The sequence below is a fragment of the Sphingomonas sp. genome, assembly GCF_035714405.1.
GTDB lineage: Bacteria > Pseudomonadota > Alphaproteobacteria > Sphingomonadales > Sphingomonadaceae > Sphingomonas.
The window spans coordinates 109,650-165,847 of record NZ_DASTMA010000011.1; the positions used below are offsets into that span (position 1 = coordinate 109,650).

At 67.6% G+C, this 56,198-nt stretch carries 56 protein-coding genes, 1 tRNA gene and 1 pseudogene (2 of these 58 cut by a window edge); 26 read left to right on the plus strand and 32 right to left on the minus strand.

Annotated features, from left to right (window positions below; all coding sequences use genetic code 11):
* The 7 genes from VFQ64_RS03675 to gatC all read right to left on the minus strand — a co-directional run.
* Positions 1-310, minus strand: partial view of a hypothetical protein gene (locus VFQ64_RS03675; RefSeq protein ID WP_325101942.1) — the 5' portion only. 188 nt of this gene lie to the left of the window's left edge; 310 of the gene's 498 nt are visible here — the first part of the coding sequence; its start codon is at positions 308-310; its stop codon lies beyond the left edge, outside the window.
* A gap of 74 nt (positions 311-384) precedes the next feature.
* Positions 385-981, minus strand: coding sequence for a hypothetical protein (locus VFQ64_RS03680; protein ID WP_325101943.1), 597 nt, complete (start codon positions 979-981; stop codon positions 385-387).
* 13 nt (positions 982-994) lie between these two features.
* A complete protein-coding gene (locus VFQ64_RS03685; protein ID WP_325101944.1) occupies positions 995-1,390 on the minus strand; it encodes a hypothetical protein in 396 nt (131 codons plus the stop codon).
* 119 nt (positions 1,391-1,509) lie between these two features.
* Entirely contained in the window at positions 1,510-2,973 is a 1,464-nt protein-coding gene (gene gatB, locus VFQ64_RS03690) for an Asp-tRNA(Asn)/Glu-tRNA(Gln) amidotransferase subunit GatB (protein WP_325101945.1), read from the minus strand.
* A 48-nt stretch (positions 2,974-3,021) separates the two neighbouring features.
* Positions 3,022-3,198, minus strand: coding sequence for a hypothetical protein (locus tag VFQ64_RS03695; RefSeq protein ID WP_325101946.1), 177 nt, complete (start codon positions 3,196-3,198; stop codon positions 3,022-3,024).
* Entirely contained in the window at positions 3,192-4,676 is a 1,485-nt protein-coding gene (gene gatA, locus VFQ64_RS03700) for an Asp-tRNA(Asn)/Glu-tRNA(Gln) amidotransferase subunit GatA (RefSeq protein WP_325101947.1), read from the minus strand. The genes VFQ64_RS03695 and gatA overlap by 7 nt, the downstream gene beginning before the upstream one ends.
* The gene (gene gatC, locus VFQ64_RS03705) at positions 4,676-4,978 is read right to left on the minus strand and encodes an Asp-tRNA(Asn)/Glu-tRNA(Gln) amidotransferase subunit GatC (protein WP_325101948.1); all 303 of its coding nucleotides are present in this window, start codon (positions 4,976-4,978) and stop codon (positions 4,676-4,678) included. Before gatC ends, gatA begins: the two co-directional genes overlap by 1 nt.
* A gap of 75 nt (positions 4,979-5,053) precedes the next feature.
* On the opposite strand from gatC, the gene VFQ64_RS03710 reads away from it, so the two are divergent.
* The 3 genes and pseudogenes from VFQ64_RS03710 (at position 5,054) to VFQ64_RS03720 (ending at position 7,431) form a co-directional block, all read left to right on the plus strand.
* On the plus strand, positions 5,054-6,154 hold the full coding sequence (locus tag VFQ64_RS03710) for a DUF3089 domain-containing protein (protein WP_325101949.1): 1,101 nt from the start codon (positions 5,054-5,056) through the stop codon (positions 6,152-6,154).
* A complete protein-coding gene (gene ruvX, locus VFQ64_RS03715; protein ID WP_325102113.1) occupies positions 6,151-6,609 on the plus strand; it encodes a Holliday junction resolvase RuvX in 459 nt (152 codons plus the stop codon). The genes VFQ64_RS03710 and ruvX overlap by 4 nt, the downstream gene beginning before the upstream one ends.
* A gap of 68 nt (positions 6,610-6,677) precedes the next feature.
* Positions 6,678-7,431, plus strand: a pseudogene (locus tag VFQ64_RS03720) (IS5 family transposase).
* A gap of 9 nt (positions 7,432-7,440) precedes the next feature.
* On the opposite strand, the gene VFQ64_RS03725 reads toward VFQ64_RS03720, so the two are convergent.
* Positions 7,441-7,884, minus strand: coding sequence for a hypothetical protein (locus VFQ64_RS03725; protein WP_325101950.1), 444 nt, complete (start codon positions 7,882-7,884; stop codon positions 7,441-7,443).
* Positions 7,885-7,950: 66 nt separating this feature from the next.
* Positions 7,951-8,937 (minus strand): hypothetical protein, encoded by a 987-nt coding sequence (locus VFQ64_RS03730; protein WP_325101951.1) that lies wholly within the window; start codon positions 8,935-8,937, stop codon positions 7,951-7,953.
* A gap of 101 nt (positions 8,938-9,038) precedes the next feature.
* Here VFQ64_RS03730 and VFQ64_RS03735 point away from each other — a divergent pair, with 101 nt between their 5' ends.
* Positions 9,039-10,010, plus strand: coding sequence for an aspartate carbamoyltransferase catalytic subunit (locus VFQ64_RS03735; RefSeq protein WP_325101952.1), 972 nt, complete (start codon positions 9,039-9,041; stop codon positions 10,008-10,010).
* A 7-nt stretch (positions 10,011-10,017) separates the two neighbouring features.
* Entirely contained in the window at positions 10,018-11,259 is a 1,242-nt protein-coding gene (locus VFQ64_RS03740) for a dihydroorotase (protein ID WP_325102114.1), read from the plus strand.
* A 192-nt stretch (positions 11,260-11,451) separates the two neighbouring features.
* Here VFQ64_RS03740 and VFQ64_RS03745 read toward each other — a convergent pair whose 3' ends face one another.
* From VFQ64_RS03745 to VFQ64_RS03755, 3 genes are read right to left on the minus strand one after another with little or no spacing between them, the layout of a single operon-like run.
* Entirely contained in the window at positions 11,452-12,810 is a 1,359-nt protein-coding gene (locus VFQ64_RS03745) for an SPOR domain-containing protein (protein WP_325101953.1), read from the minus strand.
* Positions 12,807-13,373, minus strand: coding sequence for a hypothetical protein (locus tag VFQ64_RS03750; RefSeq protein WP_325101954.1), 567 nt, complete (start codon positions 13,371-13,373; stop codon positions 12,807-12,809). The genes VFQ64_RS03745 and VFQ64_RS03750 overlap by 4 nt, the downstream gene beginning before the upstream one ends.
* Entirely contained in the window at positions 13,373-14,089 is a 717-nt protein-coding gene (locus VFQ64_RS03755) for a ParA family protein (protein ID WP_325101955.1), read from the minus strand. The genes VFQ64_RS03750 and VFQ64_RS03755 overlap by 1 nt, the downstream gene beginning before the upstream one ends.
* Before the next feature lie 308 nt (positions 14,090-14,397).
* Here VFQ64_RS03755 and VFQ64_RS03760 point away from each other — a divergent pair, with 308 nt between their 5' ends.
* Positions 14,398-15,399, plus strand: a complete 1,002-nt coding sequence (locus VFQ64_RS03760; protein ID WP_325101956.1) for an SPOR domain-containing protein — start codon at positions 14,398-14,400, stop codon at positions 15,397-15,399.
* A gap of 199 nt (positions 15,400-15,598) precedes the next feature.
* On the opposite strand, the gene serB is transcribed toward VFQ64_RS03760, so the two are convergent.
* Positions 15,599-16,474: a phosphoserine phosphatase SerB gene (gene serB, locus VFQ64_RS03765; RefSeq protein WP_325101957.1), complete on the minus strand. Its 876-nt coding sequence runs from the start codon at positions 16,472-16,474 to the stop codon at positions 15,599-15,601.
* 61 nt (positions 16,475-16,535) lie between these two features.
* Between serB and miaA the strand changes: the two genes are divergently transcribed.
* The 4 genes from miaA (at position 16,536) to ilvC (ending at position 20,909) form a co-directional block, all read left to right on the plus strand.
* Positions 16,536-17,411 (plus strand): tRNA (adenosine(37)-N6)-dimethylallyltransferase MiaA, encoded by an 876-nt coding sequence (gene miaA / locus VFQ64_RS03770; protein WP_414712861.1) that lies wholly within the window; start codon positions 16,536-16,538, stop codon positions 17,409-17,411.
* Positions 17,408-19,153, plus strand: coding sequence for an acetolactate synthase 3 large subunit (locus VFQ64_RS03775; RefSeq protein ID WP_325101959.1), 1,746 nt, complete (start codon positions 17,408-17,410; stop codon positions 19,151-19,153). The genes miaA and VFQ64_RS03775 overlap by 4 nt, the downstream gene beginning before the upstream one ends.
* Before the next feature lie 99 nt (positions 19,154-19,252).
* Entirely contained in the window at positions 19,253-19,768 is a 516-nt protein-coding gene (gene ilvN, locus VFQ64_RS03780; RefSeq protein ID WP_325101960.1) for an acetolactate synthase small subunit, read from the plus strand.
* A 121-nt stretch (positions 19,769-19,889) separates the two neighbouring features.
* Positions 19,890-20,909, plus strand: a complete 1,020-nt coding sequence (ilvC, locus tag VFQ64_RS03785; RefSeq protein ID WP_325101961.1) for a ketol-acid reductoisomerase — start codon at positions 19,890-19,892, stop codon at positions 20,907-20,909.
* A 166-nt stretch (positions 20,910-21,075) separates the two neighbouring features.
* Here the strand turns inward: ilvC and VFQ64_RS03790 are convergent, their stop codons facing one another.
* On the minus strand, positions 21,076-21,504 hold the full coding sequence (locus VFQ64_RS03790; protein ID WP_325101962.1) for an MAPEG family protein: 429 nt from the start codon (positions 21,502-21,504) through the stop codon (positions 21,076-21,078).
* Positions 21,505-21,588: 84 nt separating this feature from the next.
* Positions 21,589-22,311: an SIMPL domain-containing protein gene (locus VFQ64_RS03795; RefSeq protein ID WP_325101963.1), complete on the minus strand. Its 723-nt coding sequence runs from the start codon at positions 22,309-22,311 to the stop codon at positions 21,589-21,591.
* Positions 22,312-22,513: 202 nt separating this feature from the next.
* On the opposite strand from VFQ64_RS03795, the gene VFQ64_RS03800 reads away from it, so the two are divergent.
* Positions 22,514-23,152, plus strand: coding sequence for a YceI family protein (locus tag VFQ64_RS03800; RefSeq protein ID WP_325101964.1), 639 nt, complete (start codon positions 22,514-22,516; stop codon positions 23,150-23,152).
* Between the two features lie 167 nt (positions 23,153-23,319).
* On the plus strand, positions 23,320-24,975 hold the full coding sequence (leuA, locus tag VFQ64_RS03805; RefSeq protein WP_325101965.1) for a 2-isopropylmalate synthase: 1,656 nt from the start codon (positions 23,320-23,322) through the stop codon (positions 24,973-24,975).
* Here the strand turns inward: leuA and VFQ64_RS03810 are convergent.
* Genes VFQ64_RS03810 through folE form a run of 3 tightly spaced genes read right to left on the minus strand, consistent with a single transcriptional unit; the run spans position 24,953 to position 26,635 of the window.
* Positions 24,953-25,312, minus strand: coding sequence for a dihydroneopterin aldolase (locus tag VFQ64_RS03810; protein WP_325101966.1), 360 nt, complete (start codon positions 25,310-25,312; stop codon positions 24,953-24,955). The two genes, leuA and VFQ64_RS03810, sit on opposite strands and share 23 nt — an antisense overlap.
* Entirely contained in the window at positions 25,305-26,045 is a 741-nt protein-coding gene (locus VFQ64_RS03815) for an SDR family NAD(P)-dependent oxidoreductase (protein WP_325101967.1), read from the minus strand. Before VFQ64_RS03815 ends, VFQ64_RS03810 begins: the two co-directional genes overlap by 8 nt.
* Positions 26,042-26,635, minus strand: a complete 594-nt coding sequence (folE, locus tag VFQ64_RS03820) for a GTP cyclohydrolase I FolE (protein WP_325101968.1) — start codon at positions 26,633-26,635, stop codon at positions 26,042-26,044. The genes VFQ64_RS03815 and folE overlap by 4 nt, the downstream gene beginning before the upstream one ends.
* Before the next feature lie 212 nt (positions 26,636-26,847).
* Between folE and VFQ64_RS03825 the strand changes: the two genes are divergently transcribed.
* The 5 genes from VFQ64_RS03825 (at position 26,848) to VFQ64_RS03845 (ending at position 31,360) form a co-directional block, all read left to right on the plus strand.
* Positions 26,848-29,922, plus strand: coding sequence for a TonB-dependent receptor (locus tag VFQ64_RS03825; RefSeq protein WP_325101969.1), 3,075 nt, complete (start codon positions 26,848-26,850; stop codon positions 29,920-29,922).
* 203 nt (positions 29,923-30,125) lie between these two features.
* The gene (locus tag VFQ64_RS03830; protein WP_325101970.1) at positions 30,126-30,332 is read left to right on the plus strand and encodes a DUF2945 domain-containing protein; all 207 of its coding nucleotides are present in this window, start codon (positions 30,126-30,128) and stop codon (positions 30,330-30,332) included.
* Between the two features lie 44 nt (positions 30,333-30,376).
* A complete protein-coding gene (locus VFQ64_RS03835) occupies positions 30,377-30,679 on the plus strand; it encodes an SWIB/MDM2 domain-containing protein (RefSeq protein WP_325101971.1) in 303 nt (100 codons plus the stop codon).
* Positions 30,680-30,752: 73 nt separating this feature from the next.
* A tRNA-Arg gene (locus VFQ64_RS03840) sits at positions 30,753-30,829 on the plus strand.
* Between the two features lie 408 nt (positions 30,830-31,237).
* On the plus strand, positions 31,238-31,360 hold the full coding sequence (locus VFQ64_RS03845; RefSeq protein WP_325101972.1) for a hypothetical protein: 123 nt from the start codon (positions 31,238-31,240) through the stop codon (positions 31,358-31,360).
* 39 nt (positions 31,361-31,399) lie between these two features.
* On the opposite strand, the gene VFQ64_RS03850 is transcribed toward VFQ64_RS03845, so the two are convergent.
* From VFQ64_RS03850 to VFQ64_RS03865, 4 genes are read right to left on the minus strand one after another with little or no spacing between them, the layout of a single operon-like run.
* The gene (locus tag VFQ64_RS03850) at positions 31,400-31,822 is read right to left on the minus strand and encodes a DUF1178 family protein (RefSeq protein WP_325101973.1); all 423 of its coding nucleotides are present in this window, start codon (positions 31,820-31,822) and stop codon (positions 31,400-31,402) included.
* Positions 31,819-32,637: a carbon-nitrogen hydrolase family protein gene (locus tag VFQ64_RS03855; protein ID WP_325101974.1), complete on the minus strand. Its 819-nt coding sequence runs from the start codon at positions 32,635-32,637 to the stop codon at positions 31,819-31,821. Before VFQ64_RS03855 ends, VFQ64_RS03850 begins: the two co-directional genes overlap by 4 nt.
* Complete coding sequence (gene grxC / locus VFQ64_RS03860) at positions 32,634-32,891, minus strand: glutaredoxin 3 (RefSeq protein WP_325101975.1); 258 nt, start codon at positions 32,889-32,891, stop codon at positions 32,634-32,636. The genes VFQ64_RS03855 and grxC overlap by 4 nt, the downstream gene beginning before the upstream one ends.
* A gap of 31 nt (positions 32,892-32,922) precedes the next feature.
* A complete protein-coding gene (locus VFQ64_RS03865; RefSeq protein WP_325101976.1) occupies positions 32,923-33,648 on the minus strand; it encodes a ComF family protein in 726 nt (241 codons plus the stop codon).
* A 38-nt stretch (positions 33,649-33,686) separates the two neighbouring features.
* Between VFQ64_RS03865 and VFQ64_RS03870 the strand changes: the two genes are divergently transcribed.
* Positions 33,687-34,517, plus strand: coding sequence for a methyltransferase domain-containing protein (locus tag VFQ64_RS03870; protein WP_325101977.1), 831 nt, complete (start codon positions 33,687-33,689; stop codon positions 34,515-34,517).
* Here VFQ64_RS03870 and VFQ64_RS03875 read toward each other — a convergent pair.
* From VFQ64_RS03875 to VFQ64_RS03915, 9 genes are all read right to left on the minus strand, one after another.
* Entirely contained in the window at positions 34,514-34,906 is a 393-nt protein-coding gene (locus VFQ64_RS03875) for a response regulator (protein WP_325101978.1), read from the minus strand. The genes VFQ64_RS03870 and VFQ64_RS03875 overlap by 4 nt on opposite strands.
* Positions 34,907-34,968: 62 nt before the next feature.
* Positions 34,969-37,386 (minus strand): ATP-binding protein, encoded by a 2,418-nt coding sequence (locus VFQ64_RS03880; protein ID WP_325101979.1) that lies wholly within the window; start codon positions 37,384-37,386, stop codon positions 34,969-34,971.
* An 11-nt stretch (positions 37,387-37,397) separates the two neighbouring features.
* The gene (locus VFQ64_RS03885; protein ID WP_325101980.1) at positions 37,398-38,654 is read right to left on the minus strand and encodes a GGDEF domain-containing phosphodiesterase; all 1,257 of its coding nucleotides are present in this window, start codon (positions 38,652-38,654) and stop codon (positions 37,398-37,400) included.
* A gap of 396 nt (positions 38,655-39,050) precedes the next feature.
* On the minus strand, positions 39,051-40,523 hold the full coding sequence (locus tag VFQ64_RS03890; protein ID WP_325101981.1) for an NAD(P)/FAD-dependent oxidoreductase: 1,473 nt from the start codon (positions 40,521-40,523) through the stop codon (positions 39,051-39,053).
* A gap of 55 nt (positions 40,524-40,578) precedes the next feature.
* Positions 40,579-44,796: a translocation/assembly module TamB domain-containing protein gene (locus VFQ64_RS03895; protein WP_325101982.1), complete on the minus strand. Its 4,218-nt coding sequence runs from the start codon at positions 44,794-44,796 to the stop codon at positions 40,579-40,581.
* Complete coding sequence (locus tag VFQ64_RS03900; RefSeq protein ID WP_414712862.1) at positions 44,796-46,952, minus strand: autotransporter assembly complex protein TamA; 2,157 nt, start codon at positions 46,950-46,952, stop codon at positions 44,796-44,798. Before VFQ64_RS03900 ends, VFQ64_RS03895 begins: the two co-directional genes overlap by 1 nt.
* Before the next feature lie 137 nt (positions 46,953-47,089).
* Entirely contained in the window at positions 47,090-48,520 is a 1,431-nt protein-coding gene (locus VFQ64_RS03905; RefSeq protein ID WP_325101983.1) for a coniferyl aldehyde dehydrogenase, read from the minus strand.
* Positions 48,521-48,530: 10 nt separating this feature from the next.
* Positions 48,531-48,926, minus strand: coding sequence for a hypothetical protein (locus VFQ64_RS03910; RefSeq protein WP_325101984.1), 396 nt, complete (start codon positions 48,924-48,926; stop codon positions 48,531-48,533).
* Positions 48,923-49,669 carry a prepilin peptidase gene (locus VFQ64_RS03915; RefSeq protein WP_325101985.1) on the minus strand — a complete coding sequence of 249 codons (747 nt, stop codon included), beginning with the start codon at positions 49,667-49,669 and terminating at the stop codon, positions 48,923-48,925. The genes VFQ64_RS03910 and VFQ64_RS03915 overlap by 4 nt, the downstream gene beginning before the upstream one ends.
* Before the next feature lie 111 nt (positions 49,670-49,780).
* Between VFQ64_RS03915 and VFQ64_RS03920 the strand changes: the two genes are divergently transcribed.
* The 8 genes from VFQ64_RS03920 to VFQ64_RS03955 all read left to right on the plus strand — a co-directional run bounded on the left by VFQ64_RS03920 (position 49,781) and on the right by VFQ64_RS03955 (position 55,990).
* The gene (locus tag VFQ64_RS03920; protein WP_325101986.1) at positions 49,781-50,977 is read left to right on the plus strand and encodes an acetyl-CoA C-acyltransferase; all 1,197 of its coding nucleotides are present in this window, start codon (positions 49,781-49,783) and stop codon (positions 50,975-50,977) included.
* A complete protein-coding gene (locus VFQ64_RS03925; protein WP_325101987.1) occupies positions 50,974-51,228 on the plus strand; it encodes a DUF6356 family protein in 255 nt (84 codons plus the stop codon). Before VFQ64_RS03920 ends, VFQ64_RS03925 begins: the two co-directional genes overlap by 4 nt.
* Before the next feature lie 76 nt (positions 51,229-51,304).
* Positions 51,305-52,411: a YjgN family protein gene (locus VFQ64_RS03930; protein WP_325101988.1), complete on the plus strand. Its 1,107-nt coding sequence runs from the start codon at positions 51,305-51,307 to the stop codon at positions 52,409-52,411.
* The gene (locus tag VFQ64_RS03935; RefSeq protein ID WP_325101989.1) at positions 52,395-53,477 is read left to right on the plus strand and encodes a M48 family metallopeptidase; all 1,083 of its coding nucleotides are present in this window, start codon (positions 52,395-52,397) and stop codon (positions 53,475-53,477) included. Before VFQ64_RS03930 ends, VFQ64_RS03935 begins: the two co-directional genes overlap by 17 nt.
* 194 nt (positions 53,478-53,671) lie before the next feature.
* On the plus strand, positions 53,672-54,418 hold the full coding sequence (locus VFQ64_RS03940) for an alpha/beta hydrolase (RefSeq protein ID WP_325101990.1): 747 nt from the start codon (positions 53,672-53,674) through the stop codon (positions 54,416-54,418).
* 4 nt (positions 54,419-54,422) lie between these two features.
* Complete coding sequence (locus tag VFQ64_RS03945) at positions 54,423-54,860, plus strand: VOC family protein (protein ID WP_325101991.1); 438 nt, start codon at positions 54,423-54,425, stop codon at positions 54,858-54,860.
* On the plus strand, positions 54,860-55,579 hold the full coding sequence (gene gloB, locus VFQ64_RS03950; RefSeq protein ID WP_325102116.1) for a hydroxyacylglutathione hydrolase: 720 nt from the start codon (positions 54,860-54,862) through the stop codon (positions 55,577-55,579). Before VFQ64_RS03945 ends, gloB begins: the two co-directional genes overlap by 1 nt.
* Before the next feature lie 6 nt (positions 55,580-55,585).
* Positions 55,586-55,990, plus strand: a complete 405-nt coding sequence (locus tag VFQ64_RS03955) for a hypothetical protein (protein WP_325101992.1) — start codon at positions 55,586-55,588, stop codon at positions 55,988-55,990.
* Here VFQ64_RS03955 and hslU read toward each other — a convergent pair.
* Positions 55,987-56,198 carry the final stretch of an ATP-dependent protease ATPase subunit HslU gene (gene hslU / locus VFQ64_RS03960; protein WP_325101993.1) on the minus strand. It continues 1,093 nt past the right edge of the window, so only the last 212 of its 1,305 coding nucleotides appear in the window; its start codon lies off the right edge, out of view — the gene reads right to left on this strand; the stop codon is at positions 55,987-55,989. The two genes, VFQ64_RS03955 and hslU, sit on opposite strands and share 4 nt — an antisense overlap.

A 56,198-nucleotide genomic window follows, 5' to 3' on the forward strand; every position in this document is an offset into this window, starting at 1 on the left:
CCTTCAACTTGCGCCGGCCGCCGGCCAGCCGGAACATGCCGCGAGAGGGCACACAAGCCTCGATCCGCGCTGCCATTACCGTCACCGCCAGTCGCGAGGACATTGCCGGGACGGTTTCGCCGAGCTGGTCCAACTCGCGAGCAGGCAAACCCGCGGCAGAAAGCGCTGCGGCGACATCGCGCGCCGTGCTCAGCGGCTCGGGTGCCGCTTCGGCCCATGTCACGGATCCGGCCGGCCCGCAGAAGACCCCGGCCTTCTTCGGCCCGACCCGTTCCGCATTGGCGATCTCAGAGCGGACCGGCAGCACCACGTAAGCGCTCGGCGGCACCTGCGCTGCGACAGGCATCGCCGCGATCAGTGCCGCGCTGCTTGCGCTCGCAAGCCTCACTTGGGCTTGTCTGGGGTCACCGTCACAGAGGTGCCGGCGGTCACCGGCACGCTGATGGAGGCCGGCGAGACGGTGGCGGCTGGTGGCGTACCAGGCCGAGCAGGCGCATTACTTGCGGCACGAACGAATATCGCCTCGTCGATCTTGTCCCAGGCCGACTTGTAGGTCAGCGGATCGAGGATCGGCTTGTCGTCCTTGGAGTTCTGGCCGTAATTGCTGGACGTGCTTTTCGAGTTGAGAAAGTTCAGCCGAACCCGGGCACGCCCGGACGGCATGCCTTCGACAAAGGCTGTGGCGCGGGTGTTGCCGCTCGACCGCATGCCGGCGAACGCCTCCAGCAACCCGGTCTTGTTCTTTGTCGCGCTCGACGCTGTGATGAAGCCGCTCGGCATATCCGCGTTCTCGAGTTGGTAGCCCAGGTCCTGAAAGACGCTGACGACCGACGCGAAAAGGACTTCCTTGCTGGTCTCGTACTCATGGGACTGCAGCGCCTGGATCTCCATGGGTGTCAACTGCGCCTTCTTCTTGGCAAGTGCCGGCGTGGTGGAAAAGAGGGCGGCGGCGACAAGGCTGGCGCGGACGATGTTGCGCATAACTGTTTGCTCCTCAGAAATCGCTGGTGCGGCTGCGGAAGTCAGAGACCACATCGCGTCCATCGAACTTGATGATCAGCGTCATGGTGCGTGACGTCTGCGCGAAGCCGTCCGCCGACTTGCTCCCACCCGTCAGCAGAATGGTCCAATAGCTGGACGACGAACTCGCCTGTGAAACCGTCGCCATGCGCTGATAGCTCCATACCTCCTGGCCACTACCATCGCGTGTCGTGATGTTCGGCGAACCGAACTTCTCCAGCACGTCTGCCTTGGTGGTCTGGCCCACCTGCAGGTTGAGCTGCACATTGCCTTGGGTGAGCTGACTGTTGCGCTGATCGACCGGCCCAGGCGTCGTGGCGCAACCCGCCACCATAAAGGCAGCCGCGATGGCCGCCGGATAAAGTCTCATCAGATGTCCCCGTGTTCGCCAGCTGCCCCCTGCGCAGCTCTAAAGGTAACGCTATGCGCCGGGGAGGCTGCTTGCAATCAGCACGGTTTGTTAAATTCCTGCAATCTTTGCGGAAGTGATCAGCCCAGCGCTTTCTTAAGCAGCTCGTTGACCACGCCCGGGTTCGCCTTGCCCGCCATCGCCTTCATCGTCTGGCCGACGAAGAAGCCGAACAGCGCCTCCTTCCCGCTGCGATACTGTTCGAGCTGGCCCGGGTTCTTCGCGAGCACGTCGGCGATCACCGCCTCGATCGCGCCGGTGTCGCTGGTCTGCTTGAGCCCGCGCTCCTCGACGATCGCCGCCGGGTCCTGGCCGGTCTCCAGCATCACCTCGAACACCTGCTTGGCGAGGCTGCCGGATAGCGTGCCGTCGGCCACCAGGCTGAGCAGCGCGGCGGCCTGGATCGGCGTGACCGGACTATCGACGATGTCCTTGCCAAGCCGATTGAGCGCGCCGAACAGCTCGCCCGTTACCCAATTGGACGCCGGACCCGCGGGTGCGCCCGCGTCGAGCAACGCGTCGAACCAGCGTGCGGTTTCTACCTCCGCCGTCAGAACACCGGCATTGTAAGCGGTTACGCCCGCTTCCTCATACCGTTTCCGTTTGGCGTCGGGCAGTTCGGGAAGGCTAGCCAGGCACTCCGCGAGGAAGTCCTCCTCCAACACCAGCGGCAGCAGGTCGGGATCGGGGAAGTAGCGATAGTCGTGCGCGTCCTCCTTCGACCGCATCGTCCGCGTGGTGCCGGTGTCTGGATTGAACAGCCGCGTCTCCTGCTCGATGCGGCCGCCCGCCTCCAGCACCTCGACCTGCCGCTTCGCCTCATGCTCGATCGCCTGCATGACGAAGCGGATCGAATTGACGTTCTTGGTCTCGGTGCGCGTACCCAGCTCCGCCCCCGGCTTGCGCACCGAGACGTTGACGTCGGCGCGCATCGAGCCCTGGTCCATGTTGCCGTCGCACGAGCCGACATAGCGCAGCACCGAGCGCAGCTTCGTCAGGTAAGCCCCTGCTTCGGCGGGAGAGTTCATGTCCGGCCGGCTGACGATCTCCATCAGCGCCACGCCCGAGCGGTTGAGGTCGATGTAGGAGCGCGTCGGATGCTGATCGTGCATCAGCTTGCCCGCGTCCTGCTCGACATGGATGCGCTCGACGCCGATCCGCTTGACCGCGTCGGGCTGCTTCTCGTCGGGCGCCACATCGACATGCCCCTCGCCGACCAGTGGATGATAGAGCTGGCTGATCTGATAGCCCTGCGGCAAATCGGCGTAGAAATAGTTCTTTCGATCGAACCGACTCCAGCGATTGATCTGCGCGTCGATCGCCATGCCGGTGCGCACCGCCTGACGGATGCACTCGGCATTGGGTACGGGCAGCATCCCCGGCATCGCGGCGTCGACCAGCGATACCTGCGTATTTGGCTCCGCACCGAAGGCGGTGGCGGCGCCGGAGAAGAGCTTGGCCTGAGAGGTGACCTGGGCATGGACCTCCAGCCCGATCACCACCTCCCACTCGCCGGTGGTGCCCTGGATACGATAGTCGGTCATCACGTCGTTCCTATGGCCGGATATAATCGGCATTCTTCGCACGAAAGCTCAATCGCAGCCGCCGCCGTCGCCGCCACAATCGCCACCGCCGTCCGCGCCGCCGCCGTCGCTCGAGGAGCCGCCATCGCCGGCATCCCTGCGCCGCTTGTCCGATCCGCCGCGAATTGCAGTCACCGCGACGACCGTGATGCCGACGATGCCGAGCGCCAGCACCCAGCTCACCACCACGCCTCCGGCCGGGCCGTGAACCCCGCCCTCTGCTCCAGTGCCAGGCCGGCGTTGAGCACGCCCTGCTCGTCCAGCGGCTTGCCGATGATCTGCAACCCCAGCGGCAGCCCGGCGGCATCCAGCCCACCCGGCACGCTCATCGCCGGCAGCCCGGCCAGCGAGGACGGCACGGTGAAGACGTCGTTCAAGTACATCGCGATCGGGTCCGCCGACTTCTCGCCCAGCGCGAACGCGGCCGACGGCGCGGTGGGGGTCAGCAGCACGTCGCACGTCGCCCAGGCATGCTCGAAATCGCGCGCGATCAGCGTCCGCACCTTCTGCGCCTGCGTGTAATAGGCGTCGTAGAAGCCGGCGGACAGGACATAGGTCCCGATCATAATCCGACGTTTAACCTCGGCGCCGAAACCGTCAGCCCGCGTTGCGGCATACATGTCCTGCAACCCCCCGCCCTCGGGCAGGTCGCGCAGCCCATAGCGCACCCCGTCATAGCGGGCGAGATTGGACGACGCTTCGGCGGGGGCGATGATGTAATAAGCAGGCAGCGCGTACCTGGTATGCGGCAGCGACACCTCGACGATCTCGGCGCCCGCGTCCTTCAGCCACGCGACGCCCGCCTGCCACAGCGCATCGATCTCGCCGGGCATGTTGTCGACCCGATACTCGACCGGAACACCGACACGCAAGCCGCGCAAATCGCTCGACAAACCACGCTCCCATGCCGGCACGTCGAGCTGCAGCGAGGTCGCGTCCTTGGCGTCGAACCCGGCCATCGCCTCCAGCAGGATCGCGCAATCGCGCACGTCCCGCGCCATCGGCCCCGCCTGATCGAGCGACGAGGCAAAGGCGATCGTCCCCCAGCGCGAGCAGCGGCCATAGGTCGGCTTGATCCCCGCGATGCCGGTGAACGCCGCCGGCTGGCGGATCGAGCCGCCGGTGTCGGTGCCGGTCGCACCCGGACACAGCCGCGCCGCGACGGCTGCCGATGAGCCGCCCGAGGATCCGCCCGGCGCCAACGGCGCGTTGCCGCCATCGTTGCGCTGCCATGGGCTGATGACGTTGCCGAACGCGCTCGTCTCGTTGGACGAGCCCATCGCGAACTGGTCCATGTTCAGCTTGCCCAGCATCCCCGCGCCCGCGTCCCACAGGTTCTGCGAGACGGTGGACTCATAGGGCGGGGTAAAGCCTTCCAAGATCAGGCTGCCGGCCGTGGTCCGCACACCGTTGGTGCAGAACAGGTCCTTCATCCCGATCGGCACCCCCGCCAGCGGCTTGAGTGTCTCGCCCGCCGCGCGTGCCGCATCGGCGGAGCGGGCAGCGGCTAGTGCATGCTCCGGCGTCTCGACAAGAAAGGCGTTCAAGGTCTTGGCTCGGCTCGCCTTCGCGATGAACGCGTCCGCCACTTCAACGGCGGCGAATGCCCCCTCTCGTACTCCGTCCCGGATCGCCGCGACGCCCAAATCGGTCAGCTCGGCCACTATTCGATCACTTTCGGAACGGTGAAGAAGCCGTGTTCCGCCTGCGGCGCGTTCCGCATCAGCTCGTCTCGGATGCCGCCTCCCGTCAGCGGATCGGCGTCGACCACATCGTCGCGCAGCCGCAGCGTATTGGCGATGACCGCGGTGGTCGGCTCGACCCCGGTCGTGTCCACCTCGCCGAGTTGCTCGATCCAGCCGAGGATGTTGTTGAGTTCCGGCGCCAGCCGCTCCGCGTCCTCGTGCGAGATCGCGATGCGCGCGAGCCGCGCCACCTTTTCCACCGTTGCTACGTCCACTGACATGGCCCAGCGGCTAGCCGCCCGCCCGCCGCGGCGCAACGGCTTTGGCTAACGGGCGCTTGCGTGTAGGGGGCCGCCGTGGCCCGCAAGTTCCTCTACGTCGTCGCCGCGCTGATCGTCCTCGCGATTGCCGCCGCCTTCACCTACCGTTTCTATGGCACCGAGCTGCTGCGATATTGGCTCGTGCCAAAGGCCCAGTTTGTCGCCCAGCCCAGCCTCAAACGTTCGGTCTATGACGATCCCCAAATGTGGTTTGCGCGACCGGGCGTCGCCGACGATCCCAGCCGTTCGCTCCCGGCTAGCGTCCAGCCGGCAGCGAGCTCGAGGGCGGCGGTGTTCTTCATCCACCCCACCTCCTACGTCGGCGGCGACCAGTGGAACGCGGCGCTGGCTGACGAGGAGACCAACTGGCGCGCGCGCGTCTTCCTGCGCGGCCAGGCGAGCGCCTTCGCCGCCGCCGGTCAGGTCTGGGCACCACGCTATCGCCAGGCCAATTTCGGCGCCTTCCTGACCACCGCGCCCGAGGCACAAAAGTCGCTCGACCTCGCCTATGGCGACGTTGCCACCGCCTTCGACGCCTTCCTGGCGCAGGTCGAGCCCGGCCGGCCGCTGATCCTCGCCGGCCACAGCCAGGGCGCGCTGCACCTGTCGCGACTGCTGCGCGAGCGCGTCGCCGGGACGAAACTCGCCCGCCGCATCGTCGCCGCCTATGTCGTCGGCTGGCCGATCTCGGTCACCACCGACCTGCCGCGTCTGGGCCTGCCCGCCTGCGCCAGCGCCGACCAGTCTGGCTGTATCCTCTCCTGGGCAAGCTTCGCCGAGCCCGCTGATCCCGGCATGATCGTCGACGCCTATGACGCGACCACCGGCTTCACCGGCGCCCCCCGCCGCGGCACGCCGATCCTTTGCACCAATCCGCTGACCGGCGGCGCGACCCCGGCTGCGCCCGCGACCGCCAACCTCGGCACGCTGGTCCCGACGGAGGATCTGAGCAGCGCGACGATGGTGGTCGGCTCGGTGCCGGCGCGCTGTGACGAGCGTGGCTTCCTGCTGATCGGCGAGCCCCCACAGGTCGGCAACTATGTGCTGCCCGGCAACAACTACCACGTCTACGACTACAGCCTGTTCTGGGCGAACGTCCGTGCCGACGCGCTGAAGAGGCTGGCGGCGTGGCGCTGATCACCGCCGCCGCCGCCGACTACCGCGCCGCCCTCCCCACCGGAGGCCGCCTGGTCGGCCTCGACCTCGGCAGCAAGACGATCGGCACGGCGCTGTGCGACGCCGGCTGGCACTTCGCCTCCCCCGCCCCGCTGATCCGCCGCACCAAGTTCACGGCGGACAAGGCCGCGCTTGCCAAGCTGATTGTGGAGCAGCGGGTGGCAGGCGTGGTGCTGGGCCTGCCCCTTCATCTCGACGGTTCGGAAAGCCCGCGCGCGCAGTCAACCCGCGCGTTCGCGCGCAATATCGCCGATCTCGGCCCGGTGCTGTTGTGGGACGAGCGGCTCTCCACCGTCGCCGTCGAGCGCGCCATGATCGCGCAGGACATGAGCCGCGCCAAGCGCGCGGAACGGATCGACAGCCTCGCCGCCGCGCACATCCTGCAAGCCGCCATCGACGCACTGGTGGCGGTCTAGGGCTCAGACCCATAAAGTGGATTCACAAGGCTGACGGGATGTGATTCAAGCTCTTCGAGGAGGGCGGCATGTCGGGTGAGTTTTGGCTGAGCGAAGAGCAGTTCGGGCGCTTGGCGCCTTTGCTGCCGACAGACACGCGGGGGGTCGCGCGGGTAGATGACCGCCGCGTGATCTCGGGTATCGTGCATGTGCTGATGAGCGGTGGGCGCTGGGTCGATGCGCCCGCCTGTTACGGTCCGAAGAAGACGCTGTACAACCGCTGGGTGCGGTGGGCGAAGAAGGGCGTGTGGCAGCACGCGTTCGAGACCCTGGCGGCCGCAGGCGGTCCGCCTGCCGAGCTGATGCTCGACAGCACATGGGCCAAGGCGCACCGCTCGGCGGCGGGCGGAAAAGGGGGGCGCATGCCAACGCCATAGGCCGCTCGCGTGGTGGCCCGACGACCAAGCTGCACGCGTTGGTGGATGGGCTGGGTCGCCTTGTCGCCTTCACCATCACCCCGGGCCAGCGCGGCGACGCGCCTGTCGCGGCGGAACTGATCAACCTGCTGCCCGCCTCCACCACGCTTGCCGCCGATCGCGCCTACGACAGTGACGCGCTCCGCCGCCTGCTGCTTGCGCGAGGTACCACGCCGGTCATCCCCAACGGACCACGCCGCAAAAACGTGCATCCCTTCGATCGCACCGCCTACAAACGCCGCAACCTCGTCGAACGGGCCTTCTGCCGCATCAAGGACTTCCGCGTGTCGCCACGCGATACGACAAACTCGCCGCAACCTACGCCGCCGCCATCAGCCTCGCAGCCATCCTCGCTTGGTGGATATGAGTCTTGGCTCTAGCCCAGCGGCGGTTCCGCCAACGGCTCCTTCGCGTTCGAGGCGGGCGCCTCGACATAGCCGTCGACCGGCTCCTCCGCATCGAGGGCGGGTACAGGCAACGCCTTCGCTGCCACCGGATCGGCCTGCTGCACCGACGCGCGATGGACACGCGCCGGAACCTCTTCGGGCAAGGCGTCTTCCGTGTCGAAGAAGGCCCGCTCGTCGCGACCGACCTCGCGACCCCAGATCGTCCCGGCCACGGGCGCGGCCGCGAGACTCTGACTGCCCCACTCCCATGCGCCGGTTGCCCGGGGCTCCGGCGGAATGGGCATGTACACCGGCGCAGGCGCCGCGGTGTAGAATCGGTCGACCTGACCCGTGGCGTCGAACCCCGCCCACGCACCCGCGGAAAGCCCCAGCACCGCCGCGCCCGCTAGCAGGCATCGCCGTGTACTCGACATGGCCAACCTCCCGAAACTTCGTTGCGCAGGTAGAACGGCCTTGTCGATGCTCCGTTCCGTTGCGCCTCATCTCGCGGCGAAGACGTTGGCGAGCACCGACATGCGCGCGCCGGTCGTCCGGTCCACCGCCAGGATCTGGGTTGAGAACGCCGCCTCCCGACCCTGCGGTCCGAAGAACCAACCGCCGAAGAAGGAGAATTGGCTGTCGCGGTCGGTGCTGGTCAGCGGGCCGTAGAAAGATGGGCGGGTATCGTCGAAGTCGCCGACGCCGGTGAAGGTGCCGAGCTCGGTCGTGGTGCTCGCGGGCCCGGACGCGGTCTGCAACGTGCCGACCAGGCGCAACACGGTCGTCGCCTCGCCGGTGGCGACGTTGACCGACAGCGTCGCGGTGCTCGCGGTGAGCGCATAGGTCTGCAGGCCGCCACCGACCGGCGCGACATAGGCCGCGCCGTTGATGCCGACGCGCGTGAAGGTGACGGTGGTGGCATCCGGCGGGTCGGTGAGCCGCGTCGGCACGCCGAATACGCACTGATATTGCAGTGTCTGCCCGTTGCGCAGGGCACGCAGCGAAAAGGCCCTGACATAGTCCAGCGCCACGCCTCCGGGCGCGGGCGTGCCGATCGAGAAGCGCTGGGTGAAGCCGTTCTCCGTCCGCAGATAGCCGCGAACACCCGCCGGTGCGGCCGGGTCGAGCTGCGCCGGCGCGTAGCTCAGCGACAGCCCGTCGCCCGAGATCGTGTAGCTGTCGGTCGCGGCGGTGTAGGCGAGCGTCAGGCCATCGCCGAAATTGGTCGCGGGCTGCGGCGCGGGCGGGTTGCCGTTGCTGAAGTTGAGCGCCGCGCAGGCAGTCTGGAAGCTCTGGTTGCCGGTCAGCTGTGCATAGGTCTGGTAGCTGGCGCTCGGCGTCGGCGTCGCGGTCGGACTGGAGCTCGGCGTCGGCGTCGGACTCGGCCCGCCGGGAATGACGGAGATTGGCGGCGAAGAGCCGCCATCACCGCCGCAACCGGCCAGGACCAGACCCGCCGCTCCCACGGCATACGCCCAACGCTTCACTGCAACCCCTCCGCGATTTGTGTGCCCCGATAAGCGGCGCCCCACTGATCGCGCAAGCCTCGCTTGCGCGGGCGGCAGGTGCGGGCTACCCCGCGCTCCCGATGCCCCCCGCCTCGGATCACAGCCCCGCCCGGATGATCGCGGGCGGTGCCGTTTTTCCGCACCGGCACCTGCTCGGCATCGACGGCTTGCAGCCGCACGAGATCGCCTTCCTGCTCGACGAGGCGGAAGGCTGGATCGACGCCAGGCCGGACGGCAGGCTCGCCGGGCTGACGCAGATCAACGCCTTTTTCGAGAACTCCACCCGCACGCTGCTGTCATTCGAGATCGCCGGCAAGCGGCTGGGCGCCGACGTCGTCAACATGCACGCCGCGCAAAGCTCGACCAAGAAGGGCGAGACGCTGATCGATACCGCGCAGACGCTGAACGCGATGCACAGCGACGTGCTGGTGATCCGCCACGGCAGCTCGGGCGCGGTGCATCTGATCGCCGACAAGGTCGATTGCGCGGTGCTCAACGCCGGCGACGGCCGCCACGAGCACCCGACGCAGGCGCTGCTCGACGCGCTCACCATCCGGCGGCGGCGCGGCGGCATCGCCGGGCAGCGGGTGGTGATCTGCGGCGACCTGCTCCACAGCCGCGTCGCACACTCTAACATCCTGGCGCTGACCGCGCTGGCCGCCGAGGTCCGCGTCTGCGCGCCCTCGACGCTGCTGCCGCCCGCCATCGAGCGGATGGGCGTGACGCCGTTCACCGACTTCGACCAGGCGCTGGTCGGCGCCGATGTGGTGATGATGCTCCGTGTGCAGCACGAGCGCATGGCCGGCGGCTACATCCCGTCGCCGCGCGAATTCCGCGCCCGCTATGGCCTTACCGCCGAGAGGCTGGCGCGCCTGCCCGATGCGCTGGTGATGCATCCTGGGCCGATGAATCGCGGGGTGGAGATCGACTCCGCGGTCGCCGACGGCCCTCAATCGGCGATCACCGAGCAGGTCGCGATGGGCGTCGCGGTGCGCATGGCATGCCTCGACGTCCTCACCCGCCGTTCGCGCGGGGTGCCAGGGTGGAGCTGATCTGGTGCTGACCCCGCAGTTCCTCATCCGCAACGCCCGGCTGGTCGCACCCGACGGCGTCCGCGCCGGCAGCCTGCTCGCGCGCGACGGGATGATCGCGGCGCTGGGCGAGGTGGACGCGCCCGAAGACGCCACGGTGGTTGACGCGCGCGGCCAACACCTCGCCCCCGGCATCGTCGACCTCGGTGTGTTCGCGGTCGACCGCGCCGCCTGTCGCGCAGGTGGCATCGTCCGGGTCGCGGCGCTGCCTGACCAGTCGCCCGTGCTCGACGATCCCGGCGCGGTCCAGCGCCACGCCCTGATTGGCAAGCCGGACCTGTGGATCCATCCGATCGCCGCCGCCACCCGCGCGCTCGCAGGACAGGAGCTCGCCGAGATGGCGACCTGCCAGACCGCCGGCGCCAAGGCGGTCGGCACCGGCGCGCGCTGGATCGCCGACGCCGGAGTCATGGCGCGCGTCCTCGCCTATGCGCGCGACCTCGACCTCGCGGTGATCGTCCATGCCGAGGATGCAGGGCTCGTCGGAGAGGCGGTCGCGACGGCAGGCGAAACTGCGACGCGCCTCGGCCTCCCGGCGGCGCCCGCAATCGCGGAAGCACTGGCGGTCGCACGCGACCTGATGTTGGCGGAGGAGACCGGCGCGCGGCTCCACATCCGCCAGGTCACCACCGCCGCCGCATTCGACCTGATCCGCGCGGCCAAGCGGCGCGGCGTGCGCGTCACCTGCGGCGTCACGCCCGCGCACCTGCTGCTGTCCGACGTCGCGGTCAGCGGCTTTCGCACCTTCGCGCATTTGTCGCCGCCGCTCAGGAGCGAGGCCGACCGCCAGGCGACGCTCGCCGCGGTGGCGGACGGCACGGTGGACGTGCTCTGCTCCGGCCACGCCCCGCGCGGGCCCGAGACGAAGCGGCTACCGTTCGCCGATTCCGAGGCCGGGATGGCGGGTGCTGCGACCCTGCTCGCGCTCAGCCTGACACTGGTCCGCGACGGTCAGCTGAAGCTCGAGCGGCTGTTCCAGCTGCTGGCAGCGAACCCCGCGCGCGTGCTTGGCATCGAGACGGGATCGCTCGTCGTCGGCCAACCCGCCGACCTGCTGCTGTTCGACCCGCGAGTGCCGTGGCAGATCGACGCGGACACGCTGCCCGGCATCTGGGGCAACACGCCATTTGACGGCCTGCCGGTGCAGGGCAAGGCGCTGCGGCTGTGGAAGGGTGGTCGGGAGGTCGCAGCGCACAGCGGCGCAGCGTAGCAGCGCTGCAGATGCGCCAGACCGGCCGGTTGGTCTGCGAAGCAGAGCCTGTACGACGACGCGGAATTTACTTCCGCGTGGCGCTAGCGACGAAAGTACCGGCGCGGCAAAGCCGCGCCGTCGAACCTCGCTGAAGCGAGGCCGGCCGTGGTGATCGCCGAGGCGGCGAATAGCGACGCTATTCGCCTGCGATCACCGCATCGCCAGCTGCACGCCCGGCTTCACCCACGCCGCCACCTGGTCGCCGGCATGGCTGCGCACGAAGCACTGCCCACCATTCGCGCGGTACTGCCGGCAGGCGCCGTCCGCGCCCGCGCGACTGAAGCCGCCGACCGACAGGCGATAGAAGCTGGCCTTCGCCGTCTTGAAGTTCATCCCGTGCGGCGTCACCCCTTTGAACCCCGCGAAGCGACGCTGCGCGCGCGCCCAGGAGTCTTTGGCGACGCCTGCGCTGTCGAAGGCGCCGAGCTGCACATACCAATTGCCACCGGTCGGCGCGGCGGAACGCGTGGTCCGCACCGGCGAGCCCTTGACCGGCGGAACGTCATGGCCACGCAGCGCCTTGGTCGCGAGCACCTGCGCTGCCGCCCGTGTCGCGACCTTGATCGGTCCCGCCGGGCTGTCGATCAGCGTCGCGGTCAACGTCTGTACCACTTCCTGGCGCGGCCCGAAGCGGACCACCGGCGTGGCCGTCGCGGCAACCGGCTGCACTTTGGCAACGGTCGCAACCGGCGTCTCGACGATGTCAACTGCTGAAGCTTCAGCCACTGCCACAGGGACCGGTGCTTCAGCCATAGCTACGGCGACCGGCGCCGCGACCGGCGCGTTCAGCGCGAGGCCCGCCGGCTGCCCGCCATCGGCCACCGGCTGCACGCCGAGCAGGCTCGCGACCTGGTCGCTCGCCGTCTGCGGCTGCGCGAACTGCGCCCATTGCACCATTCGCGCGTCGACATCGGCCGGCGACATGTCCGCCGCCGCGACCACGCGCGCGATCTGCCACTGGCCTGCCAGCGCATAGGAAAGCGCGAGATTCTGGCGCACCTTTGCGGTCGCTTCGGGCGAGCGCGCGACCTCGGTCAGCAGCCCCACGGCGCCCGCGGTATCCCCCGCCAGCGCCATCGCCAGTCCGCGATCGCTCGCCGGGATCTGTGCCTCGTACCGCGTCAGCGTGCCCCGCGCCGCCTGCCAGTCGCCCTCGGCGATCTGCGTCAGCGCCAGGTTGAGCGCCGCCTTGCCGTCGCTCCCATCGAGCTGAAGCACGTCCGCGAACGCCTGCTCAGCCGACACGAAGCGCCCGGCCTGCAGATAGCCTTGTCCCAAGAGCATCCGATAGGCCGCAACCTGTGGCTCGAGCGCCACCGCCTGCTCCGCCGCAACGATCGCCGCGTAAGCGTCGCGCTTGTTCAGCGCCTTGTGCGCCTTGCCTGCCAGCTTGGCGGCCTCCTTGGCCTCCTTGCTGACCTGCGGCCTCGGTGCGTCGGTGGCGGTCATGACCATGATCCCGCCATAGGCGAGTCCCATCAGGCCGATCGAAGCGAGGTTCTTTTTCATCGACGCTTTCCCTTGGTGCGGGTGAGCTTCTGCGGCGGCAGCTGCGCGACGAGCGCATCCACCTCCGGCACGGTGGTGAGGAACCGGTCGAGCGCCTGCGCGACCAGCTGTTGAGACGATTGGTGCGACAGCGCGCTGGCCAGCCGCAGCTTCAGGTGACGCTCGGCGTCCAGCCGCAACGTAAAGGCGGCGCGGTTCTTGTGCGCCGTCTCGCGGCTCAGGCGCGAGGCGGTCGCTACGGACACGGAACGAACCACCTGCGGCGGAGCTTCCGGTTCTAACGACGGTTCCGGCGCGGCGATGACCTGCGCCAACGCCTCGCGCTCGACCAGCACCGGCGGCTTCTCGGCCGCAGGGACGGGTGCCACCGGAACGGCGACCGGCACCGGGGACGGCTGCGGTGCGGGCTCGCTCCCCATGTCGTCCCAGCCCAGATCCTCGAGCTGCTGCGGCGTCGGCGCTAGGCTGGCATAGCCTTGCGGCCGCATCGCCGGGCGGGCGCCGCCCTTGCGCGCGAGCAGACCGCTCGACAGCGACGCCAGCGGCTTGGCTTGCCCGAACATCAGCCCACCACCCGCCGGCCGAAGCCGCTGGTGGCCGAGCGATGGCCGAACCCGGCTTGCGCCGCGGCGGGAACGGAAAACACCGTGCGCCGGAAATTCTTTTCGAGACGGTCGGCGATATACGCCCACAGCGCCTGCACCTCGGCGGCGGACTTGCCCTTGGGATCGATTTCCATGACCGTGCGCCCGTCGATCATCGACGCGGCGAAATCGGTGCGCTGGTGGAGCGTGACCGGCGCGACGGTGCCGTGCTGCGACAGGGCGACCGCGGCTTCGGAGGTGATGCGCGCCTTGGGCGTGGCGGCGTTGACGACGAAGATCAGCGGTTTGCCGGCGCGGTCGCACAGGTCCACCGTGGCGCCTACGGCGCGCAGGTCGTGGGGGGACGGGCGGGTCGGGACGACGATCAGCTCGGCGACCTGGATGACGCTCTGGATTGCCATGGTGATCGCGGGCGGGGTGTCGATCATCGCCAGCTTGAAGCCTTGCTGACGCAAGGACTCCAGATCGGCCGCGAGCCGCGCCACGGTGGTCTGGGCGAAGGCGGGCTGATCCGCCTCGCGCTCGTTCCACCAGTCGGCGAGGCTCCCTTGCGGGTCGATGTCGATCAGCACCACGGGGCCTTGCCCCGCCAGGTGCGCTTGCACCGCGAGGTGCCCGGACAGGGTGGTCTTCCCCGATCCGCCCTTCTGCGATGCCATAGCCAGAACGCGCATGTGTCCCCGGAACTCCCCCTAGATCGAGGGTGAGGTGCCACGCAGAGCCCTAAAGAGTAGTTAATGGCGGCTGCGCCGAGGAGGAGCCGGCACGCCGGCGCCGCCGCGGCTATTGCAGCCGCCCGGCCGGCGGCGCCAAAGCGCAGTCCGATGACACGGGATTTACTCCCGCGTTGGGCCACCACGCGAGAGTGTCGCTTATTATCCCGGTCCATGTAGGCACATGTAGGCAGGAGCATGCACGCCCAGCCTTGCGCTCGTGCCACAAACAACGGCATGATTAACCAAGTCGCAAAGGGGAGCGGGACATGCGCATCGGACTTCTGACCATAGCGGTGATACTCGCCGCCGTGCCCGCGCTCGCGGACGTCAAGGCTGGCGTCGACGCCTGGGCGCGCGGCGACTTCCGCAAGGCAGTGGAGGAATGGCGCGGTCCCGCGATCGCCGGTGATGCCGACGCGCAGTTCAATCTCGGCCAGGCGTACAAGCTCGGCCGTGGCGTCCCCGTCGATCCCGCCCTCGCCGAAAGCTGGTTCCGCAAGGCGGCATTGCAGGGTCACGAACAGGCCCAGGACAATTACGCGCTGGCGATGTTCCAGAGCGGCCGCAAGCAGGAGGCGCTGCCCTGGCTGGAGAAGTCGGTCGCGCGCGACGAGCCCCGCACGCAGCTCGTGCTCGGCACCATGTTGTTCAATGGCGACGGCGTCGCGCGTAACTACCCCCGCGCCTACGCGCTGATGACCCGCGCCGCCGCGCCGCGAGCCGGCGGCGACGGCCTGCAATCCGCGCGCGAGACGCTGCAGCAAATGGACGGCTATATCTCTGCCGTCGATCGCGAGAAGGGCACGAAGCTCGCCCAGCAATATGCCGCTGCGGGCGCCGCCCTCCCCGCTCCCGTCGTCCGCGAAGGCAGCGTCCGCGCGACGCAGCCGGTCCAGACCGCCGAGGCGCCGCCGTCTAAAGGGCCTGACCCGAAGCCCGCCCCGGCCAAGGTCACCGGTACCAAGCCCGCACCGAAGCCGACGCCCGTCGCGGTCAAGACTGCACCTGCCAAACCTGCGCCGATCGTCGCCAAACCGGCCGCGGCGCCCGCCAAGGGCGGCTGGAAGGTGCAGCTCGGCGCCTTTCGCGATCGCGGCAATGCCGAGGGTCTGTGGACTAAGGTCGGCGCCAAGCTCGGCAATGCCGCTCCCGCCTATGTCACCGGGGGCGGCGTCACCCGCCTGCAGGCGACCGGCTTCGCGAGCAGAGCCACAGCCCAGGCCGCCTGCAACCGCAGCGGCGTCGCCTGCGTGGTCGTCGCGCCCTAGAAGAAGGAAGGTGGTTCAGAGGAGGCGCGGAGGCGCAGAGGGCCTCGCCCAGATCGACTGCCTGTTGTGATCGGTAGACAATGATCCGGGGCAGCCCATTTTAGAGCCGCTGACGCGGCGCCCGTGAAAGGCAAGCGCTCCTTCTTCTCCGCGCCTCCTCTGAACGACTTCTTCGATGCTTGCCCCACGGACAAGCTCCTCACATATCAACCCACTCCCCGCGCGCGACCCCCTGCGCCCACAGCAGTGCGGTCAAATCCCCCCGCTCGACCCGCGCCGCCGCGGCGGCCGCGACGATCGGCTTGGCCCGGAACGCCACGCCCAGCCCCGCCGCCTGGATCATCGGCAGATCGTTCGCCCCGTCGCCTACCGCCAGCGTCTGATCCAAGCCGATCCCGAGCGCCGCGGACTCCGCCCGCAGCGTCTCCAGCTTGGTGGCCGCCCCAACGATCGGCCGTTCAACCGCGCCGATCAGCCGCCCGTCCGCGATCACCAGCCGATTAGCGATCGCGCGATCAAACCCGATCGCCGCCGCCACGGGCTCGGCGAAGCGGGTGAACCCTCCTGACACCAGCACGCAGCGCCCACCTCGCGCCCGCATCGTCTGCACCAACGTACGCGCACCGGGCATAGGGTGCACCCGCTCGGCCAGACACAGTTCAATCACGCCCGCATCGAGCCCCTTGAGCAGCGCCACCCGCGCATCGAGCGCCGCCTCGAAATTCAGCTCGCCCCGCATCGCGCGCTCTGTGATCGCCGCGATCTCCGGCTTGATCCCGGCATAGTCGGCCAGCTCGTCGATGCACTCCACCGTGATCATCGTCGAATCCATGTCGGCCACCAGCAGCCGCTTCGCCCGCCCCTCCAGCGGCTGCACGACGACGTCCCACTCGCCGCCCTCGAGCGCCGCCCGCGCCTCGGCCGGAGCCAACCCAAACGCCAGGTCGGCCGCCGAACCCTCGTCCACCCAACCCCAGCCCGCCGGCGCGCACCCCGCCTCGGCGAGCCGATCGACGGCAGCGGAAACATCGCCCGCGCGCAAGCCCTCGGCTGCTATAAGCGTCGCGGTGAACATTGACCTGCCCCCTCTCGTCGTCATCGCCGGGCCCACCGCCAGCGGCAAGTCCGCCCTGGCAATGGCGCTCGCCGAGAGCAAGGACGGGGTCGTCATCAACGCCGACAGCGCGCAGGTCTATGGCGATCTCCGCGTCGTCACCGCCCGCCCCTCCGCCGAGGACGAGGCGAACGCTCCGCACCGCCTGTTCGGCCATATTGACGCCGCCGACACCGGCTATTCCGCCGCGCGCTGGGCGGAAGAGGCGCGGACGGTGATCGCCGAGGTCCATGACGCGGGCAAGCTGCCGATCCTGGTCGGCGGCACCGGCCTTTATCTCCGCACCCTGCTAGACGGCATCGCCCCGGTGCCGCCGATTGCGTCGGAGGTCCGCGCGGCGGTGCGCGCGCTGACCGTCGCGCAGGCCCATGCCGAACTCGCCATCCTGGACCCCGGCGCGGCGGCTAGGCTCCACCCCAACGACACCACGCGCGTCCTGCGCGCGCTGGAGGTCGTCCGCGCCACCGGCCGCGCGCTCGCCGACTGGCAGGCCGCGCGCAAGGGCGGCATCGCCGCCACGGTCCGGGCCTCCGCCACCATCCTACTGCCTCCGCGCGACTGGCTGGAGGCGCGAATCGTCGCGCGGTCGCAGGAGATCGTCCGCAGCGGCGCGGGCGAAGTGGCGGCCCTGCTCACCCGCCCCGACGTGCCTGGGGACGCCCCCATCCGTCGCGCCATCGGCGTTCCAGAACTCTCCCGCCTTGCGTCAGGCGAGATCGATGCGGACGCGGCTCTGGCGAAGCTGACGCTCTCGACCCGCCGTTATGCCAAGCGCCAATATACCTGGTTCCGCCATCAACACCTCACCACTGACGCAACAATGTTGCGTGACTACCGGGTTGACGCGCAATCTTTCAACCTCTACTCCGCCGCACCGCAGCAAGGAACGCAGACGTGAGCGAACAATCCGGCGCCGACATCCTCGTCCAGGCCCTTGTCGACCTCGGCGTCGAGTTCGTGTTCGGCTATCCCGGCGGCGCGGTGCTGCCGATCTATGACGCGCTGTTCCAGCACAGCCGCATCAAGCACATCCTCGTCCGCCACGAACAGGCCGCGACCCACGCTGCCGAAGGTTACGCTCGCTCCACCGGCAAGCCCGGCGTCGTGCTCGTCACCTCCGGTCCCGGCGCCACCAACGCGGTGACCGGCATCACCGACGCGCTGATGGATTCCATCCCGATGGTCGTCATCACCGGCCAGGTCCCGACCGCGCTGATCGGCACCGATGCCTTTCAGGAGGCGGACACCGTCGGCATCACACGTCACTGCACCAAGCACAATTACCTGGTGAAAGATCCGGCCAAGCTCGGCGGCGTCATCCACGAGGCATTCCATATCGCGACCAGCGGCCGTCCCGGCCCGGTCGTGGTCGACATCCCCAAGGACGTGCAGGTCGCCACCGCCAGCTATCGCAAGCCCGGCCCGATCCAGCACAAGACCTATCGACCCGCGAAGAAGGCGGACCCGCGTCAGATCGAGGCCGTGGTCGACATGCTCGCCGCCGCCGAGCGCCCGATCCTCTACACCGGCGGCGGCATCATCAATTCCGGCCCGGCCGCGTCGCAATTGCTCAAGGAGCTGCAGCGGATCAGCGGCGCGCCCGTCACCTCGACGCTGATGGGGCTGGGCTGCTTCCCGGCCAGCTCACCGGCGTTTCTCGGCATGCTCGGCATGCACGGGACCTATGAGGCGAATTTGGCGATGAACCAGGCCGACCTGGTGATCGCGATCGGCGCGCGCTTCGACGACCGCGTCACCGGCCGGTTGGACGCGTTCAGCCCCAACAGCCGCAAGGTTCATATCGACATCGACCGGTCGAGCGTGAACAAGAACGTCCGCGTCGACCTCGCGGTCATTGCCGACGCCGGCCATGCTCTCGAGGATATGGTCCGCGTCTGGAAGGCGCGCCAGCACCCCAAGCCCGACACGGCGGAATGGTGGGCGCGCATCGCGCAATGGCGCGCGAAGGATTGCCTGGGGTTTGCGGAGGACGGGCCGGAGATCATGCCGCAGCGCGCCGTCCGGGCCCTGTGGGAGGCAACTCATGCGCGCAGCCCGATCATCACCACCGAGGTCGGCCAGCACCAGATGTGGGCCGCCCAGCATTTCGGCTTCGAGCTGCCCAACAAGTGGCTCACGTCCGGTGGGCTCGGCACGATGGGCTACGGCCTGCCCGCCGCGATCGGCGCGCAGCTCGGCAATCCCAGCGCGCTGGTCATCGACATTGCCGGCGAAGCATCGATCCAGATGAACATTCAGGAGCTGGCGACCGCGACCCAGTACCGCCTGCCGGTCAAGGTCTTCATCCTCAACAACGAATATATGGGCATGGTTCGCCAGTGGCAGGAGCTGACCTATTCCTCGCGCTATTCCGAGAGCTACTCGGATAGCCTGCCCGATTTCGTCAAACTCGCCGAGGCCTATGGCTGGAAGGGCATCCGCATCGACGCCCGCGACGCGCTCGACGACGGCATCGCCGCGATGCTCGCGCATGACGGCCCGGTGATGGTCGACTGCCGCGTCTCGAAGCTGATCAACTGTTTCCCGATGATCCCGAGCGGAGCGGCGCACACCGACATGATCCTCCACGTCAGCGAAGTCGAAGGCGACATGGACGACGAGGCGAAGGCGCTTGTTTAAGCTCCCCTCCCGCTCGCGGGAGGGGCTGGGGGAGGGCATGTCGATGCGCTCCTTGACAGCCCCTCCCCTAACCCCTCCCGCAAGCGGGAGGGGAATCTGATGCGCATCGCCCAGGAAAAAGCCGAGCGCCACACGCTGGCCGTGCTCGTCGACAACGAACCCGGCATCCTCGCACGCATCGCCGGGCTGTTCACCGCGCGTGGCTATAATATCGAGAGCCTGACCGTCAGCGACGTCACCGCCGACAAGGCGGTCAGCCGCATCACCATCGTCACCTCGGCGAGTGCCGCGACGATGGAACAGATCCTGGCGCAGCTCGATCGGCTGATCCCGGTCCATTCGGTCACCGACCTGACCGCGCTCGGCCCGCATGTCGAGCGCGAGCTGGCGCTGGTCAAGGTCGCAGGGACCGGCGACAAGCGGATCGAGGCGATGCGGCTAGCGGAGGTCTATCGCGCCCGGGTGGTGGACGCGACCATCTCCTCCTTCGTCTTCGAAGTGACGGGCGGGCGTGACAAGATCGACAAGTTCGTCGAGCTGATGAGCGAGGTCGGCCTGGTAGAGGTCGCCCGCACCGGCATCGTCGCCATCGCGCGGGGTAAGGACGCCGCGTAATTACCACCGTCACCCTGAGACGTGTTTCAGGGTCCATGCGAAACGCGAGCCGTACGCTTGATGCTGCTGTCGCGCATGGATGCTGAACAAGTTCAGCATGACCATAAACAAGGGGAAAGACATGCGAGTTTATTACGACGCCGACGCCGACCTGAACCTGCTGACCGGCAAGAAGATCGCCATCGTCGGCTATGGCTCGCAGGGCCATGCCCACGCCCAGAACCTGCGCGATTCCGGCGTCAAGGAGGTCGCGGTCGCGCTGCGCGAGGGCTCGGCCACCGCGCAGAAGGCGTCGGACGCAGGGTTTCAGGTCATGTCCAACGCCGACGCCGCGCGTTGGGCGGACCTGGTCATGATCCTGGCCCCCGACGAGCATCAGGCCGGGATCTACGATGCCGACCTCCACGCCAACCTCAAGCCGGGCGCCGCGCTCGCCTTCGCGCATGGCCTCAACGTCCATTTCGGCCTGATCGAGCCGCGCGCCGACCTCGACGTGATCATGATCGCGCCCAAGGGGCCGGGCCACACCGTCCGCTCCGAATATGTCCGCGGCGGCGGCGTACCCTGCCTCGTCGCTATCCACCAAGACGCCAGCGGCAACGCGCATGACGTCGCGCTCGCCTATGCGTCCGGCGTCGGCGGCGGCCGCTCGGGTATCATCGAGACCAACTTCCGCGAGGAATGCGAGACCGATCTGTTCGGCGAGCAGGCGGTGCTGTGCGGCGGCCTCACCCACCTGATCCAGGCCGGATTCGAGACGCTGACCGAGGCCGGCTACGCGCCCGAGATGGCCTATTTCGAGTGCCTGCACGAGGTGAAGCTGATCGTCGACCTGATGTACGAGGGCGGCATCGCCAACATGCGCTATTCGATCAGCAACACCGCCGAATATGGCGACATCACCACCGGCCCACGCATCATCACGAGCGAGACCAAGGCGGAGATGAAGCGCGTCCTCGCCGACATCCAGGGCGGCCGCTTCGTCAAGAACTTCGTCCTCGACAACCGCGCCGGCCAACCGGAACTCAAGGCCGCCCGCAAGCTCGCGGCCGCGCATCCGATCGAACAGGTCGGCGAACGCCTGCGCGCGATGATGCCGTGGATCGGCGCGAACAAGCTGGTGGACAAGGCGAAGAACTGAGAGAGCAGGCGGCAGGGAGCTGGATGGAAGCTTCGACCTCCTTCATCTTCCCCGGCGAAGGCCGGGGCCCAGTTGCCATCAGCTCAGTTGGAGAGGGCAGCGCCTTCGAAGAGCACCTCGAAGTTGGGCTACGGCGTCTGCCGGGAAGGAACGAAGCATCGATGCGTCAGAACAGGCGGGGCAGCAGCGCGAGCAGCAGCCCCGCCGATGGGTAGAATGTCAGCGTAAAGCCGAGCGCGCGCGCCGGCAGGCTGCTATAGCCGACGAAGAAGATCGCGCGCCCGATCACGAAGCAGCCAGCGAACACGATCGCCAGCCCGCGCCGGTCGGGCGGAGCGAGCATCAGCCACGCGCCATGCGCGACGATCGCCAGCACCGCCTGCTCCAGCGTGTTTTGCACCAGCGCTTGCAACAGCGCCGCACGCGGGAGGCGTGCGACAGCGCGCTTCCGGCGATATGGGCGGGGCTGAAGAAGCGAAGCCGGGCGAGCAGCCCGACCGCGACCAGCAGACACCCCGCGACCGCGACACCGCACCCTGCCCACGCCGCCGCCCGACCTTTCGGCGATGCGCCAACCGCCGGTAGTGCCGGCCACAGGAAAGCTGCGATGGTGACGGCGAGGCCGCCCGCCATTCCTGCCAGCACGCTGCGCTGCTTGCCAGCGTGCGGCGTCATGCGCTCACTTCCCCACCAACGCGAAATCCACCCGCGCCGTGATCGTCGCCGAGTTCGTCCCCGTCATCACCGGCGCGCCGGTCTGGACCACGGGCGGGGGCGCCACCGCCATCGCGTTGCGCGCCTCCTCGGCGTACATCATCGGCATCGCACCGCCCTGCCCGCCGTCATGGATCGCAACCACGCGCGCGACCCGCATCCCGGCGGCGGCGGCATAGGCATCCGCCTTCGCGCGCGCCGCCTTGTAGGCGAGACCATGCGCCGACAGCGTCGCGGCTTCGGGATCGGCGACTGACAGGTTCGGGCCCGACAGCACATTGGCTCCCGCCCCCGTCGCCGCCGCGATCGCGGCACCCGTCTTGTCGACCTGCCGCACCTTGACCGTGACGGTGTTGGACGCCTGGAACCTGCCGCGGTCCTTACCATAGCCGACCCGGCTGATGCTGAGCGAACTGGTCTGCACGTCCTTCTCGACCACACCCTGATCCTTCAGCGCCGCGACGATCCGCGCCACCGCCTCGTTGGCCCGCGCGCTCGCCGCCTCGGGTGTCGGGGCGATGTTCTCCAGCCCGGCGGTGAACATCGCCTGGTCGGGGCGGCTCTCGGCGCGACCGGTGCCCGAGACGGTGAGCAGCGTCTCGCCGCGCTCTAACCCGCGCCCGTCCGGCTTCTCGCCACAGCCCGTCAGCGCCGCTCCGATCGCCAGCATCGCCATTGCCCGTCTCATGCAACCCTCCGTTTCCATGGTCGCATCCAACACAGCCGAAGACGGGCTGTCCTACAAGTCGGGGCACTGCTACGGTTGTCGTCGTGCTCCCCTCCCCTTCCTCTCTGCGGTCGTCCCGCAGCCGGCAGGGACTCAGGCGGAAGCAGCGTGGTAGCGTGACTTTAGTGTGACCTTTCGTCGTATTAAGAACCGGAGAATGCCCATGCGTCCCCTGCTCCTCGCCGCCCTGCTGGTCGCCGCCGCGACCCCCCACCCGCTGGGCGCGCAAGGCGCGCCGGCCAAGCCCGGCGCCAAGGACCCGGCCCGCGTCACCGGCGGCACCTACACGGTCGATCCGGGCCACACGCTGATCACCTGGACGGTCGATCACCTCGGTTTTTCCAGCTATTCCGGCATCTTCGGCGATGTCACGGGCACGCTGGTGCTCGACCCCAGGAACCTCACCACCGCCAAGGTCGATATCACCATCCCGGTGTCAAAGGTGACGACCGCCAGCAGCGGCCTCACCAGCCACCTGCTGCGCGCCGGCAAGGACGGCGGCAAGGCGGACTTCTTCGGCGCCAATCCCGCCGACGCACGCTTCGTCTCCACCCGCGTCGTCGCGCGCGGCCAAGCAGCGACGATCACCGGCAACCTGACGCTGAACGGCGTCACCCGCCCGGTGACGCTCGCCGCCACCTTCTACGGCGCGGGCAAGGCGCCGGCGATGATGGGCGGCAAGGAGAATGTCGGCTTCAACGCGACGGCCACGATCCTGCGCAGCCAGTTCGGCGTCGGCTATGGCATCCCGATGGTGTCCGACGCCGTCAAGCTCGACATCCAGGCCGCGTTCCAGAAGTAGACGCTGGACAAGGGGAGCAGGCCCGCTACGTTGCGCCAGATGACGCTCGCGCCGGGCCTGCTCCTTCGACTTACGCGCCCTTAGGCGCGTTCATCGTTCCGCGTGCCCTTTGCACGCCACCGCGCCTAAGGGCTGACCCGACCCTCCTCCCGCGAGAGAGCCGAGCCATGCTGCGCGACCCGTCCGCCAAGTACCGCCCCTTCCCGACCATCGACCTCTCCGATCGCCAGTGGCCGTCGCGCACGATCACGCGGGCACCGCGCTGGCTGTCGACCGACCTGCGCGACGGCAACCAGGCGCTGATCGACCCGATGGACGCGGAGAAGAAGACGCGCCTGTTCGACCTGCTCTGCCGCGTCGGGCTGAAGGAGATCGAGGTCGGCTTCCCCGCCGCCGGCGCCACCGAGTTCGACTTCATCGCCGGCCTGATCGCCTCGGGGCGTGTCCCGGACGACGTCGCGATACAGGTGTTGACGCAAGCGCGCCGCGACCTGATCGAGACCAGTTTCGCGAGCCTGCGCGGCGCCAAATCCGCCATCCTGCACTTCTACAACGCGGTCAGCCCAGCCTGGCGCCGCATCGTCTTCAACATGGACCGCGCGGAGATCAAGCAGATCGCCGTCGACGCCGCCAAGGTCGTCCGCGACGAGGCCGCCAAGCAGCCCGACACCACCTGGCAATTCGAATACAGCCCCGAAACCTTCTCCACCGCCGAACTCGATTTCTCGCTCGAATGCTGCGAGGCCGTGATGGACGTGCTCCAGCCCACGCCCGAACGCCCGATCATCTTCAACCTCCCCGCCACCGTCGAGTGCGCGACGCCCAACGTCTATGCCGACCAGATCGAATGGTTCGGCCGCCATATCCGCAACCGCGACGCCTGCGTCATCTCCTTGCACACCCACAACGACCGCGGCACCGGCGTCGCCGCGGCGGAGCTCGGGCTGATGGCAGGCGCCGACCGGGTCGAGGGCTGCCTGCTCGGCAATGGCGAGCGCACCGGCAATTGCGATCTCGTGACCGTCGCGCTCAACATGTACACGCAAGGCATGGACCCCGCGCTCGACCTGTCGGACATCGACGCGGTGGTGCGGACGGTCAACTACTGCACACAAATCCCAGTCCACCCGCGCACGCCCTATGCCGGCGACCTCGTCTTCACCGCCTTCAGCGGCTCGCATCAGGACGCGATCAAGAAGGGCTTCGCGCACCAGGCCGCGCGCAACGACCAGCTGTGGGAGGTGCCGTACCTCCCCATCGACCCCGCCGATTTGGGCCGCAGCTACGAGGCCGTGATCCGGGTCAATTCGCAGTCGGGCAAGGGCGGCGTCGCCTGGGTGATCGAGCAGGACCGCGGCCTCAAGCTCCCCAAGCGCCTCCAGGCCGACTTTAGCCGCCACGTCCAGGCGATGGCCGACGAGACCAGCCGCGAGCTCAACGCCGCCGATATCTGGGGCCGCTTCGAGGCGACTTATCTACCGCGCGACGGCGACCGCTTCAGCTTGCGCGACTATGAGGAAACCGGCGTGCCCGGCGACCGCCTGTTCGTAGGCCGCGTCGCGGTGGACGGCTGCGAACGCTCGATCAGCGGCCGCGGCAACGGCCTCATTTCCGGCGTCGTGGCGGCGCTGGCCGAGGCGGGCGTCGCGCTGGAGGTGATCGACTACAACGAACACGCCATCGGCCACGGCGCCGACGCGCAAGCCGCCGCCTATCTCGAATGCCGCACGAACGACGGTCGCACCGTCTTCGGCGTCGGCCTCGACCCCGACATCGCCACGGCTAGTGTGAGGGCGGCGCTCAGCGCGGCGAACCGCGTCTGACCACCTCGCACCCCACCGCCGCATCGGGATAAACGTCCAGCTTCATCGACCGCACCCGCACCTCGCGCACCCGCTCATCGCGCAGGCACAGCGCCGCGACCGCATCGACCAGCGTCTCCTGCAAGGCAAAGCCTTGCCCCGCCGCCATCTCGAGGATGCCCTCGCGCACGAAGTCATAGTCGAGCACCTCCTCAATCCGGTCGGCCGAAGGTGCACGGTCGTAATCGACGGTCATGCGAACCGAAAGCCGCACCCGCTGCGGCTCCACCTCGTGCGGGTGGATGCCGAGGCGGATCGGGAAGGTCAGGTCATCGAGGATGGTGGTGTACTCAGCCATTACGCCCCTCGAACATCACGTCCCCATCCCGCTTCAGGAACCGCTGCCCGCAATCGACGAACAGGGTCTGTCCGGTCACGCTTTCGGCGCCGAGCAGATACGCCACGCCGTCTGCGATCGCCGCCGCGCCGACCGGCCGCTCCAGCAGGTTCGCGCGCGCCACCCGGTCGAACTCGCCCGCGCTCTGATCCCCACTCGCCAGCGTCAGCCCCGGTGCCACCGCGTTGACCCGCACCGCGGGCGCGAACGCCTGCGCCATCAGCGTGGTCGCATGCTCCAGCGCGGCTTTCGACAGCGTATAGGAAAAGAAGTCGGGGTTCGGATTGGCGAGCTTCTGGTCGAGCAGGTTGACGATCGCGCCGCCCCTACCCTGCCGCGCCAGGCGGCCGGCGAGCAACACCGGCGCAGTGCAATTGAGCGCATACAGCCGCGCCGCCAACGCCACGTCCACGGCTTCAGGCCGGTCGAGCTCGAACTGCGAGGCAGAGTTGACCAGCCCGTCGATCGGCCCGCCCCCGACCTCGCACGCGCGCGCCCAAAGGTCGCCAATCGTCTCAACCGCTGCCAGGTCTCCGGAGACGATACCCGCCGCGCCCACCTCATCCGCGAGCGCCGCCGCTTCGTCACCGGAACGGCCATAGTGGATCACGACCTGGTAACCGACCGCCGCCAGCCGCCGCACGATCGCAGCGCCCAGCCGCTTGGCCCCGCCCGTGACGAGTACCGTCCTCACCGCCCCATCAGCGCCAGCACCTCGCGTCGCGAGCGGTCGTCGTCGCGGAACACGCCCATCATCCGGCTCGTCGTCATCGACACGCCGGGCGTCCGCACCCCGCGCGCGGTCATGCAGGCGTGCGTCGCCTCGATCACCACCGCGACGCCCAGCGGCTTTAAATTCTCCCAAATGCAGTCGGCGACCTCGGCGGTCAGCCGCTCCTGCACCTGCAACCGCCGCGCGAAGCCGTGCAGCACGCGCGCCAGCTTAGAGATACCCACGACATGGTTGCGCGGCAGATAGGCGATGTGCGCGCGGCCGATGATCGGCGCCATGTGGTGCTCGCAATGCGACTGGAACGGGATGTCCTTGAGCAGCACGATCTCGTCATAGCCGCCGACCTCCTCGAACACGCGCGCCAGGTGCTGCGCGGGTACGTCCTCATAGCCGGCGCAATACTCCTTCCACGCCTTGGCGACGCGGCGCGGGGTGTCGGCCAGCCCCTCGCGAGTCGGATCGTCGCCCGCCCACCGGATCAAGGTCCGGATCGCCGCCGTCACGTCGCCGGGTACGCCGTCGTCGGGGGCCTCTTCCACCAGGTCGCTCATCGCCCCGACCCCCTGCCGCTACGGCAACCGCCGATCATGCCAAAGGTTCGAATCTGCAACTGTTTCATTCGGGCAACATCGCTCCGGTCAGGCACTTTGCCTAGGGAAATTACGATTGACGCGTGTTTTCGCGCGGGTCTACCTGACCGTGACGTAAAGTCGAAACGCGTAGCCGGCAGCAAGGTTCGGCGCGTGTTCAGGAGAGGAAGCCCATGACGAAGTTCCAGCTGCTCGCATGCACCGCTGTCTTGCTTACTCCGGCTTCGGCTTGGGCTCAGGACGCCAAGAGCGGCACCGGCGCGACCGACCTGCGCGCGACCAGCGCGACGGGTCAGGCGCAGACTCCGACCGATCAGACCGCGGGCGGGACCTCCACCGCTGCGGACCAGGGGACTGGCTTCGCCGACGACATCGTCGTCACCGCGCAGCGCACGTCGGAGCGGCTGCAGGACGTGCCGATCTCGGTCAGCGCCTTTACCGGCGCCGCGCTCGAGACGCAGCAGATCAAGAACTCGCTCGACCTGCAGACCTCTTTGCCCAACGTAACCTTTACCAAGACCAACTTCACATCGGCCTCGTTCACCATCCGCGGCATCGGCGATCTGTGCACCGGCTTTTCGTGCGACGCCGCCACCGGCATCCACCTCAACGACGTGCCCGTCCCCGGCACTCGCCTGTTCGAGAACGAGTTCTTCGATCTGGAGCGGATCGAGGTTCTGCGCGGGCCGCAGGGTACGCTGTTCGGCCGCAACGCGACGTCGGGCGTGGTCAACATCATTACCGCCCGCCCCGATCTGTCCGGCGTCCGTGCGTCGCTGTCGGCGGAGTACGGCAACTATGATTCCAAGAAGGTCCAGGGGATGGTCAACCTTCCGCTCGGCGATACGCTGGGCGTACGGTTCGCAGGCCAGTATCTGAATCGCGACGGCTACACCCGCAATGTTTTCGACGGCTCGCGGATCGACGGACGCGACCTCTATCAGGTCCGCGGCTCGCTGCGCTGGCAGCCGTCGAGCAGCACGACTATCGACCTCGTCGGCGCCTATTTCCATGAAAAGGATAACCGCTCGCGCATTCAGAAACAGCTCTGCAACCGCGATGCCTCGGCGGTGCTCGGCTGCTCGCCCGATCGCCTGGACAATGACACGGTCAACGCCAACGCGACCTTCGCGTCGCTGCTCACCTCCACCGAGTTCTTCCGCACCGCACTGAGCCCGACGCTGGCGCCGTTCGGCATCCGATCGATTAACAACTTCAATGCGGACGCATTCAGCAACTTCGTCAATCCCACCGGCCTGCGCACCGTCAATTCGTCGATCAATCCGACCTATTTCGCCGACGAGATCAACGGCCAGCTGCGGATCGACCAGGATTTCGATAGCTTCGCGGTATCGCTGATCGGCGGCTACAACCGATCGCGCGTCGACAGCACGACGGGATACTTCCAGAACGTGCCGAACTCGATCATCGGCAATGCCGGCATCGGCGCCTTCCGTGCCACTGCCCCGGCGCTCGGGCTGACCGCGGCGCGCAACGCGCTGTTCGACGCCAGCGGCAACCTCTGCGCCGCAGGAACCGACCGCAATTACGTCACGCCCTTCAACGGCCAGAATGTCGGCTGCTATTCCTACGGCTACAATTACGATCGTTCACGATCGAAGAGTGAGGGATATTCGGGCGAGGTCAAGATCAACTCGAATTTCGACGGGCCCTTCAACTTCCTGCTCGGCGGCATTTATCTGCGCGGCTCTACCGAAGGCGACTATTACGTCGTCAATTCCGAGGGTGGCTATGGCGCGGCGATTATCGGTCTCGCGCAAGGAACGGCGGTGGGCGCCCCCCCCGGATCGGTGTTTCGCGGCCCTGCTTATTTCAACAGCGAGACCGATCGCTATCGGCTGAAGTCCTATGGTGTCTTCGGCGAGACGTATTTCCAGTTCAACGATGCGCTGAAGCTGACGCTGGGCTTGCGCTACAGCCGCGACGAGAAGTTCGTGCGCGACCGCAACCCGCTCGTCAGCATCCTCATCCCGTACAACGCGACCAACGCCTTCGCATCGCAGGTCGCCGCCAATGTTCCGGGTGTGGGCTTCGACGCCGACGCCGGTACGCCGGGCTTTCAGATCTTCCGCGAGGCGGAGGTCGAGTTCGGGCGGCTGACCGGGCGCGCGGTGATCGACTTCAAGCTCGCGCGCGATTCGCTCCTGTATGCGTCCTACTCGCGCGGCTACAAATCGGGCGGCATCAACCCGCCCTTCGACCAGACGCTTTTCACCGCGCCGACCACCTTCCGCCCCGAGAGCGTCGACGCATTCGAGGTGGGCTCGAAGAACACCTTCATGAACGGCCAGCTGCGCTTGAATGCGAGCGCCTTTTACTACCGCTACAAGGACCTGCAGCTCAGCCGCATCCTCAATCGCACCTCGTTCAACGATAATACCAATGCGGACATCTATGGCGCCGAAATCGAAGCGGTGATCCGGCCGGACCGCAATTTCCTGGTCAACCTGTCGGCGAGCTATCTCAAGTCTAAGATCAAGGACTTCAGCCTGGTCGATACGCGCGATCCGTCGGGCGGGCGTTCCGACACGGTGATCATCAAGGATCTGACCAACGCGTCGAACTGCGTGCTGCGTTCGACCCAGGGCAGCGCCGCGGCGGCCAACACCTTCGTTAACGTGGTCAACGGTGCACTGGGTCTCGCCGGTACGCGCGCGGTCGCCGGCACGAACACCACCGGCGCGATCTCAATCTGCTCGACGCTGGCCAGCCTCGCCGCCGGCCAGGTGCCCGCGACCAACGCGTTGTTCCCGCTACAGCAGGGGCTGCGCGCCGCGTTCGGTGTCCCGACGGGTGCGCTGCCATTCGCGTTCAACACCAACGCGGCCGGCGTCGCCACCGGGTTGCCGGACGGCATCCCGGTCGACCTTACCGGCAACCAACTGCCAAACGCGCCGATGTACAAGTTCACCGTCGGTTTCCAGCACACGCTCCCGATCGGCGAGTTCAACCTCGTGACGCGCGCCGATCTCAACTACACCGGCGAGTATTTCTCGCGCTCGTTCAACCGCAACATCGACCGCATCAAGGGTTATGAGGTGGTCAACATCTCCGTCCAGTTGAACGCACCCGACGACCGCTACTTCCTGCGCGGCTTCGTTCAGAATTTGACAGGCAACGACGCGATCACCGGCCAGTACGTCACCGATGCGTCTACCGGCCTGTTCACCAACGTCTTCACTCTCGAGCCGCGGCGGTATGGCGTCGCGGCAGGCTTCAAGTTCTAGGTGCGGACGGCCTGTCCTTGCGCAAGCAAGGGCAGGACTCGTCACGGCGGGCAGCGAGGGCGGCGCAGCCGTCCTCGTCTGACGGCGTGACGCCCAGCCCGGCGAAGATCGATCTAGGTTACGCCGGAACGACTTAGGCCTGCGCCCGCGCAACCATGCCCGCTCCTGCGCGCTTCTTCCCGCGCTGAAACAGGAGCATTCGCATGTCCGACAATCTGAAAAGGGGCGACCACGTCAGCTGGAAGTCGCACGGGGGCACCGCGCACGGTGTCGTCGAAAAGAAGCAGACCAGTGACACCAAGATCAAGGGTCATCAGGTCCGCGCTAGCCCCGAAGATCCGCAGTACATCGTAAAGAGTGACAATGGCGGCGAGGCGGCGCACAAGGCGACTGCGCTCAAGAAGGCGTGATTCCCGCCGCGGGGTAACGCGTCGGGGCTTAACAGGAGAACCTCATGGCCACTGCCAAGCAGGCAACCGGCGCCAAGAAGGCGGCCACCAAGCAGACCAATAGCGGCACCGGCATCCACGCCCCCGTGCAGCCCAGCGCCGAATTGGGCGCGGTGGTCGGCAACGACAAGCTGCCGCGCAGCCAGGTGATCAGCAAGATGTGGGACTATATCAAGTCCAACAACCTGCAGAACCCTGAGAACAAGCGCGAAATCCTGGCGGACGACAAGCTGAAGAAGGTGTTCGGCAAGGACAAGTGCTCGATGTTCGAAATGAACAAGCACATCGCCGCGCATGTAAAGGCCTGACGCGGCGGCCGGTCGATCGTGGCGTCGCCCGATTGACCGGCCCCTCCGTGGCCGCTTAGGGCTCCGGTCGAGTGACCCCGTAGCTCAGCAGGATAGAGCATCGGATTCCTAATCCGGGGGCCGCGCGTTCGAATCGCGCCGGGGTCACCAAGCGCCTGCGGATAGTTTAACGCGTAATCCGCATCGTCGGCGAGAGCGCGGATGAAGCTCCCCATCCTCTCGAACAAGCCTCGCAGAGCTCAACCGTTGCCTAGGAGTTGACGCCATGAGCGACGGACCGCCGTCTTTGCGGAGCCCAGACCTGCCTGCCGGAGCGGACGATGCAACATCGCGCACAGGGCTGCTCGAACCGGCGCTCGCCTACGATTATTTCAAGAGCATGGTTTCGGTCAGCTTAGACCTTGGGCGGTATCCTGACCCTGGGCGAGGCTGTCTTCGGTGCACGAATCGCTGCATGGCAGATGGGCGTCGCTGCGCTGCCGGTCGCGATCTCCGGTGTGCTCGCGCTCCCAGGGCAAGACGGACATCGTGCAGCTCTGCCAGGGCATCAAGCCTCCCATGAACAGCGCGCGAGTGGCGCTTCGACTGGTTCCGGCATTATACGGGATGGGGCTTGGCGCCTTTCTGCTGTTCCTGGCGATGTCCTACCTCGCGCCCGAGGCGACGAGCCGGCTCCGCTAAGATTGATGGCCTGAGCCGCGTACACCCGGAAACCTTGCTTCAATTCTTCGCCTCGGGCGGCGCTACCGGCAGCGGCAAGGCCGCGACCGGCACTCCTTCGTCAGCCAGTGCTCTCGCCTCCGCCAGGGTCGCCTGACCGTGGATCGTCGCATGCGCTTCGTCCCCGGCATGCATCGCGCGTGCCTTGGCGGGGAAGGCGCTGCCGACCCAAGTGGAGGTCTCCAGGGCCTTTGCCTGCTTGGCGGCGAGTTCGGCGATGAACGCCTTCACGGCGGCGGGTGGCGGCCCGGCATTGCCCTTCGTCGGAACCGCCGGGGCCATCGCCGCTTTCTCAATGACGCCGTCGCCGCACAGCGGGCAGGCGATCTGCCCCGCTGCGCGCTGCTCGTCATAAGCCGAGCCCTTCGCGAACCAAGCCTCGAAGACGTGCCCGGCACCACAGCGGAGATCAAAGACGATCACGCCCGAGTCACCGCAGGAATCGGCCGTCGGTGGCGCAGCGCGGGCACCCGCCCGCGCACCTCGGCAAGCAGTGCCGGGTCCAGCTCGACGAGTCCAAGCCCCGCAGCCTCACCCATATCGAGCAGCACCTCGCCCCAAGGGTCAACGGCCAGCCCGTGCGCATAAGTTGCGCGCCCGTCCTCATGCTTGCCCGCCTGCGCTGCCGCCAGAACGAAGCACCCGGCCTCGATCGCACGCGCACGCAGCAGCACATGCCAGTGCGCCGCCCCGGTCGGCCGCGTGAACGCCGCCGGCACCGCGAGCACCTCCGCCCCTGCGTCGCTGAGCGCCCGATACAGGTCCGGAAAGCGCAGATCGTAACAGATCGACAGCCCAAGCTTGCCGATCGGCGTCTCTACCACGACCGCCGTCTCGCCGGCGCGGTACGAGGCCGACTCCCGCCAGCTCTCGCCGGTAGGCAGATCGACGTCGAACAGGTGCAGCTTGTCGTACCGCGCCCGCACCGCGCCCGTCCCGTCGATCACGAAGCCGCGGTTGGCCAGCCGCTCGCCCTCGCGCACCGCCAAGGAACCGAGGTGGACCCAGATCCCGGCGGTCGACGCCGCCTCGCGCACGGCGGCGAGCACCCGGTCATCTGCCTCGGCGACGATGGACCGTGCCGCCCGCGCGCGGTCGCGGTCGAGCAGCCCCGACATCTCAGGCGTAAACAGCATCACCGCCCCCTGCCCCGCCGCTGCCCTGACGGCGTCGCTCAATACCCGCGCGTTGGCGTCCGGGTCGATGCCGCTAGTCATCTGCAGCAGCGCCGCTTTCATGCGGCGAGCAGCGGGTCGAGGCCTCCCTGGCGGTCGAGCGCGGCAAGATCGTCAGAACCGCCGATGTGCCGGCCGTCGATGAACACCTGCGGCACCGTGGTGCGCCCGCTCGCGCGCTGAATCATCTCCTGCCGCTGCGGCCCGCCGAAGCTGATGTCGTGTTCCTCCGGCCGGACACCTTTGCTTTCCAACAGCCGCATCGCGCGCGCGCAATAGGGGCAGAATGCTTTGGTGTAGATCTCGACCTTGGCCATGCCCTTGAAGTGTGGGCGGGTCGCCGCCTTGTCAATCGTTGCCATCGAGCACCCGCGCCCAACAGAGCACCGATACCCGCGCGGCGCCTGCATCGAGCAGCGCCGCCGCGCAGGCATCCACCGTTGCGCCGCTGGTGAAGACGTCATCGACCAGAACCACATGCCTGCCGCAGATTCGGTCCCGCCCGGCGCGCGTGACCGCGAAGGCGCCGCGCACCGCCCGCGCCCGCTCCCGCCCGTTCAGGGCCTTCAATACTGGTGTTCGTCGTATCCGCACCATCACCTCGGGCGGACAGCGCACCCCGCCCGCTCTGGCCAGCGCCGCCGCGATCAGCGCCGCCTGGTTGTACCCGCGCTGCCACAGCCGCCATCGATGCAATGGGACGGGCACCAGCAGCTCTGCGTCGGAAGGGAGGTGCCGCTGCATGAGCGCCGCCATCGTGTCCGCCGCCCCCATCCGCCCGCCATATTTCAGCTTCAACGCCAACCGGCGCGCGACCGGGCCGTAGGCGACCGCCGCGCTCACGCCTGCACGCCGGGGCGGTCGCGCCAGGCACGCGTCGCAGCGCGCGCCGGCTCCGAGATCATAGTCGAAGGGCAAGTGACAGCCGGCGCACCAGGGCGGTCCGATGAAGCGCAATGAACCCCAGCAATCGGCGCAAAATTGCCCATCGTTGCCGACTGGTGTGCCGCAGCCGGAGCAGCGCGGCGGCAGCGCGAAGTCGGCGAGCAGGCGAAGCGCGGAATGCATCGCCATGCTTGTCACCCGTGCCGGGCGGGCGCACAAGCCGGGCGGTGACGCCACCCGCCATCTTCGATCGCGCCGCCCGCCGCCTTCGCCGCGACCGGGCGACAGACCGCTTCGGGGAACGCGACTTCCTCCGCGCGGTAATGCTGGACGGCATCGGCGAACGGTTGTCGTCAGTGACGAGAGACTTTGCCGAGGTCCTGGACCTCGGCTGTTTCGACGGCGCCTTCCGACTGCCCGGCGCCAGGATCGCGCGCCTTGATCCCGGCTATCGCTTCGCGCGTGCAGCCGGTGGCGTCCAGGGAGACGAGGATCGCTTGCCCTTTGCCGACGGCAGCTTCGACCTCGTGGTCAGCGCGGGCGTGCTCGATCAAGTAGACGATCTACCCGGCGCGCTGACGCTGATCCGTCGGGTGCTGCGCCCGGACGGCCTATTCCTGGGGGCGTTCGCGGGTGCCGGCAGCCTCCCCGCACTGCGCGAGGCGTGGCGCGCGGCGGAGGCGCAACGGCCGGCGGCGCGGTTCCATCCTCAGGTCGACGTCCGCGCGGCCGGCGATCTGCTGGTCCGCGCAGGGTTCGCGCTCCCGGTCGCCGATGTCGAGACGCTGAACGTCACCTATCGCGATCTCGGCACGTTGGTGACGGATTTGCGGGACATGGCGGGGGGCAACATGCTGCTTACCCGCACCCCGGCCACCCGCACCGCGCTGGCGGCGGCGGCCGAGGCTTTTACCGCCGCAGCCACGCCGGACGGCCGCACGATGGAGCGCTTCAACATTATCTACTGCACGGGCTGGGCACCCGACCCTTCGCAGCCCAAACCTGCCCGTCGCGGCAGCGGCGCCGCCAGTCTGGCGAGAGCGCTCGGGTCGCGTTAGGCGATCATCCCGCCACCCTCGGCGTCGCGCGCGAGGATGCGGCCCATGGCGTCGAACAGCGCATCCATCGCCACCGGCTTGAACAGCACCTCGTCCGCACCCGCCGCAAGACACCGATCGCGCAGGTCGGCGGCGGTGTCGGCAGTCACGACGATGATCGGGATCCGGGCCTTGGCATCCGCGCGGCTGCGGATGCGGGTGATCACTTCCACGCCATCCATGCCGGGCATTCGCAGGTCGACTAGGACGATCTGAAAATCCTCATGGTCGAGCACCCGCAGACCGCTTGCGCCGTCCTCCGCCTCGGTCATCGTGGCACCCGCCACGCTCAGCATGTCCCCGACCACCCGCCGGTTCATGGGATCATCCTCGATGAAGAGGACCTTCACCGGGTCGACAGTGCGAGAGAGTGGCCCCTTGACGATGCGATCATTGCAGAACTTTTATCTACTCATGCCGCCTGCGAAACAAGTGGCTGTGAGTTATCGAAGTGACTTTCATTCGGGAACACGGCTTGCACGAGCGTCGCCCCGGCCACCGGCTTAGCGATCACTTGTGACAATCCGAGCGCGAGCAGCTCGTCGCGCTCCGACTCCGCCGTCACCGGCCACAACAGGGCGACAGGCGTCTCGCCGGCTGCGGCGACCAGGCGGGTGAGGAACTCGGAGGTATCGCCGCTCGCTCGGGCGGTGGCATCGTCGACCAGCACCTGACAAACATGATCGCCCAGCTGCTCGATCGCCTCATCGGTGGTAGCAGCGAAGACAGATGCGTCGACATGGGGAGCGAAGAGCGCGCGGAACATGGCGCGAGTTATGGGATTGCGGTCGACGACGAGCAGCGTCTGGCACCGGGCGGCGGGACCGGGAGCTGCCTCTTCGAAGACGGTTCGCAACGGGAGATGAACCGCGAAAGTGGAGCCTTCGCCCTCGACGCTTCGCACCATGATCTCGCCACCCATTGCGTGCGCGAGATTGCGGCAGATCGAAAGCCCGAGGCCGGTGCCCCCGAATCGGCGAGTGGTGCTGGTATCCGCTTGACGGAAGGACTCAAACACCTCCGCCTGCTTGTCCGCAGCGATGCCGATTCCGGTGTCGGTAACCGCGATTCGCACACGCTCGCCTTCAGCCTCGGCGGTTAATGAAACGCTGCCCCCGGCGGTGAACTTTACCGCATTGGAGAGGAGGTTGAAGACGATCTGGCGAACCCGCGCGGCGTCACCTTCCACCTGGCCGGGACAGCGGGAAAGATCGATGCTGAACGCCAGGCCCTTGTCGCGCGCCTGCTCCGACCAGATCGCCGTTGCGCCGGTCAGGCATGCCGGCAGGTCGAACGGCGCACAGTCGAGCCCGAGATTGCCCGTCTCCATCTTGGCGACGTCGAGGATATCGTCGACGAGCGCGCGCATGGTCATGCCGGCGCCATGGACGACGGTCAGCCGGTCACGCGTGGCGTTGGCCAGGTTGACATCGGCAAGCATCACCTGGGTCATGCCGAGGATGCCGTTCAGCGGCGTCCGGATTTCGTGGCTGGTGGTCGCCAGGAACTCGGTTTTCGCCGCTAGCGCCTTGCCGAGCGCGCTGTTGGTGACTTCCAGGTCAGAATTCACGGCCCGCACCTGGTCCCGGCTGCGGCGTATGGTGACCAGACCGAAGCCCAGCAAGGCGATGATCACCGCGGTCGCGCCACCCGCGATGAGGAACAAGGTGCGTTCGGTCTCGGCCCGCTGCAGTGCGTCGCGCGCGACGCGCAGCCGCTCTGCGTCGCGCAGCCGCGCGATTTTGACGTCCTGATTGGCGGAATTGAACCGAGCCGCCAGCAACGCTGTCCCGGTTTCCGTCGCCAGGCGGGTGGCCTTGTCGTCGATCACCTTGAGCGCCTGGAGGTGCGCCAGCGCCTTATCGGCGCGTCCGAGTGCCCGGTAAGCCGACACAGCCGTGAGATGCGCATCGCGGAAGCGGATGTCGGTCGTGCCAATGTCCACTTGCGCGAAGACTCTGTCGATCAGCCCGGCCGCTTCGGCTGGAAGCTCGCGCTGCAATGCAAGCTGAGCGGCCAACGCATCGAGTTGCGCACGCGTGTCGCCGTCGCTTGCTGACAGTCGCCTCGCTGCCGCCAGTGTGGCCTCCGCCGCTTTCACTTGCCCAGCGGTCAGCTGATTGCGAGCGATGTTCCTAAGGATGATCGCCTCGGAGCCAACACTGTTCAATTCCCGAGCGTAGCGAAGTGCCTGCCGAAAAGCCTCATCCGCTTTTGGGTGATCCTTCAGTTCCTGCAATGCCACGCCGCGCGTGTTGAGAATGGCCTGGGCCAGCCCAGGATCAGCGCGGTGCGCATCCAGGGCCTCGGTTAAATAGCGGAGGGCGGAGTTGTAGTCATATGCATCGAAATACAGGTTCGCGATACAGATGAGGGCAATCGCTTCGCGTCGAGTGTCACGATTGGCCTTGAAAAGGCGATGTGCAGCCTGAAAGTCGCTTAGGGCTTCGCCGACTTGGACGCGCTTGCCATTGATGCTACCTCGGGTCAGCATGACCTCGGCTTCGAGTTTGCTGCCTGGAGAGGTTGCACGAACCTCATCGTAGGCACGCGCTATCAACGGCCCCGCCCGTTGCAAATCATCCAGTCGGAATGCCGCCTCTGCCTGCAGCCACAAGGCTGTAGCCTTGCCGATGCCTTGCGCCCGCCGACCATCGAGTTCCGGCGCCATGGCTTCGGCGCGCCGCGCGCCAGCCGCGGTGCCCGCCGGATTGGGCAGCATGTTGCGCTTCGCTACCTCTATCACCTGATCGAATTGAGCCTGCTTGCCCGCTGCAGCGACGGACGCGGCGGGCGTCGACGCGCAGAGGGCGGCGGCCAGAAGGGCCAAGCAGCGCACGTTCAGCCGCGCGCCCGCACGGCCGCAAGCCTCTCTAGCGGTGACCTTGCCTCTCCTGCCACAGCAAGATGTCGCTCGTCGCGTAGGAAGGCCAACAGCGCCTCCAGTGCCAACGGCCGACTCACTAGGTAGCCCTGAACCATGTCACAGCCCATGACTGACAAGAGCGCGAGCGACGCGGCCGTCTCGACCCCCTCCGCGACCACTTCCATTTCGAGCGCATGGGCAAGATCGATCGTCGAGCGGACGATCAGCGGGTCGCGATGCGAGCTGGTGAGCTGAGTGACGAACAGTTTGTCGATCTTCAGCTCGCTCGCCGGCAACTGCTTGAGATAGGCGAGGCTGGAGAGGCCCGCGCCATAGTCGTCGATGGTCACCACGACGCCGATGGCGGCCAGCCGCTCCAAATGCTTGATCGCGCCCTGTGGGTCGCGGATTACGGACGTTTCGGTGATCTCGACGCCCAATCGCGCGCCGGAACTCTCGATCAGCGCGATCACCTCGTCGATGAAAGGCGTATCGGAGAGGAGCTGACCGGCCATGTTGATGAACACAGGCATCGGGTGACCGTTGCGGATCATGACCCGCTGGTCGGCGATCACCCGCTTGATCGTCCACAGGGTTATGTCCGATATGTCGCCGGTCTGCTCAGCGACCGGGATGAAATCATTTGGAAGGACCAGCCCGCGGGTCGGGTGCAGCCAACGGATCAGCGCCTCGACGCTGACGATCTGTTGGCGGCGCAGATGAAGCTTGGGCTGATATTGCACGAACAGCTCGTCTCGCCCGACAGCCTCCTGGAGCTCCCGGCTGATCTGGGCAACATCGGGCGACGATCCAGCAGGCGCTTGCGTGCTCCCATGCGGATCGCGACGACGCGCATTGATAAGGGCTGCTTCGGCTTCTTCGACCAGGAGCACGGCGCACGACTCGGTGCCCGGTCCTTCCGCCACGCCGATGGTGACACCTATCGAATGGAATTCGCCGTCGATGCAAACCGGCTGATCGAACGCTGCATGGATCGTCGCCACCACGGGCTCGACATCCGCCGGGCTGTGGGTGGTGAAGCTTACCTCCACCAGATTGCGACCGACCGTTTCGACTCGTGCTTTGGAAACGGCGGACGCGATCCGCTCCGCGACATCGAGCACGAGCAAATCGGCGCGCTGCACTCCGACCATGCGACGCAGCGCGGCGAATTGCGCGATCTCGACCAATGCCAAATGGACGCGCTGTCCGGCGCGTGGCGCATCGAGCATCGGCGGCGCGTATGCGTCCGATCCCCTGCGCCAATCCTGCCCTTCGATGCTCATGGTGTGTTGCACCTAGGCATCAGTCTTGAAGATACCCTTAAACCCCGGCCTCATGCCGCTGTGCAACATTGCGTTAAGCTTAAACTTCGATTAAGTGTGTTCGGCATCTTAAAAATGAGATGCAAACGGGAGACTAGCGATGTTGGAGTTCCTTCTGGAGCTGCTCCACGGCGAGACGATCAAGCCCTGGTAAACAGGTCCGGTTCGGTCTTGAGACTTTAAGTCTCTAGGAGCGCACACTTTATTACCCGGCCTTGGCCGATCTACCGCCGCGGCAACGCGGCGGTTTTTCGTTGTAGGACGCCCCTCTAGACAGCGCCGCGACAGGGAGCGGTCAGGTTTTCACGCCACACGACGTACGCTCGTTAGTGACGGGTTTGAAAATCGCATGGCGTCGTCGACCGAGCCAAATCGCATTGCCATGACGTCGAGCGCGTAATTCTGGTTCAGCTTCCAAGGCTTCTTCGACCCTTGCTTGGGCAGCGCGGCCGCTGCACGCTGGATGTATCCCGACGTGAAATCGACGAACGCTTCGGTCGTCACGGCCGGATCATCGTTATACGGAGTGGCGATCCGCACGCCCCGCTTGCGCATGGTGTTGAGCAGCCGGCATACATATTTGGCGACCAGATCCGCCTTCAGCGTCCAGCTTGCATTGGTGTAGCCGAAGGTAAACGCCAGGTTCGGTACATCGCTGAACATCATCCCCTTGTACTGCAGCTTGTCCGCCAGGTTCACCGGCTCCCCGTCGACGGTGAAGGGCACGCCGCCCATCAGCGACAGCTCCAGCCCTGTCGCGGTGACGATCACGTCGGCAGGAATCGTCCGACCAGAGGTGAGGCGGATGCCTTCCGGCACGAAGCGGTCGATGGTGTCGGTCACGACCTCTGCCCGCCCCTGCTTGATGGCGGCGAACAGGTCGGCGTCGGGTACCAGGCAAAGCCGCTGATCCCACGGATTGTAGCGCGGCGTGAAGTGCGTCGCGATATCGTAATCGGGGCCGAGATGCTCCCGCACCATCCCCAGCAGCCGCTGCTTGGTCTGCTCGGGCTTCTTTCGGGTCATGCGGTAGAAGAACATGCCGAGCAGCACATTCTTCCAGCGCGTGACACCATATGCCGCCTTCGACGGCAGCCTGCGCCTGACCCAGTTAGCAAAGGCGTCCTCCGCAGGTCGCGAAACCACATAGGTCGGCGAACGCTGCAGCATCACCACCTGCCCGGCATCCTTCGCCATCTCCGGCACCAGCGTCACGGCCGTCGCACCGGAGCCGATCACGACGACGTTCTTGCCCGTATAGTCCAGATCCTGCGGCCAGAACTGCGGGTGGACGATGCGGCCGGCGAACGCCTCCGCTCCGGCGAACGAGGGTGCATGCGCTTTTTCGTAGCTATAATAGCCCGAACACATGGCGAGAAAGCCGCAGGTCAGGGTCTTACGTCCCTCCGGTCCGTCGGTGTCGACGGTCCATCGCGCGTCCGGCGTCGACCAATTCGCACTCAGCACCCGTGTCCCGAAGCGGATGTGCCGGTCGATGCCATAGGCCCGCGCCGTCTCCTCGACATAGGCCTTGATCGAGGGCCCGTCGGCGATCGCCTTGGCCTGCGTCCAGGGGTGAAAGGAAAAGCCGAGCGTATGCATGTCGGAGTCCGACCGGATCCCCGGATAACGGAACAGGTCCCAGGTTCCGCCCATCTGCTCGCGCGCCTCCAGGATCGCATAGCTGCGATCAGGGCAGCGCGTCTGGAGGTGGTAACCGGTACCAATGCCGGAAATCCCAGCGCCCACGACAATTACATCGAGATGTTCGGCCATCGGGGCTGCCTCTCCGCCTCTTAAAGGTTGCGGTCAGCCACCTACCGCAATCGCCTCAATAGTCCTTGGAATATTTCAGCCTCACATCCGATCCGCCGAAGGAGCCGGTCGAGGTAAGCAGGCTGAGCGCCTTGGTGAGGGCGATCTCCAGCTGCGTCGCGGTAAAGCCGCGCGCATCGGTGACGATCTCCACATAGATGTCGTCGGTGATGTACTTGCCGGCCGCAAGGCCCGTGCCGCGGCCGGTCTCGCCCGCGCCGACCACGCGTAAGCGATCGAACCCTGTCGCGGAGCGTAGCTTGCCGAGCGGGTTGAGCCCGCCGCCGCCGGAGCCGCGCAAGCTGTTGAGCGCGGCCGCGAGCTGGACCGCCTCGATCGCCGACAGGTTCGTGGGAGTCGTCCCGAACAGCAGACGGCTCAGTACCTCGTCCTGCGGGAGCGCCGGCGTCGAGGTGAAGGCGATCTGCGGCCGGGTACCGGTGCCGGTGATGTTGATCACGGCGGTGATCCCGTTGGTGGTCGTCGTCGCCTGGATGTCGATATCCGGGTCGGTCAGCGCCGCACCGCGCAGGCGGACACGCCCTCGCGTGACCTCGAAGCGTTTGCCGGCAAAGGAATAAGCGCCCTTCACGATGTCGAGCCCACCGGTGATGACCGGCGCCGCCGACGTGCCGCCGATGCGGAGGTCCATCTCCCACTCGCTCTCCAGCCCCATGCCGGACACGAAGATCTGGTTGGGCGCGCGCACCCGCAGGTTGAGCCTGAACAGCCCCATCGGCGCCGTCGGCGGCCGATCGCTGAAACGCGCCGGACGCACGTCGCTGCGCCGCCGTACGCCGGTCAGCTCGGGCACCTCGGCCTGACCCTGCCGGATGATCTGATAGCGAGCGTTGGGGATGACGAGATCGCCCTCGATCAGGCCGCCGTTGCGGCCGTTGGTGAGGTGAATGGTACCTGTTGTGGTCGCGGCCAGTGCTTCGCTCCTGGCGAGCTGGGCGTTGTTGAGGGTTGCGCGGAAGTCGATCGGGTATCCGGCGTCGGACGCGAGGCCGATCGAACCCTGAGCCACGACCGTGCCATCACCGGCGCGGGCGTTGAGCTGGGTAATCTCCAGTCGGTCGTTGTTGAAGCGCCCGGCCAGCCGCATCTGTGACAGGCGCGTGCCGTAGGTCTCATTGTCATAGGTCAGATTGTCGGCGCGGATCAGTCCATTGAGGCGCGGAGCTGACAGCCGGCCGGAGAAGTCGGCGGCCATTGCGATCGGCCCCTGCAAGGACTGGTTGGGCAGCGCGGCGAGGCTGAACAGCACCGCCGACGGCCCGTTGTAGCGGATGCCGCCGCCCAGCGGCGCGTTCATCAGCCGCGTCATCCAACTGCCGCCGCCGCCCAGCGGCCGCATCGTCGCGAGCATTCGCCCGACCACGGTCGGCCCGCGCTTTATGAGCGCACGCGCATCCGCGCCGCTGCCCCCGAGCCGTCCGGCGAAGACGATGTCGACGGGGTCGGAGATGGCCGCGATGCCGGACCGCTGGAAGTTGGTCACCGTGACCCGCGCGTCGGCGACCGGAATGGCACTGCCCTGCTGGCGATAGTCGAGGCTGCCGGTCGCCTGGCCCGACAGGCCCATGCCGGGCGCGAAAGCCGACAGAAAGGACAGGTCGAGCCGGTCGAGCCGCGCCTGTGCCGCCGTGACCCCACCGCCGAACAATCCCGCGATCCGGGTCGAGCCGCCATTCGCGCCGCCGAAGTCGAGCCGCGTCGGCAGCAGGCGATAGCCGCCGCCGGCCGCGACGATGCGCGCCGGCGTGGCAGTCCGGAACGGGATGCGGTTCGCCTGCCCCTGCGCCGCGACCAGATAACTACCGGGCGACAGCCGCGCGTTCAGCGCCACGCGGAAGGGTACGCCGGACGAGCCGGTGAGCAGCGCCTGCGCGGTTCCGCGCCCGCCGACATAGTTCACCTTCGCGCGCGCCGCCTCGATCACGATCGCGTTGTAGCGGGCATCCCCCAGCTGCGCGTCAGCGATGATCTGCGGCGCGTTGGGATACAAGACGACCGAGGCATCGAGCAGCGCCCGGCCGATGGTGAAGTCGGCGATACCCGGGACCACCGCATTGTTACCGCGCGCGCGCACGTCGGCGCGCTGGTAGCCGCCCTGACTGGCGAGGCGAACATTGCCCGACAGCCCCTGCCCCCCGAACGTCAACGCACCTGCGAATGGTCCAGCCGCGGTCTGCACCAGCCGGCCGCGGCCGGTGATCCCCGCGAAGACGACGCGGCGGATGTCGAGCGCCAGCTGCGCGCCGGGCTGCACCAGCACGTCAGCGGTGAACGGCCCGTAATCGGTGCTGCCGCTGGCGTCGACCTGATAGGCCCCGCCTCGCCCGATGATGCGGGCGCGGACATTCGCCAGGCCGACGCCGAAGCCGGGCCGCGCAGCCCGAAGGTCGATGACCGGCGCGGTCGCAGTCCCGGCGACGCGCGCGGTGACGGGACCGTATTGGGTCGAATAGGCGTCCGCCTCGACCGCCACCGCCCCATTGGCGGGGTTGAACCGCCCGCTACCCCGCATGACGCGAAACTGCGGCGCGTTCAGCCGCAGGCCGCTGAAGGTGACGATCCCCTCGGGACTGTAGCCGACGTCAGCGCGGACGACCGCGTTGCCGCCCAGAAAGTTGCGGACGCCGGAATTAAACAGCTGCTGCGTCCGCGCGACGACACGGCCGGTGATGCCGAAGCCCCCGTTGCGGCCGGCCACCAGCTTGGCGTCCGTAGTAAGGTCGATGATGCCGATGCTCTCGACGCGGAAGTCGTTGATCCGACCCTTGAGCGCGCCCGTGTACCGCCCGGTGGCGACATTCGCGACCAAAATCGCCGTTGCATCAATGTTGTCGGACCGTATCTTCAGATTGTCGGACAGGATGTTCGGCATCGAAATGGCCAGATCGCCGTCGATCCGCACGTTGTTGGCCAGCCCGCCGACCGCTGCGTTCAGGCCGGTGAGGCGTCGCGCGCGGGCCGAGATCGGGACGAGGATGCGATCGGGATTCACCCGCGCCAGCCCCTCGGCATAGAGCTGATCGACGCCCATCGCGCCGAACGCCAGACGCGCCGCCGAGACCTTGTAGTTTACCGTCGGGGTCGCGAACGCGCCGTCGAGCACCACGCGCGCCATGACGTCGCGGCCGGACAGATTGGGCGCGATCGCGCCGGGAGTCAGCAGCCGCGCATCCACGGCGAAGTTGCCGAAGCGGCTCTGCGCGAAATCGAGAAGGCCGCCCGCGTCCACCGCCAGCGCACTGGACCCAAGCTTGATCCGTGTATCGGCGCGGCGTTCGGCCAAAGTGGCGTCGATGCGGACGTTCAATTGCGGGGCGGTCAGTCGCTCGACCGGTCCTTCCAGGTACAGGCCGGGACGCGAGACGCCGCGCACCGCGATCGTGCCGTTGCGCGAAGTGACGCCCAGGTTCGCCAGCTGCCCGCCGCCGAGCGTGACGATCGCGCGTCCTGCCCAGGTCTTCCACCCGCCACGCCCGTCCACCGTCGCTGTGAGCGGCTTGGTCAGCCCGCCCATCGTCGCCACCACGCCGCCGACCGGCGCTGTCAGCTTCACATCGACATCGAGCTTGTCCTGGTCGGGCACCGCGTCGAGCTTCAGCCGCAGCGTGTCGCCGCCGGCGACACCCGCCGCGCGCAGGGCCGCGGCATCGGCGGTGATCTGTGCGCGGCGGTCGGCGATCTTTGCCGTTCCGTCGATGCGCAGGACATGCTGACGACCCGTCACCGGGGCTGCGATCACCAGCCGACCGATATGCAGCCGGTTTACGTCGATATCGAGGTCGGGCAGCAGCGGCGCGTTCGGATCGACCGGCACCTGCTTCAACTCGGGCCGCCGCCGCAGCATGACGAGTTCGGTGTCGAGGCTGCGCACATCGATATGGTCGCGCACGAACGCGAAGGGCCGCCAGTCCACCGCCATCCGTGGGCTGGTCAGGAACACGCCGCGTGGGTCGGCGACGCGCACGTCGGACAGCGTCATCTTGCCATACAGCGAGCCGTCGATCCGTCCGACCTTGATGTTCAGCCCCGTCGCGGTGGTGTAGCCGCCGAGTTGGTCGGCGACGAAGCGGCGGCCGGGGTCGGTGTTGATCCCGAACACGACCAGCAGCAGCAACGCGGCGATCGAGAGCAGCGCGATGCCGAGCCATTTCAGCACGCGCAGCCACAGCGGGCGCTGACGCGGCTCGGTTGCGACGGCCTCGTTGTCGGCCATCAGAACGCCTGACCGATGGAGATGTACAGCGCGACCTTGCTGTCGCCCTCACGCGGGTTGAGCGGCGTCGCCACGTCGATCCGGAACGGGCCGAAATTGGTGTAGAACCGGCCGCCGATGCCTGCCCCCAGCTTGACGCTGGAAAGCGACGGCAGCACCCCTTCATAGCTATTGCCCGCGTCAATGAACGGCACGATCCCGAAATTGCCGAAGCGATAGCGCGCCTCGATCGCGAACTCGGCTAGGCTGCGGCCGCCGACAGGGCGCAGGTCCGCCAGGTCGATCTCGCCGTCCTCGTTCGGCACCAGCGACGACACCGGCTCGAATGGCCCGAGGCGCTGAAAGCCATAGCCGCGTACCGACCCGCCACCACCGCCGTAGTAGCGGCGGGACGGGGCGAGATCGTCGCGGGCGACCCCCGCGATCGAGCCCGCGCGCGCGCGGCCGGCGATCACCAGCCGATCGTTGATCGGATAGTAGAGCGTACCCTCCGCCAGCGCGCGGACATAGGGCTTCACCCCGCCCTGCACCGCGGTCTCGGGGCTGAGGTTCAGCTTCAGCCGATAGCCGCGCGTCGGGTTGAGCAGGTCGTCGGACGTGTCCCATTGGATTTGGGCCGGGATCGCGGCGATACCGTAGGTCCGCCGCACCCGCTCGTTGCGGGCGAAATCGAACACGCTTTCATTGGTGCCGATCAGCTCCGCACCATAGAAGTAGGTGATCCGCTTCTGCCAGATCGGCGTCGAGTCATAGCTCCAGCGTGCCGACAACGTACCGGTGAAGGCGTCGAACGCGTCGTAGTTGGAGTGGTTGGCGGCAGCGACGACGGTGAAGGTGCGGTCGCGCCTGCCGGCATTGGCGCGGCGGAAGGTGCCCGACAGGCCCTGCTCCTGCGTACCCGCGATAACGCTGGCGATCAGCGCGCCTTCGGGCGGGAAAAGGTTGCGGTGCGTCCAGTTGCCCTCCAGCCGGAAGCCCTGGCCGGTCGAATAGCCGACATTGCCGTTGAGCGACCGCGCCGGGCCCTTGGTCTGGCGGACCAGCAGGTCGACCTGTTCGGTGCCGTCGGGGTTGATCCGGCCGGTTCGGGTCGGCTCCACCGACAGTGTCGAGAACAATCCGGTGGCGACGAGCGCGTCGCGCAGGTCGTCGGTCTTCCGGCGGTCGTACAGGTCGCCGCCATCGAAGCGGGGGAAGACGTTGAGATGCTCAAGGTCGAATACCGGGTCGCCTTCGGTGCGAAGGGCGCCGAAGCTGGCGCGCGGACCGGTGTCGATTGGCAGGGTATAGGCGCCGGTCGCCGTCTCCGACTGGTCGTCGAGCAGCACGTCGCGTTCGCCGATTGTCAGGAAGGGATAGCCGTTCTGCGGCGCGATCAGCTGCAGGTTCGCCTCCGCGCCCTGGATGCGTGCCGCCTCGATCGCGTCGCCGGGCTTCAGCGCGAAGTTGCTGGTGAGCAGGTCCGGCGGCGTCACCGGCCCGGCCTGCAGCGTTACCGAGGACAGCGTGTAGAGCCGGCCCGGCGTGGCGGTGACGCGGGCGATGAAGCGGGTCGGCGTGCCGGGCGTCGGCGGATTCGATTCGATGATCGAGACCGCGGTGGCATCATAATAGCCGAGGCTCTTCAACAGGCGCACGGCGAGCGCCTCATCCTCCCTTGCCCTCGCCTGCACCTGCACCGCGTTGGCCGCCTTACCGCCGCCGTCGCGCAGGGCGGACAAGGCGCGCCATTGCGCCTCGAGCCCGACCTCCTTCAGCCCAGCGACTTGCGTGTCGTAGCGGACCTGGGGCGCATCCTTGTCCTGCAGGTCGGCGGCAGTCTGTAGCGGCGTGGTGTCGAAGCTGGTCAACGGCGACAAGGGTGCCGCGAGCTGCGGATCCTCGGGCGTCGGCGTGGGCCGCGTGTCGCCGGTCGCGATCGGCTGTCCGGGCACCACACCTTGCGGGGGCAGCGGCGGAGCCACGGTGGACATCGGCTCGAGCGGCGCGTTGATGTCGTTGGACAAGGGCGGCAGCGCGGCGTTGAACTCCGCCTCGGGTACGATATCGGTGTCGGTCTGAGCGCCCGCCGGATCAGGCGTCGGCGTTGCGGCCGGCTTCGGCGCGTCGGGGCCTTGCGCGGGTGCGGTGCCCGGCTTCGACAGCTGCGCCGCCACCGGCGCGTAAGCCGTCGAGGTCAGCAGAAATGCCAGCCCGAGCCAGCCGTGCCGGCGGGAAAAGCCCGAAACGCTCAAACGAAACCCCTCTGATCGAGCGCCGTATACGGACGACCCGACGAACACGCTACGCCTTTTCAGGCACTTGGTTCCTTAACACCGATCTGTTTCGCAACGGTGTTCCTGAGCTTGGGTCCATAGGGGGGCTTCAGCCCGGCGAGCTTCGCCACGTCGAGGTGGGACTGGCGGAACACCGCCTTGCCATGACTGAACGTCTTGAACCCGTCGCGGCCATGATAGGCACCCATCCCCGATGGCCCGACGCCCCCAAATGGCAGCTCCTCCATCGAGACATGAAATACCACGTCGTCCAGCGTCACCCCGCCCGAGATGGTGCGGTCGAGGACGCGGCGGCGCTCGACGGCATCAGGGCCGAAATAATAGAGGCCGAGCGGCCGCGGGCCACGGTTCACGCGCGCAATCGCTTGATCGATCCCCTCGTAAGTCAAGATCGGCAGGATCGGACCGAAGATCTCCTCCTGCATCAGCACCATGTCGTCGGTGACGTCGCGGACGATGTGAAGCGGCATCTTGCGGCTGTTGGAAGCGCCAAAGTCCTCGTTCGCCGGATTGACCACTTCGATGGTCGCGCCCTTGCCGCGCGCGTCATCGAGCCAGGCATGGAGGCGCTGGTGGTGGCGATCGTTGATCACCGACGTGTAATCCGAATTGGCCAGTACGGTCGGGTACATCGCCGTCGCGGCACGGCGCACGCTGTCGACGATCGCCGCCTCCTGGCCGGCGGGGGTCAGGACGTAGTCGGGGGCAAGGCAGATCTGACCCGCGTTGAGCATCTTGCCCATCGCGATCCGGTCGCCTGCCCGGGCAAGGTCCGCACCCGCGCCGATGAGAGCCGGCGACTTGCCGCCCAGTTCCAGCGTGACCGGCGTCAAATTGTCGGCGGCGGCGTGGAGGATGTGGCGGCCGATGCCCGTCGCGCCGGTGAACAGCAGGTGATCGAACGGCAGTTCCGCGAATGCCTTGCCGACCTCCGGCCCGCCGGAGACGAACGCCAGTTCCTCCGGCGCGAAGTAGCGCGGGCTCAGCTCCTCGAACAGCGCGGCGGTGACCGGCGTGAACTCGCTGGTCTTGACCATCACCCGGTTGCCGGCCGCGAAGGCGCCCGCCACCGGCCCCATCACCAGGTTGACCGGAAAGTTCCAGGGCGCGATCACCCCGACCACGCCCTTGGGCTGGTATTCGACCCAGCCCTTGGCGCCGAGCAGGCCGAGCGGGAACTGGACGGGGCGTTTCTCCGGCTTGGCCCAGCGTTCCATGTGCTTGAGGGCATGGTCGATCGGGCCGGTCGAGCCGGCGATATCGGTCAGCATCGACTGGTCGCGGCTACGGTGGCCGAAATCCTCGCTGAGCGCGTCGCAGAAGCGGGCGGTATGATCCGTGATCATCGCCCGCGCGCGCTTCAGCCGGTCACGGCGCACCGCCATCGTCACGGGCAGCTCCTCGGTAAAGGCGGCGCGCTGCGCGGCCAGCGTCGCGGTCATGTCCATGCAAGGATTCCTATTTAGCGGGTCGGCAGCCGATCAGCCCGGCGACCGGCATCACCACCGTGTCCTTGCCCGTACGCGCGACGGTCAGCATCGCGTCGGGCACGACGGCGCCGTCCTTGAGGTCGGGCCGCTCGACGGCGGTCAGCTCGAGCGAGACGGTCGCGTCGCCCCCGCCATAGCTGGACGTCGCCGCCAGCCCGCGGCCGGCGATGCCCTCGGCGGCCGTGCGCTGCAGGTCCACCGGCTTGCCGTCGATATGCACGCGCAAGCTCGCCGGCTCGGCCGAGGCCATCGCCACCAGGTGGCGGGGCTCGGCGACGGTCCACAGATAGGCGGCGCAGCCGGTCGCGGGCAGCGACTGCTGCGGCAGCGCGCCGACCGACAGCTGAAGAAGGATCGCGATCATGGCCGCAAGGCTACCATCAAAAGCCACGTCGGGTAAGCCGCCGCCGCGAGCAGCGCGCCGAGCGGCAGCGCATCGGTCGCCGCCATGGCGCGCCCGGTCAGCTGCCGGAACAGCATGACGCCCAGGCCGATCAGGCTCGCGACCAGCAGCACCGCCGGCAACATCGCCCAGCCGAGCCACAGCCCGATTGCGCCGAACAGCTTCGGATCGCCCCCGCCCATCCCCTCGCGTCCGCGCAGCCGGCGATAGGCGACGGCGATGAGCCAGAGCAGCGCGAAGCCGGCCACACCGCCGACGGCCCGATCGATCAGCGCCGGCTCGACTCCGACCAGGCCCACCAGCAGGCCTCCCGCGCCCAGTGTTCCGGTCAGCACGTCGGGCAGCCACCACGCCCGCAGGTCGAGCACGGCCAAGGTCAGCAGCAGCCACCCGAACATCGCGCCAGCCACGCCCTCGCCGCCCGGCGCGACCGCACCGGCAACAACGCCGATCAGCCCGGCGGCCAACTCCACCTGCCAGTGCAGCGCCGCGATCGGGGCGCCGCACGTCCGGCATCGTCCGCGTTGCAACGCCGCGCTCAGCAACGGCACCAACTCGCGAGGCTGCAGCGTCCGGCCGCACCCATCGCAAGCGGAGCGGCCGCGCATCACCGATCGCCCCTCCGGCCACCGCAGCACCACCGTGGCGATGAAGCTCCCGAGGATCAGGCCGACAATGCCGAGGAGGAAGGCGGAGACAAGCACCCACGATGGATAGCCGCATCCGCGATCCCCGCGAAGCCAGGCTCGTTTGCATCATGTCATCGGCAAGCTTAGATGCAGTGCAGCATTCCGCCCCCTGCTCGGAGCAGTTCCATGGCCAACATCTCGTCCGGCGACCCCGTCGTCATCCTGTCCTACGCGCGCACGCCGATGGGCTCCTTTCAGGGCGCGCTGTCCGGCGCTACGGCGACCGAGCTCGGCGCCACCGCCGTTCGTGCCGCGGTCGAGCGTTCGGGCGTCGCGCCCGAGCAGGTCGACAAGATCTTCATGGGCTGCGTCCTCCCCGCCGGCCTCGGCCAGGCGCCCGCGCGCCAGGCAGCCATCGGCGCCGGGCTGCCGACCTCGGTCGAGGCGACCACCGTCAACAAGGTCTGCGGATCGGGGATGCAGGCGGCGATCTTCGCTGCCGACATGATCGCGGCGGGCTCGACCGACATCGTCGTGGCGGGCGGCATGGAGTCGATGTCCAATGCACCATATTTGCTCAAGAAGCTGCGGGGCGGCGCCCGCGTCGGTCACGATACCGCCTTCGACCACATGATGCTCGACGGGCTGGAGGACGCATACGAGGCCGGCCGTTCGATGGGCACCTTCGCCGAGGACACCAGCCGCGAATACCAATTCACCCGCGACGCGCAGGACGATTACGCGGTCGAGTCGCTGTCGCGGGCGCTCGCCGCGCAGAAGTCGGGCGCGTTCGACAAGGAGATCGTCGGGGTCACCGTCAAGGGCCGCAAGGGCGACACGCTGGTCTCGAGTGACGAGGCCCCGACCCGTGGCGACCCGGAGAAGATCCGGACCCTGAAGGCAGCTTTCGCAAAGGAAGGTACGATCACGGCCGCCTCGTCCTCATCCATCTCCGACGGCGCGGCAGCTTTGGTCCTGACGCGCGAGTCGACCGCGATTAAGAAGGGCCTGAAGCCGATCGCGCGCATCGTCGCCCATGCCGCGCACGCGCAGGCACCGGCGAAGTTCACCACCGCCCCGGTCGGCGCGGTCAACAAGCTGCTCGCCAAGACCGGCTGGAAGGCCGACGATGTGGACCTGTACGAGATCAACGAGGCGTTCGCCTGCGTACCGATGGCGTGGATGAAGGACCTGGGCGTCAGCCACGACAAGGTGAACGTGCATGGCGGCGCCACTGCGCTGGGTCACCCGATCGGCGCGTCGGGTGCGCGGATCATCACCACGCTGATCGCCGCTCTGCAGCATCGCGGCGGCAAGCGCGGCATCGCCAGCCTGTGCATTGGTGGCGGCGAGGCCACCGCCATCGCGGTCGAGCTGGTATGATCCGCAAGCTCTTCCTCGATCACCCTGCTTCGGTGGGCGAAAGCTATGCTCAGCATCTGGGGGTGGCCGGCGGCTTCGGCTGGCGGATGGTGCGCGGCGGCGTCGCCTGCATGGTGCACGGCGCCCTCCCCTTCGTCTGCAAGACCAGCGGCAGCGACACGGTGACGGCGCTGCATGCCGAGCTGGTCGCGAAACGCGCCGCCGCGCGTGCCGCGCAGGTGCAGATGACGACGGTCGAATATGTGATCTGAGCCGCCGGCAACTGTCTTTGCCGGTTGACCTTCCCCGCGCGGCGGGCTGAAACGCTGCGGCAAGCGGGGCGTTTCGATGATTGACGAGCATGCCGAGGGCGACAGTGCCTTCGGCTTCAGCGGCAGCTGGCGCGAATATGCGCCGATCGCCTTCACCAACCTGCTGCTCACGGTCGTGACGCTGGGTGTCTATTCCTTTTGGGCGAAGACGCGGACCCGGCGCTATCTGTGGAGCCGGACGCGCTTCATCGACGATCGGCTGGAATGGACGGGAACGGGGCTAGAGCTGTTCCTTGGCTATGTCGTGGCGCTGCTGTGCTTCTTCCTGCCGCTCGGCGTCCTGCAACTGATCGTCCAGGGTGTGCTGTTCCGCGGTCATACCGGCGCCGCGATCCTGATCGGCGCCGCCATCTATCTGTTCCTGATCTATCTGGTCGGGGTCGCGACTTTCCGGGCGCTGCGCTATCGGCTCAGCCGCACCTGGTGGCACGGCATCCGCGGCGGCAGCGACAATCGCGGCTTCGCCTATGGCGTCAGCTATTTTTGGCGCACGCTGGTCGGCTATCTGGCGCTCGGGCTGATGATCCCCTGGTCGATGGCGAAGCTGTGGAACGAGCGTTGGGGCGCCATGAGCTTCGGTCCGATGCGCTTCCACGCCGACGCCGAGTGGCGCAACGTCTTCGGGCGTTACCTCATCTTCTACTTCTCGCCCGCCTTTCTCTTCATTGGCTTCTTCGCCATTGCGGCGATCGCCGGCGGCATCGGCTTCGCGAGCGGCGGCTTCAGCACGGGCTCGACGCCGGGCCCGGGGATGATCGTCGCGCTGATCGTCGCGGCGGTGCTCTTCTACCTGTTCTTCTTCGTGGCATTGGGGCTCGTCGCCCTCACCTATTACGCCGCTTTCTTCCGGGAGGCGGCCGGGAGCCTCAAGCTCGGCGGGCTGCAGTTCGGCTTTACCGCCCGCACCAAGGAATGGGTGCTGCTGTACCTCGGCAACGTCGGGCTGACGATCGTGACGCTGGGGATCGGGTATATCTTCGTTCCCTATCGCAACTGGGCGTTCTTCGTCCGCCATGCGGAGGCGTTCGGCGAGGTGACGCTTGAGGACCTGACCCGCTCCACCACCCGCGATCCGGGCCAGGGCGAAGGCTTGCTCGACGCGTTCGATGTCGGCGCGTTCTGACATGGACGACGTGACCGGTCCAGGCGTCTGGCACTATGACGGTCAGTCGGCATTGCGCCGCTCGGCCCTGCTCGTGGACGAAGGCGAGACGTTCCGGCTGGCGGAGGGTGCACGCGACACCGGCCCGTTCCTGTGGCGGGATTTGCGTGCCAACGACGTCGATACCGGGCAGACGAGCTACGGCCTGAACGGTGTCGGCGGCTGGCGGATCGGCTTCGTCGACACGCCGGAAGCCGCGCTGGCCGCTAAGCTGCCCAAGCGGCAACGATATGGGCGCGTGGTCGATCGAGTCGGGCTGTGGCCGGCGAGCATCGCCTTTGCCGCCGTCGCCGCGCTGGTGGTCGCGATCGTGTTGCAGACGCCGGCGATGGTGGCGCGGCTGATACCCGCTTCGGCCGAGAAGCGGATGGGCGACCTGATGGTCGGCGATTTTGGCAAGCGCGGCTGCGACGATCCGGCGGGTCGTGCGGCGCTGGCGGCGATGCTCAAGCGGCTTGATCCCGCAGCACCGGACCTGGACGTCCATGTCGTCAAGCTGGGCATGGTCAACGCGGTGACACTGCCCGGCGGCCGCATCGTCCTGTTCGACGGACTGCTCAAGTCCGCCGCGTCGCCCGACGAGGTCGCGGGCGTGATCGGCCATGAGCTGGGCCACGTCCGTCACCGGGATGTCACCGAGGCGCTGGTCCGGCAGCTCGGGCTGTCCGTGGTGCTCGGCGGCATGGAGGGCAATATCGGCGGCTACACCAACGCGCTGCTCTCCACCGCTTATTCGCGCAAGGCGGAGACCAACGCCGACACCTTCGCCATTGCACTGATGCGGCAGGCGGGCGTGTCGCCGGCGCCGACCGCCGGATTTTTCCGTCGGCTGGGCCGCGGTGGTGGCCGGGCGGAGCGGATGCTCGCCTATGTCAACACCCACCCGGTCTCGAGCGATCGCGCCAAGACCTTCGAGGCGAGTGCAGCCAAGGGCGCGACCTACCGGCCAACACTGGATCAGACGCAATGGGCGGCGCTGAAGACCATCTGCAAGGGGACGCCGCAGGAAAGCCGCTGGCGGTTCTGAGTGCGCGCCGGCCCTATGCTCCTCCCCGGCGAAGGCCGGGGCCCAGCTGCACAGGTGTCGGTTGGAGAGTGGCGCCCCATCCGACTTGGTGCGTCGCAACTGGGCCTCGGCCTTCGCCGGGGAAGATAAGGGCACCCGGAGCAAGATAAGGTCGGCATCGTGACCTGACCCTATAGCCCCGCTACACACCCACCATGACCGATACCCCCCGCCCCCGCCTGGCTCTCCACCACACGCCCGGCGCCTCGCCCACCGTCATGTTCCTCCCAGGCTATGCCTCCGACATGAGCGGCGCCAAGGCGCTTGCGCTAGAGGCGTGGGCGAAGGCGCGCGGGCAAGCCTTCCTGCGCTTCGACTATTCGGGCTGCGGCGAGAGCGAGGGGGCGTTCGAAGAACAGACGCTGACCGACTGGCGGGACGACGCGCTCGCGTTGATCGACGAGCTGGTCGAAGGACCGGTGGTGCTGGTCGGCTCGTCGATGGGCGGTTGGCTGATGCTGCTGATCGCCCAGGCGCGTGCCGAGCGGATCGTCGGCCTGGTCGGGGTCGCGCCCGCGCCCGATTTTACCGACTGGGGCTTCACCACCGACGAGAAGCTGTACCTGCTCAGCCACGGCCGGCTGGAGCGCGCCAATCCCTATGGCCCGGAGCCGACCGTCTATACCCGTGCCTTTTGGTCCTCGGGCGAGGCCAACCGGCTGATGTTCGGCGCGATCCCCTTCGCCGGACCGGTACGGCTGCTGCACGGGATGCGCGATGCCGACGTGCCATGGACGCGAAGTGGGCGCCTGGCGGAGCTGCTCGGCTCGGCGGACGTGCAGTGCTGGCTGGTCAAGGAGGGTGACCACCGGCTGTCGGGCGACGAGGACATCGCCCTGCTGGAGCGCGCCGTCGCCGATGTGGTCGCCCGGGCAACCTCCGCCGCCGCCGAGGCGTTCTGACCGCATGCGCTATCTCCACACGATGATCCGGGTTTCGGACCCGGCTAAAACGATCGCCTTCTTCGAACTGCTGGGTCTTACCGAGGTGCGGCGGATGGAAAATGAGAAGGGTCGCTTTACGCTGATCTTCCTCGCCACGCCCGAGGACCATGCGGCGCTCGGCGAACGGCGCCAGGCCGAGGTCGAGCTGACGCACAATTGGGACCCAGAGGAACTGAGCGAAGGCCGCAACTTCGGCCACCTCGCTTACCGCGTCGAGGACATTTACGGTCTCTGCCAGACGCTGATGGACGCGGGCGTGACGATCAACCGACCGCCCCGCGACGGTCACATGGCGTTCGTGCGCACGCCTGACGGCATCTCGATCGAGCTGCTCCAGGAGGGCGGGCCCAAGCCGCCGGCCGAACCCTGGGCCTCGATGCCCAACACGGGCCATTGGTGATGGCGCTCGAGATCGTCCAGGTGCCGGTGCTGTCCGACAATTACGCCTGGCTGCTCCACGACGCGGACAGCGATACGACCGTGGTGATCGACCCCGGCGACGCCAACCCGCTGATCGCCGCGGCGGAGGCGCGCGGCTGGACGGTCACGCAGGTGTGGAACACCCATTGGCATCCCGACCACGTCGCAGGCAACGCGACCTTCGGCGTCCCCGTCACCGCCCCCGCCGAAGAAGCCGCCAAGATCGGCAAGGTCGACCGCGGGGTGGTGGAAGGCGACACGATCGCGATCGGTGCGCACCGGGCACAGGTCATGCGCGTCCCGGGCCATACCCAGGGCCATGTCGCCTTCCACTTCGCCGAGGATCGCGTGATCTTCACCGGCGACACGCTGTTCGCAATGGGCTGCGGCCGCCTGTTCGAGGGCACACCCACGGACATGTACGCCAACATGCAACGCTACGCCGAACTGCCCGACGACACGACCGTCTATTGCGGGCACGAATACACCCAGTCGAATGGCCGCTTCGCGGTGCACGTCGAACCCGACAACAGGGCGGTGGCCGAGCGCTTGCGGGAGGTCGATGCCTTGCGCGCGCGGGGCGAGCCGACGGTGCCGACCACGATCGGGCGCGAACGCGAGACCAACCCTTTCTTCCGGGCGAACTCGGCGGAACAACTGGGCGAGCGCCGCGTCCTGAAGGACAGTTTCAAAGGTTAACCCGCCATGCGCATCCTGCTCCCCTCTTTGCTCCTTCTCGCCACCGCCTGCACTCCGACAGCCGGCGATCTCGAGCGTCAGGCCGCGCGCGATGCGGGCGCGCGGGCCGCACTCGACGCCGAGCTCGCCGGCCTGGTCCCAGGTAAGCCGCAGGTCTGCGTTAACATGACCGAGCTGCGCAACCTGCGGGCCTATGGCTCGACGCTGGTCTATACCAGCACCGGACGGGACAAGCTGGTCAACCACACCAGCGGCGGCTGCGAGCGGGTTGCCAATGATGCCATCCTGGTGACCCGCACGTCATCGTCTCAGCTTTGCCGCGGCGATATCGCGACCACCGTGGACCGCACCGCGAACACCTTCTCCGGCTCCTGCGGCCTGGGTGAATTCGTGCGCTACTCGAGACCCTAGAGCACATACCGGCTGAGGTCGGTATTGCGGGCGATGGCGGAGAGCTGTTGTTCGACATAGGCGCGGTCGATGGTCAGCGTCGATCCGCCGCGATCTTCGGCGTTGAAGCTGACCTCTTCCAGCAGCTTCTCCATCACAGTCTGCAGCCGGCGGGCGCCGATATTCTCGATCTCGCCGTTGACCTCGGCGGCGATGCGCGCGACCGCCG

Bases quoted from the DNA above. Each gene is read 5' to 3' on its own strand.
- VFQ64_RS03680 (WP_325101943.1), bottom strand. From the start codon at position 981: ATGCGCAACATCGTCCGCGCCAGCCTTGTCGCCGCCGCCCTCTTTTCC.
- VFQ64_RS03685 (WP_325101944.1), bottom strand. From the start codon at position 1,390: ATGAGACTTTATCCGGCGGCCATCGCGGCTGCCTTTATGGTGGCGGGT.
- gatB (WP_325101945.1), bottom strand. From the start codon at position 2,973: ATGACCGACTATCGTATCCAGGGCACCACCGGCGAGTGGGAGGTGGTG.
- gatC (WP_325101948.1), bottom strand. From the start codon at position 4,978: ATGTCAGTGGACGTAGCAACGGTGGAAAAGGTGGCGCGGCTCGCGCGC.
- VFQ64_RS03725 (WP_325101950.1), bottom strand. From the start codon at position 7,884: ATGTCGAGTACACGGCGATGCCTGCTAGCGGGCGCGGCGGTGCTGGGG.
- VFQ64_RS03735 (WP_325101952.1), top strand. From the start codon at position 9,039: ATGCCCCCCGCCTCGGATCACAGCCCCGCCCGGATGATCGCGGGCGGT.
- VFQ64_RS03745 (WP_325101953.1), bottom strand. From the start codon at position 12,810: ATGAAAAAGAACCTCGCTTCGATCGGCCTGATGGGACTCGCCTATGGC.
- VFQ64_RS03750 (WP_325101954.1), bottom strand. From the start codon at position 13,373: ATGTTCGGGCAAGCCAAGCCGCTGGCGTCGCTGTCGAGCGGTCTGCTC.
- VFQ64_RS03755 (WP_325101955.1), bottom strand. From the start codon at position 14,089: ATGCGCGTTCTGGCTATGGCATCGCAGAAGGGCGGATCGGGGAAGACC.
- VFQ64_RS03760 (WP_325101956.1), top strand. From the start codon at position 14,398: ATGCGCATCGGACTTCTGACCATAGCGGTGATACTCGCCGCCGTGCCC.
- serB (WP_325101957.1), bottom strand. From the start codon at position 16,474: ATGTTCACCGCGACGCTTATAGCAGCCGAGGGCTTGCGCGCGGGCGAT.
- miaA (WP_414712861.1), top strand. From the start codon at position 16,536: ATGGCGCTCGCCGAGAGCAAGGACGGGGTCGTCATCAACGCCGACAGC.
- ilvN (WP_325101960.1), top strand. From the start codon at position 19,253: ATGCGCATCGCCCAGGAAAAAGCCGAGCGCCACACGCTGGCCGTGCTC.
- ilvC (WP_325101961.1), top strand. From the start codon at position 19,890: ATGCGAGTTTATTACGACGCCGACGCCGACCTGAACCTGCTGACCGGC.
- VFQ64_RS03795 (WP_325101963.1), bottom strand. From the start codon at position 22,311: ATGAGACGGGCAATGGCGATGCTGGCGATCGGAGCGGCGCTGACGGGC.
- VFQ64_RS03800 (WP_325101964.1), top strand. From the start codon at position 22,514: ATGCGTCCCCTGCTCCTCGCCGCCCTGCTGGTCGCCGCCGCGACCCCC.
- leuA (WP_325101965.1), top strand. From the start codon at position 23,320: ATGCTGCGCGACCCGTCCGCCAAGTACCGCCCCTTCCCGACCATCGAC.
- VFQ64_RS03810 (WP_325101966.1), bottom strand. From the start codon at position 25,312: ATGGCTGAGTACACCACCATCCTCGATGACCTGACCTTCCCGATCCGC.
- folE (WP_325101968.1), bottom strand. From the start codon at position 26,635: ATGAGCGACCTGGTGGAAGAGGCCCCCGACGACGGCGTACCCGGCGAC.
- VFQ64_RS03825 (WP_325101969.1), top strand. From the start codon at position 26,848: ATGACGAAGTTCCAGCTGCTCGCATGCACCGCTGTCTTGCTTACTCCG.
- VFQ64_RS03830 (WP_325101970.1), top strand. From the start codon at position 30,126: ATGTCCGACAATCTGAAAAGGGGCGACCACGTCAGCTGGAAGTCGCAC.
- VFQ64_RS03835 (WP_325101971.1), top strand. From the start codon at position 30,377: ATGGCCACTGCCAAGCAGGCAACCGGCGCCAAGAAGGCGGCCACCAAG.
- VFQ64_RS03845 (WP_325101972.1), top strand. From the start codon at position 31,238: ATGAACAGCGCGCGAGTGGCGCTTCGACTGGTTCCGGCATTATACGGG.
- VFQ64_RS03855 (WP_325101974.1), bottom strand. From the start codon at position 32,637: ATGAAAGCGGCGCTGCTGCAGATGACTAGCGGCATCGACCCGGACGCC.
- grxC (WP_325101975.1), bottom strand. From the start codon at position 32,891: ATGGCCAAGGTCGAGATCTACACCAAAGCATTCTGCCCCTATTGCGCG.
- VFQ64_RS03865 (WP_325101976.1), bottom strand. From the start codon at position 33,648: ATGGCGATGCATTCCGCGCTTCGCCTGCTCGCCGACTTCGCGCTGCCG.
- VFQ64_RS03885 (WP_325101980.1), bottom strand. From the start codon at position 38,654: ATGCTCGATGCGCCACGCGCCGGACAGCGCGTCCATTTGGCATTGGTC.
- VFQ64_RS03890 (WP_325101981.1), bottom strand. From the start codon at position 40,523: ATGGCCGAACATCTCGATGTAATTGTCGTGGGCGCTGGGATTTCCGGC.
- VFQ64_RS03895 (WP_325101982.1), bottom strand. From the start codon at position 44,796: ATGGCCGACAACGAGGCCGTCGCAACCGAGCCGCGTCAGCGCCCGCTG.
- VFQ64_RS03905 (WP_325101983.1), bottom strand. From the start codon at position 48,520: ATGGACATGACCGCGACGCTGGCCGCGCAGCGCGCCGCCTTTACCGAG.
- VFQ64_RS03910 (WP_325101984.1), bottom strand. From the start codon at position 48,926: ATGATCGCGATCCTTCTTCAGCTGTCGGTCGGCGCGCTGCCGCAGCAG.
- VFQ64_RS03920 (WP_325101986.1), top strand. From the start codon at position 49,781: ATGGCCAACATCTCGTCCGGCGACCCCGTCGTCATCCTGTCCTACGCG.
- VFQ64_RS03925 (WP_325101987.1), top strand. From the start codon at position 50,974: ATGATCCGCAAGCTCTTCCTCGATCACCCTGCTTCGGTGGGCGAAAGC.
- VFQ64_RS03930 (WP_325101988.1), top strand. From the start codon at position 51,305: ATGATTGACGAGCATGCCGAGGGCGACAGTGCCTTCGGCTTCAGCGGC.
- VFQ64_RS03935 (WP_325101989.1), top strand. From the start codon at position 52,395: ATGTCGGCGCGTTCTGACATGGACGACGTGACCGGTCCAGGCGTCTGG.
- VFQ64_RS03940 (WP_325101990.1), top strand. From the start codon at position 53,672: ATGACCGATACCCCCCGCCCCCGCCTGGCTCTCCACCACACGCCCGGC.
- VFQ64_RS03945 (WP_325101991.1), top strand. From the start codon at position 54,423: ATGCGCTATCTCCACACGATGATCCGGGTTTCGGACCCGGCTAAAACG.
- gloB (WP_325102116.1), top strand. From the start codon at position 54,860: ATGGCGCTCGAGATCGTCCAGGTGCCGGTGCTGTCCGACAATTACGCC.
- VFQ64_RS03955 (WP_325101992.1), top strand. From the start codon at position 55,586: ATGCGCATCCTGCTCCCCTCTTTGCTCCTTCTCGCCACCGCCTGCACT.